This is a genomic window from Pseudomonas graminis (genome assembly GCF_900111735.1).
Lineage (GTDB): Bacteria > Pseudomonadota > Gammaproteobacteria > Pseudomonadales > Pseudomonadaceae > Aquipseudomonas > Aquipseudomonas graminis.
In genome coordinates this window covers 1-53246 of the sequence record NZ_FOHW01000036.1, presented here as the reverse complement: position 1 = coordinate 53246, position 53246 = coordinate 1, and the positions used below count along the sequence as shown (strand labels likewise).

The following is a 53246-nucleotide window of genomic DNA, read 5'->3' as shown; positions in this document are numbered from 1 at the left end:
TGTTAAAGAGCGGGTGGCTAAGATCTTTCGTCTCAACCGAGGCGCGCATTCTACAGCGTCTCTTGTCTCTGTCAAGCGGTTATTTTAAGAAGTTTTCAAAGTTTCCTTATCAACTTCAACCACTTGCGCTTCGTTCGACTTAACGTCTCACGTCAGCGGGAGGCGAATTCTACAGCGTTACAACCTGCTGTCAACTGCCTTTTTCACCGCTGTCGATTCAAGCATCTGAACCGAAGCATTCCTCGCTGCTTACTTCGTCCAACTCTTTGATTACCAAGGAGTTTTCCGTTTCGTCTGCGCCGGAAGTGGGGCGAATTATAGACAGATCCAGAGGGGCGTCAAGCACTTATTTCAACTTACCTGCCAATCACTGGTATTTGGCGCCTTTGCTGCTTAACACACGTCTATTCGTGGGTTCTTATACGGAACGCGAGCCTCGCACCCCTGCCCCGTGCGGATCCGAGTAGCAGGCGGCAGCGAAGCCATCGGCGTGATACACGATGTCACTGGCATTTGTCTCACTATTGAGCGATGTTTAGCCCATGCGCCTTAACATGGTGCCCCGGCTCCACACGGACGTGAAGGTCGGCGGCAGCATGCGAATTCTGGATAGTCACTGACCGCAACGTGCCGGTCGGGTAAGGATATGAATGAAGTACTTTTTGATGGCACTGGCAGCATTGGCTGTCGCTGGTTGCGCGGCAACGTCGAAACCGGTGATGGGGAAACGCGGGATTCATATCAACTGCTCGGGGCTATCGTCCTCATGGGAGCAGTGCTACGACATGGCGACCAACTCCTGCGTCTCCAAGCAATACCGGGTGATCGCGAAATCCGGTGACGGCGCAGAAGACACCGGAGGCTACCCGCTCGGTCTCAATCCGGCCGGCTATACCAGCCGCAGCATGATCATCGTTTGCAAAAAGCCGACTAACCCCTAGTCGGCTACCGGCATACCAGTATCGTGAGCCCGCGGGCTTCAAAGGCCTCTATATAGATAGATAGTCAAAGGCTTCTATATAGACAGATGACACCAGGCGCACTGCCCGCACTTGATGCCACCGCCTGCGCAGCGGTGGCAGTGACATCACACGGCTTGGGTACGGCCGTTCAGCCACACCAACGCGGCGCCCTCCACTAATGGAGTGAGGCGCTGTCTGACCTGAGCGTGGTACTCGTTGAGCCATTCACGCTCCTCTTGCGTCAGCAAACTGATCTCCAGGCAGCGCGTGTCTATCGGACACAACGTGAGGGTCTCGAACTTGAGAAACTCGCCGAACTCGGTCTTGCCCGCTTGCTGATTGATCACCAGGTTTTCAATACGCACACCCCACTGCCCCGGCCGATACGTGCCGGGCTCGATCGACGTGATCATCCCTGGCTGCATCGCGGTTTGCGGCGTGGCGGCGGCCTGATAGGCAATCACCTGCGGGCCTTCGTGTACGTTCAGGAAATAACCGACACCGTGACCGGTGCCGTGGCCGTAGTTGACGCCCTCGGCCCAGATCGGCGCGCGCGCAATTGAGTCAAGCAATGGCGAAAGAATGCCCCGGGGAAAGTGCGCCCGGGACAGCGCGATGACGCCTTTCAACACGCGCGTGCAGTCGCGCTTCTGCTCGGCCGTCGGAGTGCCGACGGGCACCATGCGGGTGATATCGGTCGTGCCGCCCAGGTATTGGCCGCCGGAATCGATCAGCAACAGGCCGTCACCTTCGATTTGCGCGTGCTCTTCTTCGGTGGCGCGGTAGTGAGGCATGGCGCCGTTGCCGTTGAAGCCGGCGATGGTGGCGAAACTCTGGGACACGTAGCCCGGTCGACGCGCCCGCGCTTCGCTGAGTTTCTCGTCGATGGTCAGTTCGCTGACGGACTCTTTGCCAAGCGCAGAATCCAGCCAGGCGAAGAACTCGCACAGCGCCGCGCCATCCTGTTCCATCGCCTGACGGATATGCCGGGTGTCGGCGGCGCTTTTCTGTGATTTGAACAGCGTCGTCGGGTTGAGCCCCTCGATGAGCGTGACTTCACTGTCGAGATAATCCAGCAGGCCGCAGGTGACCCGCGCCGGATCGACCAGCAGTCGCGCATCCTTGGGCACGTTGCGCAGCGCGGTGCCGATGCGCGTGTATTCATGCAGGGTGATGCCGTCCTGCTCAAGGGTGCTGCGCAGTGCAGCGTCGACCTTCTCTGACGCGACAAACAGGTTGATGCTGTTTGGGCCGATCAGGGCGAAGGAGATGAACACCGGGTTGTAGGACACATCGGCGCCGCGCAGGTTAAACAGCCAGGCGATGTCGTCCAGCGTGGCGAGGAAATGCCAGTCCGCGCCGCGCTCGGCCATCATAGTGCGCAGTCGAGTGAGTTTGTCGCCGCGGGTTTCGGAGGCGTGGGGTGCCGTGTGCTCATAAATAGCCTGAGCTGGCAAAGCAGGTCGGTCGTTCCACAGCTCCGTTAAGGGGTCGAGGTCAGTGCGGAGCCGAGCACCTTTTTCGTACAGATTGGCAGCCAGCGTACGCGAAGACGCCACGGCCAATACCGCGCCATCCACCGCGACGACGGAATCCGTCCTGGCTTGCTCGGCGAGCCATTCAAGTGGGCCGGTCTGACCCGGCTGCAACTTGACCAGCTCGATGCCGCTGCCTGCCAGTTCCTTGCTCGCCTGCTCCCAATAACGGCTGTCGGCCCACAGCCCAGCGAAATCCCGGGTGATGATCAAAGTGCCGACTGAGCCGTGGAAGCCCGACAACCACTGCCGCCCCTGCCAGTAACCCGGCAGATATTCAGAAAGATGAGGGTCGGCCGACGGCACAAGCCACGCGTCGATGCCTTCACGGCTCATTAGGGCGCGCGCCTGCGCAAGGCGTTGCGTCGCCACTCCAGTGGTTTTCGACTGCGTATTCATTGCATCTCCTGGTGACCCGAATTGTTTGCATCGCAGACCCGGATAATGGAGCAGCGATCAAGGCTGAGCAACCGCAGCGCCGCCCCCATCTCGGAGATGCAATGCCGCGCCCGGGCAATTGCATCGCACACTGATGAAATCTTCAGGCCTATCACGCACTCACCCACGTTGTTTTTATATATAACCGGACACAGTTTTCTCCATAAAACTGCAACAGTGGCGTGAACCCTTGATTGCGCAATTCAAACTCATCTGATTAGTTAGCCCGGCGCATAATTACGGTTGAATGACGCATTCAATAATCGAGCGCCATAAAACCGTTACCCGCCGTCCGCGTCCAACTTCTGACGTTGGAAAAACGTCTTCCACGCCTTTTTTGGTCATGAAAGAAGCGGCCTTCACAAGCGCCTAAAAAGCGTCGCACACCTGAATAGGACGGTGATGGTTTCTTGACTACTAATAAAATCAATGACTTAGCGATGCCGAGTACAGGGTTATCAAAAAATTAACAGAATGATGGCGAAATAATTTGACAGAAACTCCGCCTCCGCCGATATATAGGCATGTCCAATGTTTTCCCGTTTTTGCAGCGCGACCCAAGAGTCGTGCGCCGAGAGCATTCCGACTTAATTAATCTGCCAGTGCCCATAAAGTTGACGATTCAAACGGTGTGAAATCAGCGCCGGTGGGCAGTTTTTGGTTCAAAGAAAGCTTTTTCGAATTACTGAATGTGCTCGGTGGGGCGGTAGCTTTGCCCAACGCTTTAGTCAGCCGCCGCTGAATGAAGCCACCGTTTGAATGCACGCCTAATTAGTACAACGGCAGGATCTGCAGATTCGGGCGGTAGCGTGCCTGAAACACAATTTACCCCCTTCCCTGCACTCCTCACTCTCTACGAGGGCCTGATGCAATGCCTTTATCTTTCGACATGGATGAGCAGCTGGTTCAGCGACTGGCTGACGAAATCGATACCAACGGCTTTGCAAAACTGAACGCGGCCGTGCCTGACACGGACCTGCAGCAGTTGCGGGCCTGGACCGACGAGCAGGCGCAGAAACACCAGGGCGAATACTTTGCCTACCACGGTGAAGCGGCACTGAGCGAAAGCCTGCTGGCGAGCTACTGGTCCGACCCGCGATTCAAGACGCTGCTGGGTCGCCTCTATAAGCATGCCGCCCGCCGCGACGCCGCCAGTGACCGAATCTTCCCGGTGCTGCGCTGCGTGCAGGGCAATCAGGGGAAGCGCGAGTCCAACAGCTTTCATTACGACGCCAGCCTGGTGACCGCGCTGATACCGGTGTTCATTCCCAGTGAAGGCGAAGGACGTGGCGACCTGATGCTGTTTCCGAACATCCGCCGGGTTCGCTCATGGGTGTTGTTCAACGTGATCGAGAAAGCACTGCTGCAGAACAAGATCACCCGCGGCTGGATCATCAAAGGCATGCAACGCAACTGGCTCAAGCCGTATGTGCTGCGCCTGGAGCCAGGCAGCGTTTATTTCTTCTGGGGCTATCGCAGCCTGCACGCCAACCAGGCCTGTCGGCCAGACGTGAAGCGCGCCACCGCGCTGTTCCACTTTGGCGACCCCCATGCAGGCAGCCTGGCCACCCGGTTGATCCTGAAAATCAATCAGGGTCGCGCGCGGCGGATGAGCAACAAGGCGGGCAACCAGCCGCCGGCATCCACTCCCAACTGATTTCGCTCGAACCTGGCGTTGACGGCCCGGCGCTAACGCGTCACTGCCCAGAAAGCCTTTTAAAAGCCTTGCATCTGAAATGGAGAATTCGATGATCAACGTCACCAAGACTTACCTGGGCGATATCGACAAGTTCAAGGGCTACGTCGAGGGCATTTACGCCCGCGGCTGGCTGACCAACCACGGCCCGCTGGTGTGCGAGCTCGAACAGCGTTTGAAAGACTACCTGGGCGTCAAGCACGTCATCCTCACCAACAACGGCACCCTCGCCCTGCAAGTCGCCTACCGCGCGCTGGGCCTGAGCGGCAGCGCAGTGACCACCCCGTTCAGCTTCGTGGCCACCAGCAGTTCGCTGCAGTGGGAAGGCATTCGCCCGATCTTCGCCGACATCGACGCGCAGACCTGGAACATTTCGCCCGAGCACATCGAGAGCCGCATCGTCTCCGACACCACCGCGATTGTCGGCACTCACGTGTTCGGTAACCCGTGCGCCGTTGAACGCATCGAAGAAATCGCACGTCGGCGCAATCTGAAAGTCGTGTACGACGGCGCCCATGCCTTTGCCGTGCGTCACGCCGGCCAGTCGGTGCTCAACTGGGGTGACATCAGCACCCTGAGTTTCCACGCCACCAAGCTGTTTCACACCATCGAAGGCGGCGCGATCATCACCAACGATGACGAAACGGCGCGCCGGGCTAACCTGCTGTGCAACTTTGGCATCGTTGATGTCGACAAGATCGACGGCATCGGCATCAATGCCAAGCTCAACGAATTCTCCGCCGCGATGGGCCTGTGCATTCTCGACGACATCGAGAACATTCTTCAGCAACGCGCTGAAATCGCTGACCGCTACACCACCCGCCTGGGCGATTACGTCGACCTGCAGCGGCCGGAAAGCAACAGCCAGCTCAACCACAGCTATTACCCGATTGCCCTGCGCGACGAACAACAACTGCTGCGTTTGCGTTCCGGGCTGAACACCAACGGGATCAACCCGCGCCGCTACTTCTACCCGTCCCTGGACACCCTTGAGTACTTGCAGCCGCAAGCCGCGCAAACCGCTTCGCGTTCACTGAGCGAGCGCGTGCTGTGCCTGCCGATTTATCCGGGCCTGCTGCGCGACGATCAGGACCGGGTCATCAACACGGTGATCGCCGAAACCAGCACCGCCCACTCGCCGTACCGTGTGCCGTCGCTCGCGCAGGTCATGTAACGCCACCGCACCATTCATCTGCTTCGCCGGAAGGACTTTCGATGTCAACCAAGCGCTCAGTCATACGCAACACTGCGTTGAGCTATGCAGGCCAGGCCTACACGCTGCTCGTGGGGATCCTGATCATGCCGTTCTACCTCGGCCACATGGGCGCCGAGGCATACGGGCTGATCGGGTTCTTCTCGGTGCTGCAAGCCTGGCTGCAATTGCTGGACGCCGGGTTGTCGCCGAGCCTGGTCAGGGCGGTGGCGCATCGTCAGGGCAGCGATGGACTGGATCGCTACACCGGTCGCCTGCTGCGTTCATTCGAGATCATCTTCCTGCCGCTGGCGGGTTTCTGCTGCGTGGCGATGTACTTTGGCAGCGAATGGATTGCCGTGCACTGGCTCAATGCCCAGGAGCTGTCGACCGAGACGCTGGTGCAGTGCATCGGCCTGATGGGCATCGTCATCGCCCTGAGGTTGTTTTCGACGCTCTATAAAAGCGGGATTCAAGGCCTTGAACAGCACGCATGGCTGAACATTGCCAACGTGATCATCGCCACGCTGCGCTACTTCGGTGGCCTGCTGCTGGTGAGCACAATCTCCAACGACCCTGTGCACTTCTTCGAATTCCAGGCGCTGGTGGGCTTGATCGAAGCGTTGATCTTCGCCGCGCGTGCCTATCAGCAGATGCCGACACCGTCGCCGCTGACCGGTTTCGACTGGGATCTGGTCAAGCCGATCATCCCGTTCGCGGCGAGCATGTCCGGCACCGCGGTGCTGTGGATCGTACTGACCCAGATCGACAAAGTGCTGCTCTCCGAACTGCTGCCGCTCAATGAATACGGCTACTTCTCGCTGGTGGCGCTGATCACCACCGGAATCATGATGCTCTCCAACCCGCTGGCGCAGACGTTACTGCCGCGCCTCACCGTGTTGATGGCCGAAGGGCGTCGGGATGACATGCATCAGCTGTATCTGGCGGCCAACCGGTTTGTCTGCACGTTCCTGTTTCCCCTCGCCGCGCTGATCGCGCTGCACGCCGACGAGATGGTGTTTGCCTGGTCGGGCGATCGCCCTGCCGCCGACTGGAGCCGCACGATTCTGCCGTGGTACTCGCTGGGCAGCGCCATCATGGCCGTCAGCGCGTTCCAGTTTTATCTGCAATACGCCTATGGGCGCATGCACCTGCATGTCTGGTACAGCCTTGTTTCGGCGCTGATCACGGTACCGGTGATGTTTTTGGCGATTCGCTGCTATGGCGCTTACGGCGCGGCGATCGCCTGGTTCGTGTTGCGCGTGGTGTCCTTCGCCATCTGGCCGGGCATCGTGCACCAACGCCTGGCGCCGGGCATTCACAGCCAATGGCTGCGCGACATCATCCGCATCAGCGTGATGACCGGCGTGGGCCTGGCGATCACCGAGCCGTTGCTGCGCCTGATCGCCAATGAAAACCGCCTCAGCATCTTCCTGGGTCTGGCCGTCTGCGGCCTGCTCACACTGCTGATTGTGGCCGCCAGCTACAAGCCGCTGGTGATGAAGATTTCCGTTCTGTTCAGCAAACCCAGCGTTTAACTCCGAGTACCCAAGCCATGGATGCTAATAGCAATAAGACGAGCACCTCGCCGTCCGCCGCACCCCTGGTCAGCATTGTCTGTCCAGCCTACAACCAGGAGGCCTACATCGCGCAGACGCTGGATGGCTTCCTGCTCCAGCAAACCACGTTCACCTTTGAAATCCTGGTGAACGACGATGCTTCCACGGACGGCACCGCCCGCATCATTGCCGATTACGTCAAACGCTTCCCGGCGCTGATCCGCCCTTTCTACCACGAGACGAATCAGTACTCGCAGAACAACCCGCCGGTGCCGCGTCTGTTCGGCGAAGCGCGCGGCCGCTACATCGCCTACTGCGAAGGCGATGATTACTGGACTGACCCGCGCAAGCTTCAGATCCAGGTAGATTTTCTCGAGAACAACCCGGATTACGTGCTGACCTACCACGATGCCATCCCCTTCGACATCAGCGGCCAGTACCCGATCCAGCTGCAAGGCAAGCTACGCGGGGATGCCACGGCGCTGGAGCTGCAGAAGGCGCGTCCGGTGTCGACGCTGACCACGGTGTTCCGCAACGTGTTCGAGTCGTTGCCCCCCGAACTGCGCGCCGCGCCGCTCAACGACCTGGTCTGGTGGTCGCTGCTCGGTGCCTACGGCAAGGGCAAATTCATGGGTGAGGTCAAGCCTGCCATGTACCGGTTGCACCCCGGCGGCGTGTTTTCCATGCGCTCCAACAAACGCAAATTGCACATGGCGCTGCAGACATCGGGCGCCCTGGCCAACTACTACAACCGGCTCGGTAATCAGGAGCTGTATGAGCATTTCCTGATGGAGCTGGTCGAGTATTCGCTGTCGGCGATTACCCCGAAACGCAAGATGCAGACCCTCCTGGCCGTTGGCCAGAACTTCACCGCAAACATCAGCAAGAGACTGATGACGACCCTCAGCAAAGGTCATGTTCAGTAACGTACTGGTGGTCTGCGTCGGCAATATCTGTCGCAGCCCCATGGCCGAAGCCATGTTCCGACAACGCGTGCCCAACGCTTGCGTCCAGATCTCGTCGGCCGGAACCCACGCCATGCTCAGTTCCACCATCGACCCGCTGGCCGAGGCCGTGCTGCACGTCAACGGCGTCCCCGCCCACAGACATCGAAGCCGTCAGATCGATCGGCAGATGCTCCATGAAGCAGAGCTGATTCTGGTCATGGAGCATCGTCAGACCCACAGCGTCCTCAAGCTGGCCCCCGAGGTACGCGGCAAGACGTTTCTGATTGGCAAATGGCAACAAGCGCTGGAAATCGCCGATCCCTACCGGCGCCCGAAACTAGCCTTTGAACAGACCTACGAGCAGCTTTCGCGTTGTGTCGACGACTGGCTTCCTTATCTTCAGTCAGGAGATCCAAGATAAATGACCGCTATGAACCGTACTTCTCTGGACGAGGTCCAGGACTCCCGGATCGATTTGGCGACTATCTTGCGCACACTTTTCGATCACAAAGGATTGATTGCGTCGATTGTCGGCATCTGCGTCCTGCTCGGCGCCACCTACGCCATTCTGGCCACACCGATCTTCCAGGCCAACGCGATGATTCAAATCGAGCCGCGGAAAGTGGGCATCGAGGGCCGCACCGAAGTCTCCAACAAGCCGCTGTCGGTTTCCCAGGCGACCACCGAAATCGAGCTGATCAAATCCCGCGCGGTGCTGGGCAAGGTCGTCGACGACCTCAAGCTGTACATCGTGCAGAAGCCCAAATACATCCCGGGGCTGGGCAGCTACATGGCGCGTCGGTTCAAGCCGGAACGTGAAGGCGCGCTGGCCGACCCGATGTTCGGCCTGAACAGCTACGCCTGGGGCGGTGAGAAAATCGACATCTTCCAGCTGGAGGTGCCGGACGCACTGCTGGGCGAAAAAATGATCATGGTGGCCGGCAAGCCTGGCACCTTCACCCTGTACGACGAAGACCGTAACAAGCTGCTCAGCGGCCCGGTCGGCCAGACCGTCGAAGGCAGCGGCATCAAAATCCAGGTGGCTGCGCTCAACGCACGTCCAGGCACCGAGTTCACCGTGGCGCGTCAACGCACCCTGACCACCGCACTGGATTTTCAGGACCGTCTGAAAATCATGGAAGCGGGCAAGGATTCCGGGATCGTCTACCTGTCGATCCAGGACCCGGACCCGGCACTGGCCAAGCGCATCCTCAACGAAGTCAGCCGCCTGTACGTGCGTCAGAACGTCGAGCGCAGTTCGGCCGAAGCCGCCCAGCGTCTGGAGTTCCTGCGTTCGCAATTGCCGGCCGTGCGCAAGCAGCTGGAACAGTCGGAAATCGCGCTGAACAACTTCCAGATGGGCGCCAAGTCGGTTGACCTGAGCGTTGAAACCAAGTCGGTTCTGGATCAGGTGGTCAAGCTGGAAGGCACCCTGTCGGACTTGAAAATGAAGCGCGTCGACGTCGAACGTCTGTACACGCCGGAGCACCCGAACTACCGCGCCTTGATGACTCAGATCGGCCAGGTCGAATCCCAGAAAGCCGCGCTGCTGAAGAAGATCGAGGCCCTGCCGGCCACGCAACAAGAGTTGCTGCGTCTGAACCGTGACATGCAGGTCACCTCGCAGACTTACACCCTGTTGCTGGACAAGAGCCAGGAGCAGGACATTCTGCGCGCCGGCAGCATCGGCAACGTCCGCATCATCGACAACGCCGACGCCAACGTCGAAGAGCCGGTCAAGCCGATGCGCAAAATCATCGTGCTGGTCGCCGCGCTGATCGGTCTGTTGCTGGCCGTTGCCACCGTGTTTGTGCGTCAGGCGTTCTATCGTGGCGTGGACAACCCGGAAGTCATCGAAAACCTCGGCATGCCGGTGTACGCGTCGCTGCCGTATTCGCGACTGCAGGAGCGCCTGGAAAAGGCCGCCCAGAGCCGTTCGGCGAGCAAGGAGCCGCGCCTGCTGAGCGTCAGCGCCCCGACGGAACTGGCGATCGAAGCGTTGCGCAGCCTGCGCACCAGCCTGCACTTCGCCATGCTCGAAGCCCGCAACAACGTGTTGATGATTTCCAGCCCGACGCCGGGCGTGGGCAAGTCGTTCGTCTCCAGCAACCTGGCGGTGATCATTGCGCAGACCGGCAAACGCGTGTTGCTGATCGACGCCGACATGCGCAAAGGCTACCTGCACAAGATGTTCAACCTGACGCCCAAGCACGGTTTGTCGGACACCCTCGCCGCGCGTCTGGGCAGCAAGGAAGTCATCAACCACACCGAAGTGCGCAACCTGGATTTCATCTCCTGCGGTTATGCGGCGCCAAACCCGTCCGAGCTGTTGATGCACGACAACTTCAACAAAATGATCAGCGAGCTGTCGCCGCTGTATGACCTGGTGATCATCGACACCCCGCCGATCCTGGCCGTCACCGATGCCACGCTGGTCGGCCGCCAGTCGGGTACATGCCTGCTGGTGACCCGCTTTGGTCTGAGCACCGCCAAGGAAATCGAAGCGTGCAAACGCCGCCTGATGCACAACGGCATTCTGATCAAGGGTGCGATCTTCAACGGTGTCCTGCGCAAGGCGTCGACCGCCGACTACGACTGCGCCGCGTACGGCTACGACTACACCACGGTCCGCAAGTAAATCGACACGCACGCCAAGGAGATACACATGGCCAGGACCCTCGCAGTGATGCAGCCGTATATGTTCCCCTACCTGGGTTACTTTCAGCTCATTGCCGCTGCAGACATCTTCGTCCTGGGAGATGATCTGCAGTATGTGCGGTCCGGCTGGGTGAATCGCAACCGCATCCTGCACAACGGCGAGGCGAAGCTGATCACCTTTCCGTTGAAGAAAGACCGCTTTCAGTTACAGATCAATCAGCGCCAACTGTGCGACCATTTCAGCGATGAAGGACTGCGGCTGATCGATCTGCTCGCCGAGAATTATCGAGAGGCGCCCTACTTCGCGCAGGTCATGCCGCTGCTGGAACGGTTGATCCGTTTCCCGCAGCAGAACATCGCGCTGTATGCCGAACACGCAATACGAGAAATGTGTGCTTATTTACACATCGTGACGCCGATCCTGCGCAGCTCGGACCTTATACTGGGTAGCGCTGCGGACAAGCAGGAGCGCATCATCCGCATCGCTCACACCTTTGAAGCGACCACGTTCATCACCCCCGAAGGCGGATCGGTGCTCTACGACCGTGATCACTTCGCCCGCAACGGCTTGCTGGTGCGGTTCTTCCGGATGAACCCGGTGGAGTATCGGCAGTTTCGGCACCCTTTCGTCGCCAACCTGTCGATCATCGATGTGCTGATGTTCAACTGCGTCGAGCAGGTGCAGCAGATGTTGACCGAATACGGGCTGGACAAAAATCCAACCCGCGCCGAGCCCCGCATGATGCAGGGACCGGCACAAAAACCTGACGTTGTCCTGACCGGGTCGCACCGGATCGCAGTGGAGTGAAGTGTATGTCTGAAGTCGTCAATAGCGCCTGTGGCTCCGCGCGCTGGTACCTGATCCAGACCAAACCCCGCCAGGAGGCACGTGCGGCAGAGCATCTGCAACGTCAGCAGTTCGAGTGCTACCGCCCGGTCAAGCACGGCGAGAAAAAACGCGGCTCACGGGCTCCGGCCGAAGAAGAGCTGTTCCCCGGCTACCTGTTCATTCACATGGATCAGGCCAGCGACAACTGGTACCCGATCCGCTCGACCCGGGGCGTGGCACGCATCGTCACCTTCGGCGGCATGCCAGTACCGGTGCAGGATGAGTTGATCGAGCAGATCCGCCAGCGTTTGCTGGCGCCGCCGGCCAGGGTCGCCTTTCAAGAAGGTGAAACGGTACGGATCACAGCCGAGGGCTTCAACGACGTCGAGGCGATCTTCCTCGCCGCAGACGGTGATGAACGTGCGGTGATTCTGCTCAATCTGCTGCAACGGGAGCAGAAGGTCACCCTGCCGGTCAGCAGCCTGTCGCGTATGCAAGCGCAGGCTTGAACCGAGCCTTACTGTCTTTCAACTTCTTGCACCTCTGACCCACACATCCTGACTCCCACGGGGCTGATGCTTTCAGCCTCTTGACCCCCCTTCGCCCGGAACTCGCCATGACCCAGAAAACCACGCTGGTGACGCTCACCTATGGTGATCGTTTCAACTACCTGCACACCCTGGTCAGCCGCTCGCTGGAAAGCCCGCTGATTGATCGCGTGATCATCGTCAGCAACGCGTCCACCGCGCCGCTGGACAACCTGCGCCGCACCTGGCCGAATCAGGTCAGCGTGATTTACATGCACGAGAACACCGGTTCCGCGCGGGGGTATTCGGTGGGGATCCAGGCGGCGCTGGACGCCGGTGCCGAACACATCTGGCTGATGGACGACGACAACGCGCCGACCATCAACGCTATCGCAACGCTGCATCAGGTGCTCGAAGAACGTATACGCATCGACGGCGAAGACAAGGCTGCCGTTCTGGGCTTTCGTCCGACCCATCAGGCGGACATCGCCGCTGGCGTGCCGAACCGGTTCGCCATCCAGCGCCGCTCGAGCTTCTTCGGTTTTCACATCGCGCAGCTGCCGTACAAGATCTGGCGCCGACTGCCTTGGGGCGCGCCGCAAAGCCCGCACAGCAAACTGCCGATGGTGCAGTTGCCGTTCGCTACGTATGGCGGCCTGCTCGCCCACCGCAATCTGTATCGCCGCATCGGCCTGCCGCTGGACGCGTTGATGCTTTACGCCGACGACAGCGAATACACCTGGCGCATCACGGCCGGTGGCGGCCGGATCTTTCTGGTGCCGGACGCGTTGCTCGACGACCTGGAAAGCTCGTGGAACATCAAGGCTCGCACCAACAACATCTACGAAAGCTTCCTGCTGGGCGGCTCGGACTTGCGCGCCTACTACGGCGCGCGCAACCAGGCCTGGTTCGACAAGAACATCTGGGCCAATTCGTCGCTGCTGTACGGCCTCAACCGCTGGGTGTTCTTCCGCCTGCTGCGGCTGATCGCCAAGCGACGCGGTGCCGAGGAGCGCCTCGGCCTGATCGAACAAGCCATCCGCGACGGTGAGTCCGGCGTACTGGGTCTGAATCAGTCGTATCCCCTATGAAAATACTGTTCATCAGCAGCCTGTATGCCCCTCACATTGGAGGCGGCGCGGAAATCATTCTTCAGCGTACCGTCGAAGGCCTGCAGCAGCGCGGCTGTGAAGTCAGCGTGCTGGTGACCGGTCCCGACGCGGGTTTGAGCGTTGAGGCGGTGAACGGCGTCAAGGTCTACCGCGCCGGCCTGCGTAACTTCTATTGGCATTTCGGTTCGCAACGGCCTGGCCGCCTTGCGCGCCTGGGCTGGCATCTGCGCGATCGCTACAACGGCGCGATGCGCAGCTACGTAAAACAGGTCATCGGCAACGAGCAGCCGCAACTGGTGGTCTGCCACAACCTGAGCGGCTGGTCGGTCTCTGTCTGGGACGAGATCACCGCGGCAAAGCTGCCGATCGTCCAGGTGCTGCATGACATGTACCTGATGTGCCCAAGCAGCAACATGTTCAAACGCGGCCAGTGCTGCCAGCAGCAATGCGGCAGTTGCCAGACCTTCCGCAAGGGCCACGACGCACGCTCGGCGCAGGTCGCGGCGGTGGTCGGGGTCAGCCGTTTCATTCTTGAAAAGCTGCAGCTGCGCGGTTATTTCAACGCCGCCAGCCCTTACGTCGTGCACAACGCCAGCCCGTTCACGCCGCCGACGGCCTCGCCCCATCAGCGTCGGCAAGCGGATCTGGTGGCAAAAAAAGCGCCGTTGCGCTTCGGCTACATGGGCACGCTGTCCCATCAGAAAGGCGTGGGCTGGCTGATCGAGCAATTTCAGCGACTGCCTTTCGACGCCACGTTGCAGATCGCAGGCCGTGGCCAGGACGCGGACGAAGCCACGTTCAAGGCGCTGGCGAACTCGCCGAAGATCAGTTTTGTCGGTTATCAGAAGCCTGAAGTGTTCTACCGCCAGATCGACGTCGCCGTGGTGCCTTCGCTGTGGAACGAGCCGTTCGGCATGGTCGCCGTCGAGGCATGCGCCCACTCGGTGCCGGTCATTGCCAGCCGCATGGGCGGGTTGCCGGAGATCATTCAGGACCCGCTCAACGGTCTGCTGTGCGATCCGCAGGATCCCGACTCACTGGGCCAGGCAATGTTGCGTTTGCACCAGAACCCGGAATTGCTGGCGCGTCTGAGCGGTCAGGCCCGGGTCAGCGTGGCGTCGTTACTGAACCTGGAGTTGATGCTCGACAGCCACCAGAGCATTTTTGCCCAGACACTGCTGGACGACGCCGCCCAGCGCAACCGGCATTCACTGGCTCACCCGGTTTGAGCCGCACTCGCTTTGAACACACCGGCATGCACCCTCGTCATGCCGAGATTATCGCCGACGGCCCGAGACCTACCTGAGCAAGCGCTCCGGACCGTGCCTCTTCATTGAGACAAGCCATGCACATCCCTTACCTGACCCGGTTACGACGACCCTCGGCGGTCCTGTTGCTGGGCTTGTTGATCAGCTGCATCACGCGGGCTGACGAAGCGTTCATCATCGGCGTCGACACGCACTTGATGAACAAACCCGGCACCTCCACCCGCGCGTTGCAGCTGTTGAAAGCGGCGGGTGTCGACTCGGTGCGCGACGATGCCTATTGGTCCGGCGCCGAGCCGCGACGAGGGTTGTTGAAGATTGAGCCCTCGTGGCAGTCATTCCTGAGCGCCGTTCAGGAAAACAGTCTGCGACCGCTGCTGGTGCTGGGCTACGGTAACCGGTTTTACGAGAACTACGCCAAACCGCGAACCCCACCGATGCGCGATGCGTACGGCAACTACGCCAGCTTCGTCACCCGCCAGCTCACCGACAGCGTGGACTTCTACGAGATCTGGAACGAGTGGGACAAGGAAAACCCGGTCGATCCAGAGTTCGCCCGGGACTACTTCCAGCTCATCGAACAAACCGCCAGGCGCATTCGCACCAATCAGCGGCCGATGGTGATTCTGGCAGGCGCCGTTACCAGCCAGGGCATGGACCTGGGGTTCGCCGACCGGCTGGTGGAATCGGGGGTGCTCAATCATGTCGACGGGCTGTCGCTTCATCCGTATGTGTATTGCCGTTCGGATGAGCGCAATACGCCGGAAAACTGGATTGCCTGGCTGCGGCGGATCAGCGAGGACCTGAAGGACAAGAACCGCAACAAAGGCCCGGTGCCGTTGTATCTCACCGAAATGGGCTGGCCCAGTAACGACGGGCGCTGCGGCGGTGATGAGAAGATTCAGGCAGCGTTTCTGGCGCGCAGTTTCTTCTTGGCGCAGACGATGCCCAACATCAAGGGCATGTGGTGGAACGGCTTGCTCAACGACGGTCCCGACGGCACTGATCCAGAGCAGAACTTCGGCCTGCTCAATCAGGACCTGAGCATCAAGCAGGCGTACCTGACGCTGAAGGCCATTAGCCCGACGCTGCATCAATTCCGTTACGACGCTGAGAAGAGTCGGGAAATCGAATCGCAATACCTGTTGCGGTTCGCCAAGGGTTCGGAGCAGATCATGGTCGCCTGGACCGCCGGGCTGCCGCGATCGATCAAGATCGACGCCAGCAGCGTGCTGCGCGGCAACGTGCACTACATCGACACTCGGCAGCCGCAACGCGGACTGGTCGACAGCGGTATCCCGTGGAACTGCAATGACGGGCGTTGCTCGGCGCAAGTGCCGATTGATGACTTCCCGAAAATAATAAGCCTGGGCACACGCCCGGCACTGTTTGCCTTGCCCTGAGTTCTGCCTTTTTTATTCCGGCCCGCCTTTAGAGCGCCCCTTCATTCAGGGCGCTGACGCCCTTTTCACTCAGGGCGCTGACGGCTCCTGCGCACGACCCCTTTATCTCTTCTACAGGTCGACCACAATGATTGTGATCAATGCACGTTTTCTGACTCAGGAATTGCGTGGCGTTCAGCGCTTCGCCGAACAGATCTGCCTGGCCCTCAAACAACTGCGCGACGACGTGGTGTTTGTTGCTCCCCATGGCATTCAGATGCACGAGAGCGCCAAGGCCCTCGACGTGCAATGCATCGGCAGCCACAGCGGCCACCTGTGGGAACAGCTGGACCTGCCGCTGTACCTGCGCCGTCAGGGCAATCCGCTGCTGATCTCCCTGTGCAGCACCGCCCCGCTGTTGTACGGCAATCAGATCGCCACCCACCACGACGTCACCTATGTGCGTCACCCGGAAAGCTACACGCGCACGTTTCGCCTGCTGTACCGGACCATGACGCCGATCATGCTGTCGCGCATCAAATCACTGCTGACGGTGAGCGCCTTCTCCAAGGGTGAGATTTCGCAGTTCTACAAATACCCGGAGAAGAAAATCTTCGTGGTGCCCAATGCCGTGAGCGGTGCGTTCCAGCCGGGCCCGCCGCTCAAAGAACAACAGGACTACCTGCTGGCGGTGTCTTCGCCCAGCGCGCACAAGAACTTCAGCCGGATGATCAAGGCGTTCCTGCTGCTGCGCGGCCACGATGATCTGCAACTGCGCATCGTCGGTGGCGCCAGCGGGATTTTCAGCGACGACAACCTGCAACGCCTGGCCAGCCGTGACCCACGCATCCGCTTTCTGGGGCGCCTGAGCGATGACGAACTGATCAGCCAGTACCAGGGCGCAACGGCCTTTGTGTTTCCGTCGCTGTATGAAGGCTTCGGCATTCCTCCCCTGGAAGCTCAGGCGTGCGGTTGCCCGGTGCTGGCGGCGAACGCGGCCTCGATTCCTGAAGTGCTGCAGGCCAGCGCGCTGTATTTCGACCCGCTGGACGTCTGCCATATGGCCGCTGCCATGGAACGCATTCTGACCGACATGCCGCTGCGCCAGTCGCTGCGCCGACGCGGGCTGAACAACGTGGCGCGGTTCTCCTGGGAAGAATCGGCGCGACAGGTTTCCCAACGCATCGACGCGCTGCTGAGTCCGGCCAGAGACCGCCGCACCAACCAGGGCAGCGATGCCCTGGGGCGTGAATCTTCCAGCAAGCTCTGAGGCGCTGCAATGAAACGCCTTGCCTATCTCGACGCATTGCGCGGCATCGCCGCCTTGATGGTGGTCTTCACCCATTTGTACGAACCGGTCATCGGTCACGACTGGGTGCTGGATTACCTGATCGACCCCGGCAAGTTAGGGGTGCTGTGGTTTTTCATGATCAGCGGCGTAGTGATTCCCTACAGCCTCAAGCCGGTGCCCGACGGCGCCCGCCGCTTTGTGATCTCGCGCGTGATGCGCTTGTACCCGGCCTACTGGCTGTCACTGGTGCTGTTTGTGCTGATGCTTCAGTTGACCGGCGCGCCGCTGCCGTCCTGGCCGCAGATCGTCGCCAACCTGACGATGGTGCAGACGGCGCTGGGCTTCAATGACGTGGTCGGCCTGTACTGGACGCTGTTCATCGAACTGGTGTTCTACGGTCTGTGCCTGGCGTTGTTCATCGCCGGCAAGCTCTACGACCTGGCGTACCGGGCGCGCTGTTCGCTGGTGTTTCTGCTCGCGGCGCTGGCGTTGGGCATTGCCCGCGCGTTGACCGAACACAAGCTGCCGGTGGCCCTGCCCCTGGCGTTGTCGCTGATGTTCTTCGGTTCTGTATGGCGCCAGTGGTTGCTGGCTGAACACAGCGCGGCGCTGACGCGGAACCTGAAAATGCTGTTCGTGGCCTTCGCCGTGCTATTGCCGCCGACGCTGATCATGGCCTACAGCGAAGACATGGGCACCGGCGAAACCTGGGGCCGTTACTGCTTCACCTACGCCGTGGCCATTGTCAGCTTCGTGCTGCTGACCCGCAGTGTGCGTCTGGATCACCCGGCGCTGGTCTGGCTGGGCGCAGTGAGTTACTCGCTGTACCTGCTGCACCCGTCGATGGGCCTGTTCAGCAACTACCTGCTGCGCGGCACCGATGCACCGGCCCTGCTGGTGGCGCTGGTCGCGACGCTGCTGACCCTGGCCGCGGCCCATCTGTGTTTTCGCTACATCGAACACCCTTTCATCCAGCTCGGAAAACGCCTCAATAACCGCAACGCCAAGACGCAGCCTGTGAGCGTCTGATTTAGCGCCTGCGCACATGGAAAGGCATGGGATCGCCCTCGCGAGCTTCGCTCGACATGCCGGGCATCCCTCAGCCGTTAATGCAGAGAATTCCAATGAAAATTGCTATCGTCCACGACTGGTTGGTGACGTACGCCGGTGCCGAAAGGGTTTTGGCATCGCTGATCAAAATCTGGCCCGAGGCGGATCTGTTCTCCGTCATCGATTTCCTCAGCGACCAGGACCGTGCCCAGTTGGGCGGCAAAGTCGCCAAGACCACGTTCATTCAGCACCTGCCCAAGGCCAAAACCAAATACCAGCGCTACCTGCCGCTGATGCCGATGGCCATCGAGCAACTGGACCTGTCCGGTTACGACCTGATCATCAGCAGCAGCCACGCGGTGGCCAAAGGTGTCCTGTGCGGACCGGACCAGTTACACGTGAGCTACGTGCACTCGCCGATTCGTTACGCCTGGGACCTGCAGCACCAGTACCTCAAAGAAGCCAACCTGAGCACCGGCCTGAAAGGCAAAGTGGCGCGGATGATCCTCCATTACATGCGCATGTGGGATCAGCGCACCGCAGCCGGCGTCGATGACTTCATCGCCAACTCGCACTTTATTGGCGCGCGCATCACCAAGGCCTACCGCCGCGAATCCACGGTGATCTACCCGCCAGTGGACACCCGCGGTTTCGCGCTGCAGGAACAGAAGCAGGATTACTACTTCACCGCCTCGCGCATGGTCCCGTACAAGCGCATGCCGATGATCATCGAAGCTTTCGCGGCAATGCCGAACAAGCGTCTGGTGGTGATCGGCGACGGCCCGGAAATGGAAAAGGCCAAGGCCGCTGCTGCCCACGCGCCGAACGTCACGCTGCTGGGTTATCAGCCGTTCGCGGTGCTGCAGGAACACATGAGCAACGCCAAGGCGTTCGTGTTTGCCGCCGAAGAGGATTTCGGCATCAGCCCGGTGGAAGCCCAGGCCTGCGGCACGCCGGTCATTGCGTTCGCCAAGGGTGGCGTGGTGGAAACGGTTTGCGGTCTGGATCATCCGCAGCCCACCGGCGTGCTCTACCCGGAGCAGAGCGTTGCGTCGCTGATAGCGGCCATCGAAACGTTCGAGATCAACGGCTCACGTATCACTGCGCAAGCTTGCCGGACCAACGCCGAGCGCTTCAGCGAAGCCCGCTTCGAACAGGAAATGCGCCAGTTCGTCGAGAGCCGTCTGACCGCTGCCCGTCAAAGCCGCCAGCCTGCGCACGCACGGCCGCTGCAGTCCGCGCCGACGCTGGTCAGCAGCGACCTCTCCGCCCGTGTTGTTCCGATCAAATCCGTCTGAGCGAGCACAGAATATGCGCACACCATTAAGGGGCATCCTGCATGCCCATTCATCGTCGCTGTCCGTCGCTCACCGGCTGCTCGATCTGGCGGTCATCGCGGTCGGCGGTTACTGGGTAAACCTGCTCACCGGCACGCCGATGAGCAGCGAAGCCTGGATGCAGATTCTGCTGGCAGCGGTGGCTTTTCACTGGCTGGCCGAATACCACCAACTGTACGGCTCCTGGCGTGGCGAGCGCATTGTGCGCGAGCTGCTGAAGGTCGCCAATTACTGGGGGCTGGCCTTTGTGCTGCTGCTGTTCGTCGATTACCTGCTGCTGCAGCCCGACGATCTGGCGAACGACAGCCAGATGGCCTGGTTTGCCGCCGTGATGGTGGCGTTGTGTGGTTATCGTCTGGCGATTCGCAGCGTACTGCACACCTTGCGCGCCCAGGGTTTCAACACCCGTCGCGTGGCGATCGTCGGCACCGGCCACTGCGGCGAACGCCTGGCGATGTCCATCGAACGCGCGCCGTGGATGGGCCTGAACCTGCTGGGCTTCTATGACGAAGCGCCTCAGCAGATCGACCTGGCGCGCATCGGCCGACGCATTCCGGTGCTGGGCGATCTGGATCAACTGATCCAGGACGCCCGCGACGGCAAGATCGACAAGGTGTACATCACCCTGGAGCTCGGCGCACAGGAACGGTTGCAAGCGCTGATCAAGGGCTTGAGCGACACCACCGCGTCGGTCTACGTGATCCCCGACGTGTTCATGTTCGAGTTGCTGCACGCCCGCAGCGAAAGCATCAACGGCCTGCCGAGCATCAGCATTTTCGACTCGCCCATGGACGGCGCCTGGAGCGTGGTCAAGCGTCTGGAAGATATCGTGCTGTCGAGCATCATCCTGACCATGATCGCCCTGCCGCTGATGCTGATTGCCCTGGCGATCAAGCTCACCTCCCCCGGCCCGGTGCTGTTCCGTCAACGTCGTTACGGCCTGGACGGGCGGCCGATCATGGTCTGGAAATTCCGCAGCATGAGCGTGCAGGAGAACGGCTCCGTGGTGACCCAGGCCACGCGCAATGACAGCCGCATCACGCCGCTGGGCGCGTTCCTGCGTCGCACCTCGCTGGACGAACTGCCGCAGTTCTTCAACGTGCTGCGCGGCGAGATGTCCGTCGTTGGCCCGCGCCCACACGCCGTGGCGCACAACGAGCAGTACCGCAAACAGGTGTCGGGTTACATGCTGCGGCACAAGGTCAAGCCGGGCATCACCGGCTGGGCACAGATCAACGGCTGGCGTGGCGAGACCGACACGCTGGACAAGATGCAGAAACGCGTTGAATTCGACCTGCAGTACATCGAGCACTGGTCGGTCTGGCTGGACCTGAAAATTATCCTGCTGACGCTCTTCAAAGGCTTCGTCAACAAGAACGCCTTCTAAAAGAAAATCCGCCAATCACAACAAACATGGCCAAGGGCTAGTAAGCTTGGCGGGAGGTGCACGGGTGCATGAGCGAATGTGATCCGATGTTCGGTGTGAGTAAGGGATGCAAAGAAATCACTGCGGTGCCAGTACGCACCTATTAGGATGAGAAGGAACATTCATATGAAAGTAACGTTAGCGGTCGTGCTGCTTTCCAGCCTGGTGTTGCAAGGCTGCGCATTCGCCCCTGGTCAATACATGTCTTACAGCGATGTCACTGAGAAAGACCCCGACGGTCCCCAGGTCACGCTGATCAACATCACCCCCGCCACCCTTGCGCAGCAGCAGAAAACCGCAGACGCGGCGGCCAAACCGCTGCCCCCGGAACTGCTGAACTACAAGACGCCTGAATACATCGTCGGCCCGGGCGACGCCTTGCTGGTGACCGTGTTCGAACACCCTGAACTGACCGCGCCAGGCTCCCAGGAACAGCTGGACGCCAACAGCCGCGAAGTGCTGAACGACGGCACCGTGTTCTTCCCGTACGTAGGCCGTATTCAGGCCGCCGGCAAGACCGTTTCCCAGATCCGCGACCAACTGCGCATGGGTCTGGCGCCGCAGTACACCGAAGTGAAAGTCGACGTCAAAGTGCTCCGTTACAACAGCCAGCGCGTTCTGCTCTCGGGTGCTTTCAAAACGGCTGGCCCGCAACCGATCACCAACATTCCGCTGAGCCTGGTTCAGGCCATCAGCCAGGCCGGTCTTGATTCGACCGACGCCAACCTTGCCAGCCTGACCCTGCGTCGCGACGGCAAGGATTACGTGATCGACGTTGACTCGCTGAACCGCAAGGACTCGCAGATCAGCAAGATCTTCCTGAAGGACGGCGATTACCTGCACCTCAACAGCAACTCGAAAAACAAGATCTACGTGCTGGGTGAAGTTCAGCGCCCGCAAGTGATCTCGTTCAGCACCACCAGCGTGACCTTGCTGGAAGCGCTCGGCACCTCTGGCGGCCTGAGCCCTGACGCAGCCGATGGCGACGCGGTATATGTGATTCGTGCACAGGACGCCACCCACGGCGCGACGGTGTATCACCTGGCGGCGAAGAAGCCGACCAGTTATGCGCTGGCCAAAGGCTTCGAGCTGGCGGCCCAGGACGTGGTGTTTGTCGGCCCGGCCAACATCACCCGCTGGAGCCGTTACGTGAGCCAGTTGCTGGGCTCGAACAACATCATCCAGACGGGTGCGATGTTCAGGAATTGATGGGGCAGCCAGCTTCAAGCGGCAAGTTTGAAGCTTCAAGCTGACAGCCGCGCACCAGAGCAACACGGAAATCCTCGCAGTGGTCCGACTGCGGGGATTTTTTTTGCGCTGAATTTGATGAGGGCGGGTGTTGCGTGGGCAACAGCGAATCAACAGATAGGTGGGTGTGAATGACAGTTGGGGGATTGCAGCGGTGCGTGTTTGCTGGATTTACAGGGCCGGCAGCCCATGGCGAGCGCTGGCACGCATGCTGCTTCTACCCTGCCAAAGGGTCTTCATGCCCACCACTGCGCGTTGAACGCGGCCTGCTCGGTGCCTGGCACCACGGGTGACTGACCCCAAGGAAACAACACATGTTGGTAGTCTCGATTTCAGGTAGCCCTTCCACACGTTCGCGCTCGGGCGTAGTGCTGCAACATGCCGCGCACTGGCTCAAGGACCGCGGCGTAGAAGTCAACGGTGTGCGCCTTCAGGATTTTGCAGCCGAGGATCTGCTCTATGCCCGATTCGACAGCCCGCAGGTGGTGGCTTTCATCGAAGCAGTGGCGAAGGCGGACGGTTTACTGATCGGCACGCCGGTGTACAAAGCTTCGTTTTCGGGGGCGCTGAAGACGCTGCTCGACCTGCTGCCGGAGCGTTCACTGCACGGCAAAGTGGTCTTGCCGGTCGCGACCGGAGGGAGCATTGCGCACATGCTGGCGGTGGATTACGCACTGAAACCGGTGCTGTCGGCGCTGAAATGCCAGGAGGTGCTGCACGGGGTATTCGCCATCGACAGCCAGATCAGCTACGGCGAGAACGCGTCGGGCGGCGATCTGGATGAACTGCTGACCCAGCGTCTGCACGACGGTCTGGATCACTTTTTACTGGGCCTGCAACACCGGACCCAGGCACGTCACAAGGAAGCGGGCGGGCATTTGAAACTGGCGTTGTGAGTGTTCCGGCTTAACCCTGGCGGGCTTTCGAAGCAACGCTGACTTCGGCATTCACTTCGCCGCGGTTATCGAACTCATGGGCGCGTTGCAGTTGTGGCTGCTCCATCAGTTGCGCCTTGCGGGCCTGAAAGTCGTCGTAGGACAAGCCGCGACGATTGAGGTCTTCGAGGGCCAGCTGGTGGGTCTCTTCAGCACTGTAGGCACGCAGTTCGGGATGATTGCCAGCGGCACAACCGGCGAGAACGGAGGCGGAAAGTAACAGGGAGAGGACAAGAAGACGGTTCATTGGGAGCCTCCATTCGGCTCGTTTCTGGAATGAAGCCAAGGCTACGCCCCGGGCCTTTCCAGCAGAAATCAGTCGTCTTGATAGTGGCTATCGGGCTTGGCGCGCAATTGGGTGTTCGGCGATCTATCCAGGTGCAGGGTGCGTCGGCCTAACGGCCTCGGGTTTCGCCTTCGGCGACTTACTTTTGAAAAGCACCAAAAGTAAGCAAAAGTGCCTGCTCCTGGTTGGGCCCTTCGTTCGTCAGGGTTCCTTCACTTCGGTCTCGCTCCGTGGGCCCGCGCCGAACGGGCATCCATGCCCTGACGGCGCTCTCGCCGCATCCATGCGGCTCGGCCCACTGCGCGAGACCTGCGTTCAGCCTGCACCCAAGTCGCGTTTGGCGGTGTTTGGAATTTTTGCGTACCAAGATCAAAAGCAGATCAAGAGTTTCCCGGCTGAAGCCGGTCCTACAGACACCGCGCACCCACTGTAGGACCGGCTTCAGCCGGGAAGAGGCCGGCATGACCGTCATCAATTTTTGGCTAGGTACGCCGAACACGTGCGTCGGGGTCAAACCCTGTGAAGCTGCTCACTTCCACAGGGTTCAGGGTTGAACCTGAGAAATGATCAGACCAGAAAGTGCCACAACAGCGACGTGCCGATCAGCCCCACCACCGACACAATGGTCTGTAGCACCGACCACACCCAAATCGTTTGCTTCAGTTGCAGGCCGAAGTATTCGCGGACCATCCAGAACCCCGCGTCGTTGACGTGGCAGAAGAACACCGAGCCTGCGCCGATCACCAGCGCCACCAGTGACGCCTCCACCGGCGCCAGCCCGGCCATCATCGGCGCAAGAATGCCCGCCGTGGTGGTGGTCGCGACGGTGGCCGAACCGGTCGCCTGACGCAGCGCAACCGCAATCAACCACGCCAGCAGCAGGTATGGCATGTGCGCGCCTTCGGCCACTTTGCTGATGGTCTGGCTGACGCCGGCATCCAGCAACGTTTGCTTCAAGCCGCCGCCCGCGCCGATGGTCAGCAGCAGCACGGCAATTGGCGCCAGGCTCTTGCGCAGCGTGCCGCCCACTTGTTCGCGGGAAATACCGTTGGCCCAGCCCAGACACACCGTTGCGGCCAGCACCGCAATGCCCAACGCCACCAGCGGTTCACCGAGAAATTTCAGCGTCAGCGCGATGTTGCTTTCCGGCTCCATGGCTATTTTTGCCAGGGTACTCCCGAGCATGAGAATCACCGGCAGCAGAATGATCAACAACGAAACGCCGAAGCTTGGCTGGCGAGAGGCAGTGGGTTTGGCCGAGAACAGCTCGCCCAGCTCCGCCGGCTCCTCTATGTGCATGCGCTTTGACAGCCAGTTGCCGTACAGAGGACCGGCCAGAATCACCGCCGGCACCGCCACGCAGAAACCCAGCAACATGGTCAGGCCAAGATCGGCGTGCAAGGCGCTGACGGCAATCAGCGGCCCCGGGTGGGGCGGCATCAGCGCGTGCAGGGTGGTCATGCCGGCCAGTGCCGGGATGGCAATTTTCAGCAGCGGCTGATTCGACTGGCGCGCCATGACGAAGATAATCGGCACCATCATTACCAGGCCCACTTCGAAGAACAGTGGCAGGCCGATCACCATCGCCACCAGGGCCATGACCCACGGCAGCATCTTGCCTTTGCCCAGCCCCAGCAGCGTCGACGCGATGCGATCGGCCGCACCGGATTCGGCCATCAGCGCACCGAGCATCGCACCGAGGGCGATGATGATCCCGGCTTCACCGAGTATCCCGCCCGCGCCCTTGCTAAACGCCTTCGCCACTGCCTCCGCTGGCAACCCCGCGCCTATCCCTGCGATGAATGTGCCCACCAGAATCGACAGAAACGGCGGGAGCTTGGTTGCGCTGATCAGCACGATGATGGTGGCAATGGCGATCAGGCAGCAGATGATCAGGCGAGTGTCATGAAACACCCAGGCAGCAGACGATAAATCCAACGCGGAACCCCTTATCGCTCGGTTTTATTTCGGAATGTATTGAAACAATATGTTTCAACCGGCCGAACCATACCGGATGCGGCATTGGGTCGCAGTTAAATTTTCACAGGGTCTTGCCGTTTCGCCACGGGTCTCCAACTCGGAGCGCGACATCATCCTGTGAGATCGAGCTTGCTCGCAAAAGCAGCATTTGAGTCTCGCGCGCATTCGATCAGCACCTCGCGCAGACCCTGTGCCGCTGCCGACAATTGATGGTCCGCCTGGGTCATCAAACCGATACGACGCTCAATGCGCGGGCCTTCCAGGGCAATGCAGCGAGCGCCGAGCTCTTCCATCTGCGCGATGCACAGCGACGGCACCGCGCTGACGCCCAGGCCGTTGGCGACCATGCGCCCGACCGTCGACAGTTGATGGCTTTCGAACGCCACCGACAGTTTGCCGTGCTGGCTCTGCAGGTCCTGCTCCAGCAACAAGCGCACGGCGGACGGACGTTGCAGGGTGATGAAGTCGTGACGCAGCAGTTCGTCCCAACTCACTTCGCGACGTGCGGCCAGTGGCGAGTCCTTCGGCACCACGGCGACAAAACGGTCCATGTAAAACGGCGTGAAAATCAGGTTGGTGCCCGCCTCGGGCTCGAAGCCAATGCCCAGCTCCACACGCCGATGCCCGACCATTTCCACCACTTGCTCGTTGATCACGTCGTGCACCGCCACGTTCACCCGCGGGTAGCGCTCGCGGAACACCTTCAGCGCGATCGGCAACAGATTGCCCGCGTAGGACGGCATCGCGGCCACCGACACCCTGCCCATTTGCAGGGTGAACCGCTGGCGCAGGAGTTCTTCGGTGTTGTCCCAGTCGGCAAGCAACTGGCGCGCCAGTGGCAGCAAGGCCTCACCCTCCGGGGTCAGGCTGACATTGCGCGTGGTGCGGGTCAGCAACTGCCCGCCCAGGTCCTCCTCCAGCGCCTTGATGGTCAGGCTCAACGCCGGCTGCGACACATGCAGCCGCTCCCCCGCCTGAGCAAAACTGAGGCACTGCGCCACCGCCAGAAACGCCCGAAGCTGTTTCACGTTCATATATTTGGATTACTTATCAATCGATCAAAAAAACAAAATTAACAAATCAGTGCATGCAAGAGAAGATGCGGGCAACGCTCTCCGATGCTTAGATTGTCGGACACAACTACAAATAAGGCGGGATCTCACCATGGCTGGACTCGATAAACGCGTGGCAACCTACGCTGAAGCCCTCGCCGGGCTGACCGACAACATGACCGTGCTGTCCGGCGGCTTCGGATTGTGCGGCATCCCCGAAAACCTCATCGCTGAAATCAAACGCATGGGGGTGAAGGGCCTCACCGTCGTTTCCAACAACTGCGGCGTCGACGGTTTTGGCCTGGGCATCCTCCTGGAAGACCGGCAGATCCGCAAAATGGTCGCGTCTTACGTCGGTGAAAACGCCCTGTTCGAGCGCCAGTTGCTCAGCGGCGAGCTGGAAGTCGAGTTAACCCCCCAAGGCACCTTGGCCGAAAAAATGCGCGCAGGCGGCGCCGGCATTCCCGCCTTCTATACCGCCACCGGTTTCGGCACACCCGTCGCGGAAGGCAAGGAAACCCGCCAGTTCAACGGCCGCAATGTGATTCTCGAAGAAGCCATCACCGGCGACTTCGCCATCGTCAAAGGCTGGAAAGCCGACCACTTCGGCAACGTGGTCTACCGTCACACCGCGCAGAACTTCAATCCGGTGGTCGCCACCGCCGGCAAGATCACCGTGGTGGAAGTGGAAGAAATCGTCGAGCCCGGCGTGTTGCTGCCCACCGAAATCCACACACCCGGCATCTATGTCGATCGCGTGATCCTGGGCACGTTCGAGAAGCGCATCGAGCAGCGAACCGTCAGAAAAGCCTGACATCAGCGTCGTCCTCGAACCGATTTTCCCCTTTGTATCTCCGGTTTTTCTACAGTCCGGACAGAATAAAAGAGACCCAAGATCATGGCACTCTCCCGCGAACAAATGGCACAGCGCGTCGCCCGCGAACTGCAAGACGGCTTCTACGTTAACCTGGGCATCGGCATTCCGACCCTGGTCGCCAACTATGTGCCGGACGGCATCGACGTGATGCTGCAATCGGAAAACGGCCTGCTCGGCATGGGCCCGTTTCCTACCGAAGAAACCATCGATGCCGACATGATCAACGCCGGCAAACAGACCGTAACCGCACGCAAGGGCGCGTCGATCTTCTCGTCGGCCGAATCCTTCGCCATGATCCGTGGCGGCCACGTCGACCTGACTGTGCTTGGCGCGTTTGAAGTGGACGTCGAAGGCAACATTGCCTCGTGGATGATCCCCGGCAAGCTGGTCAAGGGCATGGGCGGGGCGATGGACCTGGTCGCCGGCGCCGAGAACATCATCGTCACCATGACCCACGCGTCCAAGGACGGCGAATCCAAGCTGCTGTCGCGCTGCAGCCTGCCGTTGACCGGCGCCGGCTGCATCAAGAAAGTGCTGACCGACCTTGCGTACCTCGAGATCGAAAACGGCGCCTTCGTGCTGCGCGAAACCGCACCGGGCGTGACGGTCGATGAAATCATCGCCAAGACCGCCGGCAAACTGATCGTGCCGGATGACGTGGTGGAAATGACGTTTTAACGGCGATGGCGCGGTACTTGTAGGAGCGCGCTTGCCCGCGAACCGCGGATGGCCAGACACCCACGCAGTGTCTGAAACGTCCTTTCGCGGGCAAGCGCGCTCCTACAGGATCCGCGGCGTGCTCCACGTATTGGCAACACCCTGAGCTTTCGCATACCTGCACCTTTCGTCAGACCGCCCTGCCCCTTCAGCGATGAAGGGGCTTTGCTGTATCTGAGCCGGTGCTTTTTTCGCATCACCGAGAACACTTGAAACTGCCGTCCTACACACCTGAACAATAACTAGAAGAGGTAACACACGTGGCCGCCGACATCGAAGAAAGCCGCTCCGCCCGCTTTGCCCTGCGTTGCGCCAAATGGGCGGAACGCTGGTTCCCGGACTCGTGGGTGTTCGCCGCGCTGGCCGTGGTCATCGTCACACTCGCCACGCTGGTCATCGGCGCCAAACCCGCCGACACCGCCAAAGCCTTTGGCGACGGCTTCTGGAGCCTGATCCCCTTCACCATGCAAATGGCCTTCGTGGTCATCGGCGGTTACGTCGTCGCCAGTTCGCCGCCGGCGGTCAAACTGATCGACCGCCTGGCGCGCCTGCCGAAGAACGGCCGTTCGGCCGTGGCCTGGGTCGCGCTCATCAGCATGGTGGCCTCCTTGCTCAATTGGGGCTTGTCGCTGGTCTTCGGCGGCTTGCTGGTGCGTGCCCTGGCCCGGCGCACCGATCTGAAAATGGACTACCGCGCCGCCGGTGCCGCGGCTTATCTGGGTCTGGGCGCGGTGTGGGCCTTGGGTCTTTCGTCGTCCGCCGCGCAGTTGCAAGCCAACCCGGCCAGCTTGCCGCCGTCGATTCTGGCGATCACCGGGGTGATTCCGTTCACCCAGACGATCTTCCTTTGGCAGTCCGGGGTAATGCTGCTGGCCTTGGTGGTGGTCTCGATCATCATCGCCTACGCCACGGCGCCCGGCCCGGCCAACGCCCGCGATGCCAAGGAATGCGGCATTGACCCCAGCTTCAGCCTGCCACCGCTGCCGCCGCGCACCCGGCCTGGCGAGTGGCTGGAATACAGCCCGCTGCTGATCATTCTGATGGTCGTGCTGGCGTCCGGCTGGTTGTACAACGAGTTCAGCACCAAACCGGCGATCACTGCGATTTCCGGCCTGAACACCTACAACTTCCTGTTCATCATGGTCGGCGCGTTGCTGCACTGGCGTCCGCGCAGTTTCCTTGATGCCGTGGCCCGCGCCGTGCCGACCACCACCGGCGTACTGATCCAGTTTCCGTTGTACGGTTCGATCGCCGCGCTGCTGACCACGGTCAAGGGCGGTGATGCGCAAACCGTCGCGCACCACATCTCGACGTTCTTCACCAGCATCGCGTCCCACGACACGTATGCGCTACTGATGGGCGTGTACTCGGCAATTCTCGGGTTCTTCATCCCGTCCGGCGGCGGCAAGTGGATCATCGAAGCGCCGTACGTGATGCAGGTCGCCAACGACCTCAAATACCATCTCGGCTGGGCGGTGCAGATCTACAACGCCGCCGAAGCGCTGCCAAACCTGATCAACCCGTTCTACATGCTGCCGCTGCTGGGCGTGCTCGGCCTGAAGGCGCGGGATTTGATCGGCTTCTCGTTCGTGCAACTGCTGGTGCATACGCCGCTGGTGTTGTTCCTGTTATGGGTGCTGGGCACAACGCTGGCGTACGTTCCGCCGGTCATGCCCTGACCGGGTAGAAAATCCAGGTGCGCGGAGGATTGAACTCCCCGCGCACCCCTTCGCAGGTCACTATTCCTTCGCCGTCGCAAATCCTGTAGGAGCGCGCTTGCCCGCGAAAGCGTCGTGTCAGTCGCCGGAGATGTCACGGTTAAACGCGTTCACCAGCAAGCCGGCTCCTACGGATTTTGTGTACGACCGACATTCCTCAGCCGTCGCAAAACCCTCTGTAGGAGCGCGCTTGCCCGCGAAGGCGTCGTGTCAGTCGCTGGACATTTCAGGAATTAACCGCGTTCGCCAGCAAGCCGGCTCCGGATTTTGTGTACGACCGACACTCCTCAGCGGTGGCAAAACCACCCTCGAAATGGGCTTGATCGAGCATCAACGTCCGAAGCTGTATTCCCGCTCCACCCTGGAAACTCGAGTGGTGCATCGCCGATACCACGTCGACCGGCCGCGCTCACGGATTTCCCTGTGTTCAGGATGCTCCTTCCAGGCCAGGATCGCGGCTTCGTTGGCCCAGTACGACACGGTGATCCCCAGCCCGTCACCGCCGCGTACCGACTCCACGCCGAGGAAACCCGGCTGCTGTCGAACGAGTTCGAGCATCCGCCGCGCCGCGTCGTCATATGCCTGCGCTTCGACCTCAGTGCGGACCGAGGTGAAGATCACCGCGTAATAAGGCACGCCAAAGGTGTCTGCCATCATCATGTCAAATCGACTCCGCTGCACAGGCCAGCACAAACGCCTTCACCAGCGGCGGTGTCCTCCCCTCCAGCGCGGCGCGTTCCGGTTGAAACAACGTCGCGACGAAAAACGGATGGCCGTCGAGCTCCATCGCCCGGACCTCGTCGTCTTCGTCATGGCCGGACACTTTCAGCGGACCGGTAAAAACATCCGCTTCCAGCTCCTTGCGCAAACCGTAGCGGCACCGGTAGCGCTCTTGGGTCTCGAGCGTCCCGTACGCAGCGGCGATCAGTGACCCCGACCGCAGACGAATCGGCGCAAAGGCCTCGACCAGCGAACAGCTCAACGGCGTAATGATGGCGTTCTCGGATTCCGGCGCCGTTTCGGCGTGCTCGGCATCGGCCCAACCCAGATAATTGCGCGCGTACTCCAGCAACGCATGCTGAAAGCCGCCGCACGTCCCGAGGAAGGGAATCTGCCGCTCCCGGGCGAAGCGAATTGCCGTCAGCGCGCCGTCCATGTCGCGGTAGGGGCTGGCCGGCACGCACCAGATGCCCTCGAACCCCTGCAGGCTCGCGCCATCTTTCACATCCGTCGTAGGCACCCACCTTGCCTGCACGCTGAGTCCGGTTTCGCTCGCCACCCTGTCCAGCGCAACGGGTATGGCCTGATGTGCCGGCACGCTCGGGTCGTAATCGCCCACCAATGCGATGCGGATGTTCTGCTGCTGAGTCATGTGTGCTCCCTGATATCAAAACGCTTTGCGTGAGGTCCGGAGGCGACTATAAGCTTGTCCTCCTGCAATCAGAATTGGCGTTCAGGCAAGTGATAAATGCAGCCACGCACTATCGAATCAATCATGCCGACCTCACCCTCATCCTCGCGCTGGTGCGTGGGCGGACGCTGGCCAAGGCCGCCGAGCTGCTGAAGGTCGATGTCTCCACGGTGTTCCGCGCGGTGCGGCGGATGGAAAAGGCGGTGGGCACGGCGCTCTTCGACAAGAGCCGCGCGGGGTATGTGCCGACCAGCGCAGCGCTGGCACTTGCTCAGCAGGCCGAGAGCGCCGAGAACGCTCTGGCGCTGGCGCAATTGAGTCTCGAGCAGGGCCAGCAAGTCGTCAGCGGCACCGTGCGCCTGACCTGCACCGAAGCCGTGTTGCAAAGCCTGTTGCTCCCCGCCCTGAGCCGCTTCATGCCAGACTACCCGGGCCTGCGCCTGGAACTGAACACCTCCAGCACCTTTGCCAACCTGAGCCGCCGCGACGCCGACATTGCCCTGCGTCTGACCAACACGCCGCCTGAGCACTTGGTCGGCACTCGCCTGGGCACGGTTGCGTATCGGGTGTGTTCGAGCGAGGCCTACGCGCGACGCTGTGGTGATCTGGCCCTGGACGCCATGGCCTGGATCGCCCCCGACGATTTCCTCCCCGATCACCCCACCGTGATGTGGCGCCGGCAGCATCTGCCCGGCGTGAACCTCGCCTATCGCTGCAGCTCCATGCTTGCGGTGGCTCAACTGGTGCGCGCAGGCATGGGCGTGGCAGCGCTGCCGGATTTCATGCTGAAGGACTGCGAGCTTCAGCCCGTGAGCGAAGCGCTCGAAGGGCATGACACCGGGCTGTGGCTGCTGACCCGGCCGGATTGCCGGGCGCTGCGCTCGGTGTCGGCGTTGTTCAGCGAGCTGACCAGGGCGATTGAGCTGTAGGCGGACGGCGCCAGATCGATGCCAGCTGTTCCGACGCCTTCCCGGCGCCATCACTTTCTCGCTCGAACGGGGACAGATTAATTTACGGTGAAGCGCTGTAAATAAATCAGTCCCCTTTAAAACCGGGAAGTGGCCATCCCAGACGCCATCACCTTTGCAGTAGAACCCCGCTGCCTTCCAAACCTCGTTCAACCACCGCGCCGATCCCGGCGAAACTGCCCCGGCGGCATGCCGTGGGCTTTGCGAAAGCGCCGCGAGAAATACGCTTCATCGGTAAACCCGCAGACCTCGGCGATGTGGCTCAGGGGTTTGCTGCTGTTCGTCAAGTGCGTGCGCGCCAGCCGCATGCGCCGCTCCAGGACCAGTTCGGAAAAGCTGTTGCCGGTTTCCTTGCGCAACAGGTGGGTCAGGTAATTGGGTGACAGAAAAGCCGCCGCCGCTGCATCGGTGAGGGTCATGGCCGGATCGGCGATGTGCGCGCGGATATAATCGATCACCCGACTCATCGCATCGCGCCGTCCACGCCGCTCGGCCTTGTTCGCCGACAGCGCCAGTAACTGCGCTTCGTAGCGATTGCACACCGTGCCGATCAATTGCAGCAGGCAACCGCGCAGGATCGCGCCGGAGCCCAACGGCCTGGCGCGGTCCATGTCGCGCATCTGCCTCAACAGAGCGGTCACCTCGGCGAAGTCGGTGTCATCAAGGGTGAAATCCAGATGCTCCTGAAACCGAAATGGCGCCAGCTCAGGCGCCTCGGCCACGGGCACATCCTCCAGGTCCATCGGATCGCACTGCAGATGCTGCAGGAGAAATTCCTGAGAGAAATTGATCAGCACAAAATTGCCGTCTTCCGGGTGCGGAATCACGTGCAGGCGATGGGGCAGGATGAACGTCAGGGTGTTGCGGGGGAATGGCCTGACCGCACCACCGATGTGCTGCACGGTGTCGCCGCCGAGGTTGATCTGGATCTGAAAATATTCATGACGATGGGGCGCGGTCAGCGCGGGTCGGGCGGACTTGTCACGGATGTAGAAATCCATGCGGTCGCTGCGCTGCTGCATGCCATAGGTCTGGATGCGGGAGGGATGGGCCATCGCTGAAACACCTGAAATCGCCAGTCGGCCCCCCCCATGGTAGGGCAACGGCGGCAGCCGGACCAAACGATTCTCAGGCGGACGGAAACAGCGGATCAACCAATCGTCACACTCAGTTCGGCGATGCCTTCGATCCCGGCGGTCACCACATCGCCGCGCTGCAACGCGCCCACCCCGGCCGGCGTGCCGGTGTAGATCAGGTCGCCCGCTTTGAGGCCCACCGATTGCGACAGGTGCGCGATCACGTCCCGGACAGCCCAGATCTGGTCAGACAGATCGCCACGCTGGCGATGCTCGCCATTGACGTCGAGCCAGATCGCGCCGGCTTCCGGGTGGCCGATCTCGCTGACCGGACGCAAGGGTGTGGCGGGCGCAGAGGCGTCGAAGGCTTTGGCCCACTCCCACGGCCGGCCCATTTGTTTGGCCTGCGCCTGCAAGTCGCGGCGGGTCAGGTCCAGGCCGACGCCGTAGCCCCAGACATGGGTCAGGGCGTCCTGCGGGTCGATGTTCACGCCGTCCTTGCCGATCGCCACGACCAGTTCGATCTCGTGATGCAGGTCCTCGGTGAGCGGCGGGTAGGCAATCCGGCCTTCGGCGGGCACCACGGCGTCGGCGGGCTTCATGAAGAAGAACGGCGGCTCGCGGTCAGGGTCGTGGCCCATTTCCCGGGCATGGTCGGAATAATTGCGACCGACGCAGAAGACCCGGCGAATCGGAAAGCGGCTAGACGTCCCGGCGACGGCCAGGGACGGCGTGGCAACGGGGGCAATAACGAACTCGGTCATGGCAGTGTCCTCGATTGAAGGTGGCTCGGCATGGGTTGAGTGTGGCGATTGATCCTTCAGCCGGGTTGGACGGATCCCGCCAGCTTTTGGACAAAACAACGCAACTCAACGCAACGAGCCGCCCCGGTCAATCAGCCACGTCCCACAAAAGGCATGCTGCTGGCCATGACAGTCATGTTCAGTACGTTGGCCGACAGTGGCAGCCCGGCCATGTAACTCACCGCTTCAGCCACGTGCTGCACGTTCATGGTCGGCTCGACCTGCAGATCGCCGTTGGGCTGCAACACGCCTTTGGTCATGCGGTCGGTCATTTCGGTCAGGGCGTTGCCGATGTCGATCTGGCCACAGGCGATGTTGAACTGCCGACCGTCCAGCGCAGTGCTTTTGGTCAGGCCCAGTACTGCGTGTTTGCTGGACGTATAGGGCGAGCTAAACAGCCGCGGCGTGTGCGCGGAAATCGAGCCGTTGTTGATGATCCGGCCGCCTTGGGGCACTTGGCGTCGCATCAGGCCAAACGCTGCGCGCACACACAAAAACATCCCGGTGACGTTGGTGTCGATGACGTTCTTCCACTGCTCGACCGACAATTCGTCCATCGGCACTGCCGGTGCGCCAATGCCAGCGTTATTGAACGAAACGTCCAGCCGCCCGAACGTGTTTTCAATGGTCGCGAACAGCGCATCGACACTGGCGGGATCGCGCACGTCCGTCGGTACCGCCAGCGCCCGCTGCCCGGCAGCCTCGGCCTGCTCGACCAGCGCCTGCAAGGGTTCAGACCGACGCCCGGCCAGCACCACGGCAAAACCGTCAGCCAGCAGTTGCAGGGCCACCGCACGGCCAATGCCGCTGCCGGCACCCGTCACCAAAGCAACTTTCAAACCTGAAGATGAGGACATGCGCGATTACTCTTGTTATTGGAAAGGTGTTGTTGGAGAGGGTTATGGGGCCGATCGTCAGCTGTGAACAGGGGTCAGCACCGGCTTGCCTGCGTAAAACGCCAGCAGATTGTCGGCGACCATTTTCACAGTGTCGCGCGATGCCTCCGGCGACAACCCTGCCAGATGCGGGGTGAGGACCACGTTGTTCAAAGCTTTCAGGGCGTCGGGAACCTGCGGTTCGTCGTCGAACACGTCCAGCGCCGCTCCGGCCAGGCGGCCTTGCTGCAGCGCGTCGATCAGCGCATCGGTGTCCACGACGCTGGCCCGGGCGATGTTGACGATGAAGCCCTCGGCGCCCAACGCCTCGATGGCAGCCTTGTCGATCAGGTGCCGCGTCGACCCGCCGCCCGGCGTCGCCACCACCAGAAAGTCCGACGCTTCGGCCAGCGCCAGCGGCGTCGCGCAATAGTTGAAGTCCACGCCGGCGCGGGGTGAGCGGCTGTGATAGTGGATGACCATGTCAAAACCCAGCGCGCGTTTGGCGATGGCCATCCCGACCGAGCCAAGGCCAAGAATGCCCAGGCGTTTGCCAGCGAACGAGGGCCGGGTGACCTTGCGCCATTCGTTGCGGCGCACCGACGCGTCTGACTGGGGAATGTCGCGAACCGCCGCCAGCAGCAAGGCCATCGCGTGGTCCGCCACAGTCGGGGCATTCACCCCTGCCCCGTTGGTCACCACGATCCCTCGCGCCTCGGCGGCTTCGAGGTCGACACGCTCGTAGCCCGCGCCAATCACACAGATGATGCCGAGGTTCGGCAGCGCGGCCATTTCCTCGGCGGTAAACCCCAGCGGCCCACGGGTCAGCACCGCATCAATCTCCCCACCCCCGTTCGCCACCGCCTCGGCGCGCATCGCCGGCGTCGGCGCCAGGATCAGGCGAAAGCCGCTGCTTTCCAGAATCGGCAAATACATGTTCACGCTTTCAACCAGCACCAACACCGTCTTCATCATCGCTCCGCTGCACGAAATGTCTGGTGCTGACAGTAGCGCGAGTTAGAGCGGTTGGGCAGGGTTGCCAACCATAAAAAAATCCTGAGCCGGAACGGTGCACGCCGCTCTGCGGCCCCCCGGTCAACTTTTGTTGCTGTTGAGTTCTGGCTCATTGCGCTGATCCACGTTCAACTCCGTTGGCTCCAGCTGGACCAGTAATCGTATTGGACGAATGTGCACCATCAGGATCTTCGCAAAACAGATCATCGGTGCGTAAACTAAAAACCTAACGGATGGGTTAAAGATGAGGGTGTGCAGTCATAAAGGCTTCGTGATTGCGGTTTTTACTAGAGATGAGCACTGTCCGCCTCATGTTCACGTTGGCACTGGCAGGTGGAACGCGCGGTTTTTATTCAGTTTCTGGCATAACGGCGTGAAGCTTTGGGACGTTACTCCCGAAAAAACGAGCCATGCGTCCGTGTGCTGGAAGAGTTACGTCGCGTCATCAAGCGCCGGGATAACCTGCGCAAGGCAAGGGACTGCTGGTGGCGTAGCCGCAGCACGCTCTGCCTGGAGAATATGGGATGGAGCTCACGATCTGATGAAGTCGTTTCTAATCACCTTGATCAGCCTCAGATATCAAAGATCGTAAAAGGCACCTATGACGCTTACACCTACAAAACGCAGCTGTACCTCGCCGGACACGTCGAGCCACTGGAGATTGAGTTATGAAGACCATTAAAGCGCAGGAGTTTGATGATCAACCCGTTACCCAGCGGGTTCTTAACCAGGCCATCGACCAGGGGCGCAAACGAAATGCGCCCAACATTCAGCCGACGACATTACGTTTTCTCAGTGAGCTAAATGCCTTGGCCATCGGTTTTTCCGACCAGACAGCCCTCCTCCTCCCTGTCGCCAATTACCCCGAGCTGCGCGAGCTCTCAGTCAGCGAGCTCGGGCAAATGGAGTTGGGATTCGGCGGCAAGGCCATCTGCCTCGATCATCGCGATTTGCATATGTCGATCTCGGGCATGATTTCGGCCAGCGAGTCGCTCATGGGCGTTGCCGGTAGTCTGATCGCGGCGCGGAACGGGCGGCGCGTCAGTGCGGCAAAAGCCACCGCTTCGAAGGCTAACGGATCGAAAGGCGGGCGACCGCGCAAAAAAGTTGCCGAGACGTAGTCCCCGGTTAGCGTCCGTCGGCACCTCAATGTCATAAAAATCCCGGAAACTGGCAGCGCGCTAACGCCTGTAACCGACAGTAATGCCCCTCGCAACGACAATCCCGGTTGCCCGCCATGCCGGTTGCTGTTTAAGGTCTGAGCCCTGGGACACCTGATTTCGTCACGATAAAAACGATGCCACGCGGTGCGGCAACGGCTGCGCCCTGAACGGACATGTACAAAAGGAACGTCAGAACCATGTTGAAAGGATTATCCAGAACGTTGAGCGGCGCCGCGATTGCCGGTGTGTTGTTGTCATCCGCCGTGGCCCTGGCGGCCGCGGACACCGGCAAGGAGCCGGGTCGGGCGCTGGCGGCGAAGATCGGCGTGCCGTGGCCGGCGGTGATTGCCCATCGCGGCGCTTCGTTCAATGCGCCCGAGGAAACCGTGCCTTCCTACACGCTGGCCCGCGAGCTGGGCGCGGACTACCTGGAGATGGACATCCAGCGCACCAAGGATGGCGTGCTCATCGCCCTGCATGACAACACGCTGGAGCGCACCACCAACATCGCCGAGGTCTACCCGCAACGGGCCAAGGACCCGCTGAACACGTTCACGCTGGAAGAAATCAAGCGTCTGGACGCCGGCTCCTGGTTCAACAAGGCCTACCCCGATCGCGCCCGCGCCACCTACGCCGGGTTGAAGATTCTGACGCTGGACGAAGTGATCGACATCGCCGAAGGCGGCAAGAACAAGCCCGGTCTGTACATCGAGACCAAGGTGCCGGCGCAGTTTCCGGGCATCGAAGAAGATTTGAAGAAGAAGCTCGATCAGCGCGGTTGGCTGAGCCAGCGTCCTGCCGCCGAGAAAGGCTACGTCAACGTCGCCCACATGCCGGGGCGCGTCGTGCTGCAGACCTTTGAGAAACCAAGCCTGGAATTGCTGCAGAAGAGCATGCCCGACACGCCGAAAGTGCTGCTGCTGTGGCTGGGTGACGGCTCTATCGAAACGGCTTCGGGCAAAACGTTCAAGGACTCGGGGGCCAAGGACAAAGCCAGCTTTTACGCCAGCCAGCAGGTGAAATCGAAGGAGGAGTTCGCCGCCTGGATGGACTGGGCCAAAGCCCACGGCGCCGTAGGTACCGGGCCGTCGGCAGCGCTGAAGAACGGCGGGGACCAGAGCTACAGTGACCTGGTGCAGCCGTGGATGAACAAGATGGCCCACGATCGCGGAATGATCGTTCACCCGTACACCGTGGATGAGGCGGTGGATTTCAAAGCGATCAGCGAACAAGGTGTGGACGGGTTCTTCACCAACCGGGCTTCGGAATTACTGAAGTTCTACGGTCGGCCCTCCAAGGAAAGCATGGAGTCGATCCTGAAACGCAGCGGTTTCTGAGTGAGAAACCGGTGGTGCGTGATACGGGCGATCACGGCGTGTGACGCGGTACCTTGTGTCGCTCACATACCGTGATCGCGGGCAAGCGCGCTCCTGCAGGATCGAGTCCAGCAGCAGCTGGCGTGCTTTACGCCAGCTCTGCAACCACCGCAGCCAACGCTTTCGCCGGATCGGCCGCCTGGCTGATCGGGCGGCCAATGACCAGATAGTCGGAGCCTGCATCCAGCGCTTGTCGCGGCGTGAGGATACGACGCTGATCGTCCTGAGCGCTGCCGGCGGGACGAATGCCCGGCGTCACCAACTGGAGGGACGGGTGCGCGGCTTTAAGTGCCCGGGCTTCCAGCGCGGAACACACCAGACCGTCCATTCCGGCTTTTTCAGCCAGCGCCGCCAAGCGAAGTACTTGCTCCTGGGGTTCGATGTCCAGACCGATTCCGGCCAGATCCTCGCGCTCCATGCTGGTCAGCACGGTGACGCCGATCAACAGCGGCTTGGGGCCGGTGCGCTGATCCAGCACGTCACGGCAGGCCGCCATCATGCGCAAGCCGCCTGAGCAGTGCACGTTGACCATCCACACGCCCATTTCAGCGGCCGCCTTGACCGCCATCGCCGTGGTGTTGGGAATGTCATGGAATTTGAGGTCCAGGAACACTTCGAAGCCCTTGCTGTTGAGGGTTTCGACGATGTCCGATGCGCAGCTGGTGAACAACTCCTTGCCCACTTTGACCCGGCACAGCTTGGGATCCAGCTGATCAGCCAGATTCAACGCGGCTTCGCGGGTCGGGAAATCCAGGGCGACGATGATAGGGGTCTGGCAGACGGACATGAGCGGGTTCTCTGGCAAGTCGAAATCGGCGCGCATTGTAGCCGAACATCCCGCAAGGCGGGACCCGGCAATCGGTAAATGCCTGCCGACCGGCGCCAGGCGTCGGGCATCTTCTACAATTGAACCACTGGACAGCGTCGCTGCTCCAACCTCTATCACAAGAAGGAGAGCGTTATGCCCTGGTATGCCTGGTTAATTCTGGTCGTTGCAATCGGCTCGATCGTTGGCGGTCTGCTGATGCTCAAGGATTCAGCGAAGAAACTGCCCCTGACCGATGAACAACTCAAACGCGTCCACGAACGCAATGCCGAGATGGACGCAAAGGAAGCGCGAGACCGCTGATTTACCCCGTCAAACCCTACGTTTGAAGCCCATTGTGGGAGCGCGTTGCCAGCGCTCCCGCATCGAGCTCTTCCACTCCCCTGCCGCCCTTACCGGCCGGTAATACCTCCCCTCGTCAGTCCTTCTCGGCCCCTTCCCCCAACGCTACCGCGTGGCGGGTGGATTGTGGCGTCACCGCGATGCGAAACGGCTGAAAGATTTTGAACATTTCCCCGTTCTCCCGAAGCTGGCGCAGCAGTTCGCTGAAACGTTCGCCGCTGATAGGCGCATCCGGACGCAGCAGCGCATAGTGGCGATAAACCTGATCCACCCGGTCCGAGACCAGAAACTGGTCTGCATCCTTGGGGTTGTTGGACATGAAAGTACTCAGGTAGGAGCGCGTCACAAGGGCGATGTCGGCACGGTCCCGCAGCACCATCTGCAGGTTGCTGTCGTGGGAATAGGTCAGCGTGGCGTTGTAGCTGTCGGCAAGGAATTTAGGGTCGGCGTCGAAACCCGCGAACGCGTAGTGATAGCCGCTAAACAGGGCGAGGCGTTTGCCATGCAGTTCATCGAAATACGTCTGGGTCCTGCCCTGCAAGCGATGGGCGACAAACACTTCAGCGTCTTCGAGACCCATATCGACAGCTACATGGGGAATGCCCTTCCAGCCCCAGGCGGGGTTTTCGAAAATGGCCATGTCGAAGCGTGCCTGCTGGAAATCGCGAAACCGGCGCGGGATGGAAGTGGGCACCGCTTCAAAGCGGTAATCATTCTGCATCGCGTTCAGTGCGCTGATCATCTGCGGCAAGAGCCCGGTGTCTTCACCGCGCTCGGGACGAATCGTATACGGCGGGAAATGCGCCGCACCAATGCGCACGATCTGCGTCGCACCGACCTGCCAGGCCCACAGGGTCGTGGTCGTGAACAGCAGGGTTTTAAAAGCCATCCGCATCGGCGTGGACATAAAGACAAGGCACCTCAGGCGAAACGGAGTACGTAAGCTATGCGTTCGCAATCAATTAGACAACGGTAAAACGGAGGCTAAATCGCCCCTGTCGTTCCCACTCTCGCCGTCCTTGCGCCTTGCTGCCCCTTTCCCTTTTAGCCCCCATCCAAGCCCCGGACCCACCGTAGAGGGCTCAAGCCGTCCTTGTCCTGTGCGTTATCGACCGCGCTGCGCTTTATGTGAGGACCAAATGCGCCTGCAATTTATGCCGAGGTGCATTGGCCAGGCAAGGGCTGTCCCGGCCATATGCCAGTCAGACACTACAAAAGACGCAACCCCGGCAAACCTTCCTGCCTGCCGCGAGTCCCAATCATGGATCATCTGCCCCGGCAGTTGGACGTGACGGCCGTGAAGTGGCTACGCTCCAGGGCGCTGTCGCTGGTTATGAAACAGGAGTTCGAAATGTCCTACTGGCTGGTGATAGACCTGGAGGCCACCACTGAAGAGGGCGGATGGCCGGTAGCGGAAATGGAAATCATCGAAATCGGTGCGTCGCTGGTCAATCAGGACGGGCGCGAGATCGACCATTTCGAACGCTATGTGCGGCCCGTGCGCCGGCCGTTGCTCACACCCTTTTGCCGAGAGCTGACCCACATTCGGCAGAGCTTCATCGACAGTGCCTTGACGCTGCCCGCCGTATGGCCTCAGTTCGAACGCTGGATCGCCCAATACCGCGAGCGCCTGGTCGCCTGGACCAGTTGGGGGGATTACGATCGTCAGCAACTGCAACAGGACTGGCGTCATCATCAGCTCGCCAGCGAACTTGCCAGCCTGCCCCATATCAACCTGAAACAACGCTTCGCCAAAGCCCGTCACCTGCAAAAACCCTGCGGCTTGAACACTGCGCTGCAACTGGCAGGGATGCATTTCAATGGTCAGCAACACCGAGCGCTGTCAGACGCGCGCAATACCGCACGTTTGTTACCGCTGGTGATTCCAGGCTGAAGTGTGACGCCCTTACCAAAGCGGATGACGGCCTTTTGTACGTTCGGCATACTGTCCGGCCTTTTCCAGCCCTTCCCAAGGAGATCAGCCATGTTCAAGGTCAACGAGTATTTCGACGGTACCGTCAAATCCATCGCCTTCAAGCAAGCAGCAGGCGACGCGACCATCGGCGTCATGGCTCCAGGAAAATACAACTTCGGCACCGGCGACCGCGAAATCATGCACGTGATCTCGGGCGAGCTGAAAGTACTGCTACCGGGCGCCAATGACTGGGAAACCTTCAAGGCCGGCACGGATTTCAAGATCCCGGCGAACGTCAAATTCGATGTCGAAGCCACCGAAGAAACCGCCTATCTCTGCGAATACCGCAAAGACTGATGCGCAGATACAGGTCGGCATTCACCCGGCCTGCTCCACCCCGGCGTTGAACTGCAAGGCCGCCAGCCGCGCGTATAGCGGGTTACTGGCAATCAGCTCGCGATGGGTTCCCACCGCCACCAATTTCCCCTGATCCATCACCGCAATCCGGTCCGCGTTCTGCACCGTCGCCAGCCGGTGGGCGATCACCAGGGTCGTGCGGCCCTTCATCAACGTCGGCAACGCCTGCTGAATCAGGTACTCACTCTGGGCATCCAGTGCGCTGGTGGCTTCGTCGAGCAAGAGAATCGGCGCATCGGCCAGCACCGCCCGGGCGATCGCCAACCGCTGACGCTGACCGCCCGACAAGCCCATCCCTCCGTCACCCAGATGGGTCTGATAACCCTGTGGCAGCAACTGAATGAATTCATGGGCATGGGCAATCCGTGCGGCCGCCTGCACCTGCTCGACACTGGCCGCCGGGTTGCCGTAGCGAATGTTGTCCTCCACCGAGCCGAAAAACAGCGCAGGGGTCTGCGACACCCAGGCGAAGCAACGGCGCAGGTCCAGCGGATCGAGGCGTTCGGCATCGATGCCTTCAATCAGCACGCGCCCCTGTTGTGGGTCATAGAAGCGCAGCAGCAGGTCGAACAGTGTCGACTTGCCCGCGCCCGAAGGTCCGACCAACGCCAGGGTTTCCCCGGCTTCGACGGTCAGGCTCAAGCCGTCCACGGCATTGCGCTCCGGGCGTGAGGGGTAGGCGAAACTGAGGTTTTCCAGGGCCAGGCGACCGCTGATGCGTTTGGGTAACGTCAGCAGATCGCTGACGGGCGCAGTGATTTCGCTGCGCGCCTGCAGCAATTCGGTGATGCGCTCTGCCGCCCCCGCCGCCCGCTGCATTTCGCCGATCACTTCGCTGAGGGTGCCGAACGCGCTGCCGACGATCAGGCTGTAGAACACGAACGCCGCCAGCTCGCCGCCGGAAATGCGGCCGGCAATCACGTCCATCCCGCCCACCCACAGCATCACACCCACCGCCCCCAGCACCAGCACGATCACCAGAGTAATCAGCCACGAGCGCTGCAGAATTCGCTTGCGCGCCGTCTCGAAGGCGCCTTCGGCGGTCTGCGCGAAACGCTGCCGATCCTGCTCCTGGTGGTTGTAGGCCTGAACGGTTTTGATCTGCCCCAGCGCCTCGGACACGTAGCTGCCAACATCCGCCACCCGGTCCTGGCTCTCCCGCGACAGGCTGCGCACACGCCGCCCGAAAATCAGGATCGGCGCGATCACCAGCGGCAATGCCACGACGACGATGCTGGTGAGCTTGGGGTTGGTGAAGAACAGCAGGATGATCCCGCCGATGACCATTAGCGCGTTGCGCAGGAACATCGACAGCGACGAGCCGATCACCGACTGCAGCAGCGTGGTGTCAGCAGTCAGGCGCGACTGGATTTCCGAGCTGCGATTGTTCTCATAGAAGCCCGGATGCAGGCTGACCAAATGATCAAACACCTGCTTGCGCAGATCGGCGACCACTCGTTCGCCGATCCACGAGACCAGATAAAAACGCGCGAAGGTGCCGATGGCGAGGGCGACCACCAGCCCCATGAACAGGCCGATGGTTTCGTTGAGCAGGGTTGGGGAACGGGTCATGAACCCCTGATCGACCATCAGCCGGATACCTTGGCCCATCGACAACGTGATGCCTGCAGTGACCACCAGCGCGAGCAACGCGCCGATGGCTTGCTTGCGGTACGGCGCGATCATGCGCAAGGCAAGACGAATGGCATGCCGCTGACGGCCGGAGAACACTGAAGCCATGGGGAACACTCGCGAGACAAATCAGTCGCAGAGCCTACACCTCCCTCCCCGCGCACGCTTGTCAGCTTTCGATGAACTCTGCGGGCGGGAGTCAGTCAAGGAATGCTGTCACGGCGCGGTCATGCCGGCGTGATTACTATCGACGCGCTCACACCTGATGAGGAGACAGCCATGAGCTTGCAAAGCAGCAGCAATCAAGAACCCGTGTTCCGCCCTCAATCCGAGCTGCAACTGGGCGGCGCGATTCTCGACAGAAACGGACAGGAAATCCTGATCACTGAAGAAATGGTTCAGGCGGCCTGTCAGGAATGCGAGAAGTACTGGGTGCAGCCCGAAAAACAAGATTGATGTGCAGATTTGATTGAAACCCGGCCAAGTTGCCGGGTTTTTTATGGGCGCCGATCAGTCATCCACAACCGTCGCACCCAAGGCCTCAACGATCTGACGCAGGGCCGCCGACTCACCGTTGATACGAACTCGCAGGCCGTCGATTTCCCGACGGGGCGGATAATGTTTGCGTAAGGCATCAAAGGCCAGCCGCTGGCTCTGGGCATCCCCCGCCAGACTGCGGCGGAAATCCGCGTCGTCGCGGCGCGGATCGTAAACGCCGCGACACATCGTGTTCAGCGCCCACACCGGGTCCGTGGCGGCATCCAGCGTGATCTCGGCCAGCCAGGGCTTGGGCAGCAGGTCTTCCAGACGGATGCTCGCCGGTTGCTCAAGGTGCGCACACAGGGCCTGATAGATTTGCGCCGTGCCGCGCTGCCGGCCGTCGAGGCTGTAGCCGGCGATGTGGGGCGTGCCGATCACGCACAATTCGGCCAGTTCGACATCGACCGCTGGCTCGTGCTCCCAGACATCCAGCACCGCTTGCAGGTCTTCGCGCTCCAGCAACACCTGGCGCAAGGCGGTGTTGTCGACCACCGGACCGCGCGCGGCGTTGATCAGCCAGGCTCCCTGCTTGAGCTGCTGCAAGCGGGCGCGGTCGAACAGGTGCTTGGTGGGCGTGTCGCCAGTTTTATCCAGCGGTGTGTGCAGGCTGATCACATCGCAGCGGGCAATGATCTCGTCGAGGCTGAGGTAATCGCCGCCTTCGCTGGCCTGACGCGGCGGGTCGCAGACCAGGACGTTCCAGCCAAGCCCGCGCAGGACCTCGATCAGACGGCCGCCGACCTCGCCCGCCCCGACCACGCCATAGGTGCGACTGGCGAGTTCGACGCCTTCGATTTCCGCCAGAGTCAGCAGGCTGCCCAGCACGTAGTCCACCACGCCACGGGCGTTGCAGCCCGGGGCGCTGGACCATTGAATGCCGGCTTCTTTTAAGTAATCGAGGTCGAGGTGATCGGTGCCGATGGTGCAGGTGCCGACGAATCGTACGGGGGTGCCTTCGAGCAAGGCGCGGTCGACCCGGGTCACCGAGCGCACCAGCAGGATATCGGCCTCGGCGACGGCGGCGCGGTCGAGTGTGCGGCCCGGGTAACGCTGGATATCACCGATGCCTGCGAAAAAGGCGTCGAGCAGTGGAATGTTTTCGTCGGCAACTATGCGCATGTGAGGGCTCCTGGAGTGGCCGCAGTGTAGGCGCCAGCGCCCTGCCGAGCCAGCGCGAAGCGAAATGCGTCAGCTGATACGCAGCCAGTCAGTCGAGCTTCTTGCGGATCCAGTACAGGAACTCGCCGTCGCCCGCCTGTTTGTCCACCAGTTCGTGGCCGAGGAACACACAGAATTTCGGGATATCCCGCTGGGTCGACGGATCGGTGGCGATCACCTTGAGCAGGCCGCCAGGGTGCAGGTCACGCACCTTCTGGTGCAGCATCATGACCGGCTCGGGGCAATTGAGGCCGGTGGCGTCGAGCACGGCATCGACGGCGGGGCTTTTAATGGAATCAGACATGGGGCGCTCCGGAAACAGGCCGGCATTGTCGCTTAATTGATGAAGTACGCCAAATCGGTGAGCCGGACTTCAGGCGAACAAAGTTGTGTCAATTGCCATGGACTACGCTGCTGCCTACAAACTTTGTAGGATTCTGCGACATCTTGGCGTTTGGTCATCCCGGACCCGGCACGTATGATCCTTGACATTTCTTCGCAGATTAGAAGCCTATGTCCCTGATAGTTCTACTGCTTCTGCCTTTCATCGGCGGCTGTCTGGCGGCGCTTTTGCCGCACAACGCACGCAACAGTGAATCCATCCTCGCAGGCCTGATCGCTTTAATCGGCGCGGTGCAGGTCGCACTGTGGTATCCGCAGATCGCCAACGGCGGGGTCATCAGAGAAGAGATTTTCTGGCTGCCCAGCCTGGGCCTGAACTTCGTCCTGCGCCTGGACGGTTTTGCCTGGCTGTTCTCGATGCTGGTGCTGGGAATCGGCGCGCTGGTGTCGCTGTATGCGCGTTATTACATGTCGCCGGACGACCCGGTGCCGCGCTTCTTCTCGTTCTTTCTGGCGTTCATGGGCGCCATGCTCGGACTGGTCATGTCCGGCAACCTCATTCAAATCGTGTTTTTCTGGGAGCTGACCAGTGTCTTCTCGTTCCTGCTGATCGGCTACTGGCACCACCGCGCCGACGCTCGACGCGGCGCTTACATGGCGCTGATGGTGACCGGCGCGGGAGGCCTCGCGCTGCTGGTCGGGATGATGCTGCTCGGGCACGTCGTCGGCAGCTACGACCTGGACCGCGTGCTGGCCTCGGGCGATGCGATTCGCGCCCACGCGCTGTACCCCGTGCTGCTGACGCTGATCCTGATCGGCGCACTCAGCAAGAGCGCGCAATTCCCTTTCCATTTCTGGCTGCCTCACGCCATGGCGGCACCGACGCCGGTATCGGCCTATCTGCACTCGGCGACCATGGTCAAGGCCGGGGTGTTCCTGCTCGCACGCCTGTGGCCGTCGCTGTCAGGCAGTGAGCAGTGGTTCTGGATCGTCAGCGGCGCAGGGGCCGCCACGCTGGTGATCGGCGCCTATTCGGCGATGTTTCAAAATGACCTTAAGGGCCTGCTGGCCTATTCCACCATCAGCCACTTGGGGTTGATCACCCTGCTGCTGGGCCTTAACAGTCCGCTGGCCGCCGTTGCGGCGGTGTTTCACATCCTCAACCACGCCACATTCAAGGCCTCGCTGTTCATGGCGGCGGGGATCATCGACCACGAAAGCGGTACCCGCGACATCCGCAAACTCAGCGGGCTGATCAAGCTGATGCCCTACACCGCGACGCTGGCGATGGTCGCCAGCGCGTCAATGGCCGGGGTGCCGCTGCTCAATGGCTTCCTGTCCAAGGAAATGTTCTTTGCAGAAACGGTGTTCATCACCTCCACCGACTGGGTGGAAATCGCTCTGCCAGTGATCGCCACAATCGCCGGGATCTTCAGCGTGGCGTATTCCCTGCGCTTCACCGTCGATGTGTTCTTCGGCCCGAAAGCCACGCGCCTGCCCCATACACCCCACGAACCGCCGCGCTGGATGCGCCTGCCGGTGGAATTGCTAGTGCTGGCCTGCCTGATCGTCGGCATTTTTCCCACACACTCCGTCGGCCCATTGCTGGCCGCCGCGGCGCAACCGGTGGTGGGCGGTGAGCTCCCCGAATACAGCCTGGCGATCTGGCACGGACTCAACGCGCCGATGATCATGAGCCTGATCGCCATGGCCGCCGGCATCGTTCTGTACCTGCTGCTGCGCGGCCCGATCAAGCGCAAACAGGTCAATGGCCCGCCGCTGATGTGGCGCCTGAACGGCAAGCGCATGTTCGAGCGCGTGCTGGTGCTGAAGATGCGCGGCGCGCGGCGACTGGAGCGGCTGCTGACGACCCGTCGCCTGCAGGCGCAGCTGTTTCTGATGGTGCTGGCGGCACTGGTCGCCGGCTTCGTGCCGATGTACGAGAGCGGGCTGAGCTGGGGCGATCGACCGAAGATTCCAGGTTCCGGCGTATTCGTGATGCTCTGGCTGATCGCCATTGCCTGCGCGATCGGCGCCGCGTGGCAGGCCAAGTACCACCGTCTGGCGGCCGTGACCATGGTCAGCGTCTGCGGGCTGATGACCTGCGTGACCTTCGTCTGGTTCTCCGCGCCGGACCTGGCACTGACCCAACTGGCGGTGGAAGTCGTCACCACGGTGTTGATCCTGCTCGGCCTGCGCTGGCTGCCGCGACGCAACGAAAACGTGCCGCCACCGTCCCAGGCGCGACGCCGGGCCAAGGTGCGGCGGATCCGCGATTTCGTCCTCGCCGTGGCGGTGGGCGGCGGCATGGCAGTGCTGTCCTACGCGATGCTGACGCGGCCGACGCCGAACACCATTTCCGAGTTCTACCTGAGCCGCGCCCTGGCCCAGGGCGGCGGCACCAACGCGGTCAACGTCATGCTCGTGGACTTCCGTGGCTTCGACACCTTTGGCGAAATCACCGTGCTGGCCGTGGTGGCGCTGACGGTCTTCGCCCTGCTGCGTCGGTTCCGTCCGCCGAAAGAAAGCATCGCTCTGCCGGCGCAACAGCGCTTGCTGGCCCGCGACGTGGTCACCGACCTGGTGAATCCGCGTCATGCCGCCGATACCGCGCTGGGCTTCATGATGGTGCCGGCGGTGCTGGTGCGCCTGCTGTTGCCGGTGGCCTTCGTGGTCTCGATGCACCTGTTCATGCGCGGGCATAACCAGCCGGGTGGCGGTTTCGTTGCCGGGCTGGTGATGTCGGTGGCGTTCATCCTGCAATACATGGTCGCTGGCACCCAATGGGTCGAGGCCAACATGAGCCTGCGGCCGTTGCGCTGGATGGGCACCGGGCTGTTCTTCGCGCTGGCCACGGGGCTGGGCTCGATGGCCCTGGGCTATCCGTTCATGACCACCCACACCGCGCACGTGGTCCTGCCGATCCTGGGCGACCTGCACATCGCCAGCGCGCTGTTTTTCGACATCGGCGTGTACGCGGTGGTGGTCGGCTCGACCCTGCTGATCCTCACCGCGCTTGCTCACCAGTCGGTGCGCAGCCATCGCCCGACCTCGCTGCCGCAGCCCATTGAACCGGTCCCGGCCGACAGCCCGATTTCACAAGGAGCCATCTGATGGAAGAAGTCATCGCCATTGCCATCGGCGTGCTTGCCGCCTCCGGCGTGTGGCTGATCCTGCGTCCACGAACCTTTCAGGTCGTGATGGGCCTGTGCCTGCTGTCCTACGGCGTCAATCTGTTCATCTTCAGCATGGGCAGCCTGTTCATCGGCAAAGAGCCGATCATCAAGGACGGCGTGCCCCAGGACCTGCTCAATTACACCGATCCCCTGCCCCAGGCGCTGGTGCTGACAGCCATCGTCATCAGTTTCGCCATGACCGCGCTGTTTCTGGTGGTGCTGCTGGCGTCGCGCGGTCTGACCGGCAACGACCACGTCGACGGTCGGGAGCTGGGTGAATGAGTGTGATGAATCAACTGATCGTCGCGCCGATCCTGCTGCCGGTGCTGACCGCGGCGCTGATGCTGTGGCTCGGCGAGAAACACCGCCCGCTGAAAGCGCGGATCAACCTCTTCTCCACCGGGCTCGGTCTGGCGATCGCCATCACGCTGATGATGTGGGTACAGAAAACCGGCACCACTGGCTCCATCGGTGTGTACCTGCCGGGCAACTGGGAGGCACCGTTCGGCATCGTGCTGGTGGTCGATCACCTGTCGGCGCTAATGCTGGTGCTGACCGGCATCGTCGCCTTCTGCGCCCTGCTCTTCGCCCTGGCGCGCTGGGATCGCGCGGGGGCCAGTTTCCACGCCCTGTTTCAGATCCAGCTGATGGGGTTGTATGGCGCGTTTCTCACCGCCGACCTTTTCAACCTGTTCGTATTCTTCGAGGTGCTGCTGGCCGCGTCCTACGGCCTGATGCTGCACGGCTCGGGACGCGCGCGCGTGTCGGCAGGTTTGCACTACATCACCATCAACTTGCTGGCGTCGTCGCTGTTTCTGATCGGCGCGGCGCTGATTTATGGCGTCACCGGCACCCTGAACCTCGCGGACCTGGCGATAAAGATCCCTCAGGTGCCGGAGGGTGACTTGGGCTTGCTGCACGCAGGCGCGGCCATTCTGGCGGTGGCCTTTCTAGCCAAGGCCGGCATGTGGCCACTGAATTTCTGGCTGGTGCCGGCCTATTCCGCCGCCAGCGCACCGGTGGCGGCACTGTTCGCGATCATGACCAAGGTGGGTTTCTACACACTGATGCGGTTGTGGACGCTGCTGTTTTCCGGTCAGGCCGGCGCCTCGGCGTTCTTCGGCGGGGACTGGCTGATCTGGGGCGGCATGGCCACGATCACCGTCGCCGCGATTTCCGTGGTGGCCGCCCAGCGCCTGGAGCGCATGGCCAGTCTGAGCATTCTGGTGTCGGCGGGGATTCTGCTCTCGGCGGTCGGTTTTGCGCAGCCGAGCCTGACCGCCGGCGCGCTGTTTTATCTGGTCAGCTCGACCCTGGCGCTCAGTGCGCTGTTCCTGCTGGCGGAGCTGATCGAACGCTCGCGCTCGGCCAACGACATCGCCCTCGACGAGGACGCCGATCAGTTGCCCAAGGCGCTGGAGTCGTTGCATCCCGTGCCGGGGACCAATCTGGATGACGAGCAGAAAGCCGTGGTCGGCCATGTCATCCCCTGGACCATGGCGTTCCTGGGCCTGAGTTTCATAGCCTGCGCGCTGTTGATCATCGGCATGCCGCCGCTGTCGGGCTTCCTCGGCAAGCTGACGCTGATCAGTTCCCTGCTTAATCCGCTGGGCCTTGATGTGGCGAAGGACGAAAGCATTCGGGGCGCCAGCTGGACGCTGGTGGCGCTGCTGATTATTTCCGGACTGACGTCGCTGTTTGCTTTCGTGCGTGTCGGCATCAAGCGCTTCTGGACGCCCCAGGAACACGCGGCGCCCCTGCTGCGGCTCAACGAATGCCTGCCGATCGCTTTGCTGGTGGGCTGCGCTGTTGTGCTGACATTCAAGGCTCAGGCGCTGTTGCATTACACCCAGGACACTGCCCAGGCGCTGCATGACCCGCAGCAATACGTGCTCTCGGTGATGGCCGCGCGGCCAATCCCGGGGCCCGCTTCGGCAGCGGCGGAGGTGCAGCCATGAAGCGCCTGTTTCCCGCGCCACTGTTGTCGCTGTCACTGTGGGGGTTGTGGCTGTTGCTCAACCTGTCGCTGAGCCCGGGCAATCTGCTGCTGGGCGCCTTGCTCGGCTTTTTTGCGCCCTACATTTTCGCGCCGTTGCGCCCCTCACCTGCGCGGATCCGCAAACCCGGCGTCGCTGTTCGCTTGTTCCTGCTGGTGGGTCGCGATGTGGTGATGTCCAATCTGGCGGTTGCCTGGGGCGTGCTGCGCGCGGGCCGCCGTCCGCCACGCTCGGCGTTCGTCAAAGTCCCGCTGGACCTGCACGACGCCCACGGCCTCGCCGCGCTGGCGATGATTTGCACGGTGGTGCCGGGAACGGTCTGGTCCGAACTGGCGCTGGATCGCAGCGTGCTGCTGATGCATGTGTTCGATCTGAACGACGAAGCGGCCTTCATCGAGCACTTCAAAAGCACGTATGAACGGCCACTGATGGAGATTTTCCAATGAGCGTCCTGCTCACCAACGCGATTCTGTTTACGTTGTCGGTGTTCACCCTTGCCATGGTCCTGACCCTGATTCGCCTGTTCAAAGGCCCGTCGGCCCAGGACCGGGTACTGGCGCTGGACTACCTGTACATCCTGGCGATGCTGATGATGCTGGTGCTGGGGATTCGCTACGCCAGTGACACCTACTTCGAGGCGGCGCTGCTGATCGCGCTGTTCGGCTTCGTCGGCTCATTTGCGCTGGCCAAATTTCTGTTGCGCGGCGAGGTGATCGAATGAATTCGTTGCAGGTGTTGCCGTTCTGGGTCGAAATCCTGACCGCCGTGCTGCTGGTGCTGAGCAGCCTGTTCGGCCTGATCGGCGCGCTGGGCCTGTTGCGCATGAAGGACTTTTTCCAGCGCATGCACCCGCCCGCGTTGGCCTCGACGCTGGGTGCGTGGTGCGTGGCGCTGGCGTCGATCATCTACTTCTCGGCGCTGAAGGACGGTCCCGTGTTGCACGCGTGGCTGATCCCGATCCTGCTCGCTATCACCGTGCCGGTGACCACCCTGCTGCTGGCACGTACCGGGCTGTTTCGCAAGCGCATGGCCGGTGACGACGTGCCTCCCGAGGTCAGCGACGGCAGACAGCAGGGGCATTGAAGCTGTGCCGTTTGCGATGGCCGGACGCACGCCTGCCACCCATCGCGAGTGGCGTGGGGGATGTGGGCGCGTTCCGTGTGCAGGTGTGTCGAAGCGCTTTCTTACTCGCTGGCTTTGAACGTCAGCTCGCCCTTGCGCCATTTGGCGGCTTTGGCGGTGGCGGCTTTGAGGACTTTGCTCAGGCCGGACTCAATTTGCTCGTGGGCGGCGAACACCATGAAGATGCTGTGGGACTCTTTGAACACGATGCCGTGGCCTTCCGGCACTTCGACAAAGGCGTATTCGCCCAGGCCGTAGATGGTCATCTTGATGTCGCGGAAACGGAGTTCGAACTTGCCACCTTCGCGGCTGGGCAATACCGCGGCACGGAAGTGGTCACCCACTTTCAGTTCCAGCCCGGGCTTGTCATCGACCACCAGTGCGGTTTCGGTGTCGATCTCCGACATGTAAATGCCTTCAGGGGATTGTTCGATGACATAAACGAATCGCGCCTGGAACAGCTTCACCAACTTCGCGCGCACGTCGCCGAGCACGAATAACGCGTGGGTATCCAGATTACCTACTGCCAATGTACAAACTCCCAACCAGATAGGAACTCGCCCGGACAGTGGGCCGGGCGAGAAAAAAACGAGAAATGGTGCGTCCTGAAGCCGGACGCTGGCGTGAGCACGGATTCTACCGGCAGTCAGTCTATACGGGCTATATCCCTTTCGTCCGGAGTGATGTGGTTTTTGACGCCCTAGGCTGTTTCAGTTGGCCTGACTCCACACAGTAGGACGCTATGGGATGTTTTAGTGGGACCGGCTTCAGCCGGGAAGAGGCCGGTTTGGGCACTCTCAATTTCGCGGTGTGCACCAGACGCTTTCCCGGCTAAAGCCGGTCCCACATAAATACCTCGCGCCTGCACTGGCTAACTGACTTCGCAGAGAATCTGCTGCCTGACGCGGGCAATTGTAGGAGCGCGCTTGCCCGCGAAATCGGCGAATCAGGCGATACCGTCATCACTGGTCTTACGCCTTCGCGAGCAAGCTCACTCCTACAGGAGGCTGAGTGCGCCCCGGAATTCTGTGGCCGAACACAATCAACTGTAGGAGTGAGCTTGCTCGCGAAAGC

50 protein-coding genes are annotated in these 53246 nt (G+C 61.2%); 34 read left to right on the top strand and 16 right to left on the bottom strand.

Going from position 1 to position 53246, the window contains the following annotated elements:
- Positions 1–650 precede the first annotated feature (650 nt).
- Positions 651–941 carry a hypothetical protein gene (locus tag BMY98_RS21690; protein ID WP_065986263.1) on the top strand — a complete coding sequence of 97 codons (291 nt, stop codon included), beginning with the start codon at positions 651–653 and terminating at the stop codon, positions 939–941.
- A gap of 146 nt (positions 942–1087) precedes the next feature.
- Here BMY98_RS21690 and BMY98_RS21685 read toward each other — a convergent pair whose 3' ends face one another.
- Positions 1088–2896: an aminopeptidase P family protein gene (locus BMY98_RS21685; protein ID WP_074892438.1), complete on the bottom strand. Its 1809-nt coding sequence runs from the start codon at positions 2894–2896 to the stop codon at positions 1088–1090.
- Positions 2897–3806: 910 nt separating this feature from the next.
- Between BMY98_RS21685 and BMY98_RS21680 the strand changes: the two genes are divergently transcribed.
- From BMY98_RS21680 to ssuE, 17 genes are all read left to right on the top strand, one after another.
- Entirely contained in the window at positions 3807–4592 is a 786-nt protein-coding gene (locus BMY98_RS21680) for a hypothetical protein (RefSeq protein ID WP_083398859.1), read from the top strand.
- Between the two features lie 91 nt (positions 4593–4683).
- Positions 4684–5805 (top strand): DegT/DnrJ/EryC1/StrS family aminotransferase, encoded by a 1122-nt coding sequence (locus BMY98_RS21675; protein WP_074892436.1) that lies wholly within the window; start codon positions 4684–4686, stop codon positions 5803–5805.
- A gap of 41 nt (positions 5806–5846) precedes the next feature.
- A complete protein-coding gene (locus tag BMY98_RS21670; protein WP_074892435.1) occupies positions 5847–7361 on the top strand; it encodes a lipopolysaccharide biosynthesis protein in 1515 nt (504 codons plus the stop codon).
- Between the two features lie 17 nt (positions 7362–7378).
- Positions 7379–8308, top strand: a complete 930-nt coding sequence (locus tag BMY98_RS21665) for a glycosyltransferase family 2 protein (protein ID WP_074892434.1) — start codon at positions 7379–7381, stop codon at positions 8306–8308.
- Positions 8298–8750, top strand: a complete 453-nt coding sequence (locus tag BMY98_RS21660) for a low molecular weight protein-tyrosine-phosphatase (RefSeq protein WP_074892433.1) — start codon at positions 8298–8300, stop codon at positions 8748–8750. Before BMY98_RS21665 ends, BMY98_RS21660 begins: the two co-directional genes overlap by 11 nt.
- A complete protein-coding gene (locus BMY98_RS21655; protein ID WP_074892432.1) occupies positions 8751–10967 on the top strand; it encodes a polysaccharide biosynthesis tyrosine autokinase in 2217 nt (738 codons plus the stop codon).
- Between the two features lie 27 nt (positions 10968–10994).
- On the top strand, positions 10995–11795 hold the full coding sequence (locus BMY98_RS21650) for a WbqC family protein (protein ID WP_083398858.1): 801 nt from the start codon (positions 10995–10997) through the stop codon (positions 11793–11795).
- 5 nt (positions 11796–11800) lie between these two features.
- A complete protein-coding gene (rfaH, locus tag BMY98_RS21645; protein ID WP_074892431.1) occupies positions 11801–12325 on the top strand; it encodes a transcription/translation regulatory transformer protein RfaH in 525 nt (174 codons plus the stop codon).
- Positions 12326–12432: 107 nt separating this feature from the next.
- Entirely contained in the window at positions 12433–13434 is a 1002-nt protein-coding gene (locus BMY98_RS21640) for a glycosyltransferase (RefSeq protein WP_074892430.1), read from the top strand.
- On the top strand, positions 13431–14684 hold the full coding sequence (locus tag BMY98_RS21635) for a glycosyltransferase family 4 protein (RefSeq protein ID WP_074892429.1): 1254 nt from the start codon (positions 13431–13433) through the stop codon (positions 14682–14684). Before BMY98_RS21640 ends, BMY98_RS21635 begins: the two co-directional genes overlap by 4 nt.
- A gap of 116 nt (positions 14685–14800) precedes the next feature.
- On the top strand, positions 14801–16123 hold the full coding sequence (locus BMY98_RS21630; protein ID WP_074892428.1) for a hypothetical protein: 1323 nt from the start codon (positions 14801–14803) through the stop codon (positions 16121–16123).
- Between the two features lie 127 nt (positions 16124–16250).
- Complete coding sequence (locus BMY98_RS21625) at positions 16251–17372, top strand: glycosyltransferase family 4 protein (RefSeq protein WP_074892427.1); 1122 nt, start codon at positions 16251–16253, stop codon at positions 17370–17372.
- Between the two features lie 9 nt (positions 17373–17381).
- A complete protein-coding gene (locus tag BMY98_RS21620) occupies positions 17382–18422 on the top strand; it encodes an acyltransferase family protein (RefSeq protein WP_074892426.1) in 1041 nt (346 codons plus the stop codon).
- A gap of 95 nt (positions 18423–18517) precedes the next feature.
- Positions 18518–19741: a glycosyltransferase family 4 protein gene (locus tag BMY98_RS21615; RefSeq protein ID WP_074892425.1), complete on the top strand. Its 1224-nt coding sequence runs from the start codon at positions 18518–18520 to the stop codon at positions 19739–19741.
- A gap of 13 nt (positions 19742–19754) precedes the next feature.
- Complete coding sequence (locus BMY98_RS21610; RefSeq protein ID WP_074892424.1) at positions 19755–21167, top strand: undecaprenyl-phosphate glucose phosphotransferase; 1413 nt, start codon at positions 19755–19757, stop codon at positions 21165–21167.
- Positions 21168–21332: 165 nt separating this feature from the next.
- Complete coding sequence (locus BMY98_RS21605; protein ID WP_074892423.1) at positions 21333–22415, top strand: polysaccharide biosynthesis/export family protein; 1083 nt, start codon at positions 21333–21335, stop codon at positions 22413–22415.
- A 353-nt stretch (positions 22416–22768) separates the two neighbouring features.
- Complete coding sequence (gene ssuE, locus BMY98_RS21600; RefSeq protein ID WP_074892422.1) at positions 22769–23350, top strand: NADPH-dependent FMN reductase; 582 nt, start codon at positions 22769–22771, stop codon at positions 23348–23350.
- Positions 23351–23360: 10 nt separating this feature from the next.
- Here ssuE and BMY98_RS21595 read toward each other — a convergent pair whose 3' ends face one another.
- From BMY98_RS21595 to BMY98_RS21580, 3 genes are all read right to left on the bottom strand, one after another.
- Positions 23361–23636, bottom strand: coding sequence for a hypothetical protein (locus BMY98_RS21595; RefSeq protein WP_074892421.1), 276 nt, complete (start codon positions 23634–23636; stop codon positions 23361–23363).
- Between the two features lie 606 nt (positions 23637–24242).
- A complete protein-coding gene (locus tag BMY98_RS21585; protein WP_074892419.1) occupies positions 24243–25613 on the bottom strand; it encodes a GntT/GntP/DsdX family permease in 1371 nt (456 codons plus the stop codon).
- A gap of 152 nt (positions 25614–25765) precedes the next feature.
- Positions 25766–26689 (bottom strand): LysR family transcriptional regulator, encoded by a 924-nt coding sequence (locus tag BMY98_RS21580; RefSeq protein WP_074892418.1) that lies wholly within the window; start codon positions 26687–26689, stop codon positions 25766–25768.
- 130 nt (positions 26690–26819) lie between these two features.
- On the opposite strand from BMY98_RS21580, the gene BMY98_RS21575 reads away from it, so the two are divergent.
- The 3 genes from BMY98_RS21575 (at position 26820) to BMY98_RS21565 (ending at position 29980) form a co-directional block, all read left to right on the top strand.
- Positions 26820–27521 (top strand): CoA transferase subunit A, encoded by a 702-nt coding sequence (locus BMY98_RS21575; protein ID WP_074892417.1) that lies wholly within the window; start codon positions 26820–26822, stop codon positions 27519–27521.
- 84 nt (positions 27522–27605) lie between these two features.
- Complete coding sequence (locus BMY98_RS21570) at positions 27606–28262, top strand: CoA transferase subunit B (RefSeq protein WP_074892416.1); 657 nt, start codon at positions 27606–27608, stop codon at positions 28260–28262.
- Positions 28263–28561: 299 nt separating this feature from the next.
- Entirely contained in the window at positions 28562–29980 is a 1419-nt protein-coding gene (locus tag BMY98_RS21565) for a short-chain fatty acid transporter (RefSeq protein WP_074892415.1), read from the top strand.
- A 369-nt stretch (positions 29981–30349) separates the two neighbouring features.
- Here the strand turns inward: BMY98_RS21565 and BMY98_RS21560 are convergent, their stop codons facing one another.
- On the bottom strand, positions 30350–30676 hold the full coding sequence (locus BMY98_RS21560) for an antibiotic biosynthesis monooxygenase family protein (protein ID WP_074892441.1): 327 nt from the start codon (positions 30674–30676) through the stop codon (positions 30350–30352).
- A gap of 4 nt (positions 30677–30680) precedes the next feature.
- Complete coding sequence (locus tag BMY98_RS21555; RefSeq protein WP_074892414.1) at positions 30681–31391, bottom strand: CTP synthase C-terminal region-related (seleno)protein; 711 nt, start codon at positions 31389–31391, stop codon at positions 30681–30683.
- A gap of 89 nt (positions 31392–31480) precedes the next feature.
- On the opposite strand from BMY98_RS21555, the gene BMY98_RS21550 reads away from it, so the two are divergent.
- Complete coding sequence (locus tag BMY98_RS21550) at positions 31481–32359, top strand: LysR family transcriptional regulator (RefSeq protein ID WP_245760104.1); 879 nt, start codon at positions 31481–31483, stop codon at positions 32357–32359.
- Between the two features lie 188 nt (positions 32360–32547).
- Here the strand turns inward: BMY98_RS21550 and BMY98_RS21545 are convergent, their stop codons facing one another.
- The 4 genes from BMY98_RS21545 to BMY98_RS21530 all read right to left on the bottom strand — a co-directional run bounded on the left by BMY98_RS21545 (position 32548) and on the right by BMY98_RS21530 (position 36124).
- Complete coding sequence (locus BMY98_RS21545; protein ID WP_074892413.1) at positions 32548–33453, bottom strand: helix-turn-helix transcriptional regulator; 906 nt, start codon at positions 33451–33453, stop codon at positions 32548–32550.
- Between the two features lie 95 nt (positions 33454–33548).
- Positions 33549–34238 carry a fumarylacetoacetate hydrolase family protein gene (locus BMY98_RS21540; RefSeq protein WP_074892412.1) on the bottom strand — a complete coding sequence of 230 codons (690 nt, stop codon included), beginning with the start codon at positions 34236–34238 and terminating at the stop codon, positions 33549–33551.
- Between the two features lie 131 nt (positions 34239–34369).
- Positions 34370–35134: an SDR family oxidoreductase gene (locus tag BMY98_RS21535; RefSeq protein ID WP_074892411.1), complete on the bottom strand. Its 765-nt coding sequence runs from the start codon at positions 35132–35134 to the stop codon at positions 34370–34372.
- Between the two features lie 57 nt (positions 35135–35191).
- Positions 35192–36124 carry a 2-hydroxyacid dehydrogenase gene (locus BMY98_RS21530; protein ID WP_074892410.1) on the bottom strand — a complete coding sequence of 311 codons (933 nt, stop codon included), beginning with the start codon at positions 36122–36124 and terminating at the stop codon, positions 35192–35194.
- A 710-nt stretch (positions 36125–36834) separates the two neighbouring features.
- On the opposite strand from BMY98_RS21530, the gene BMY98_RS21520 reads away from it, so the two are divergent.
- Positions 36835–37287 (top strand): DUF2442 domain-containing protein, encoded by a 453-nt coding sequence (locus BMY98_RS21520; protein WP_074892409.1) that lies wholly within the window; start codon positions 36835–36837, stop codon positions 37285–37287.
- 239 nt (positions 37288–37526) lie between these two features.
- The gene (locus tag BMY98_RS21515; RefSeq protein WP_083398856.1) at positions 37527–38666 is read left to right on the top strand and encodes a glycerophosphodiester phosphodiesterase; all 1140 of its coding nucleotides are present in this window, start codon (positions 37527–37529) and stop codon (positions 38664–38666) included.
- Positions 38667–38793: 127 nt separating this feature from the next.
- On the opposite strand, the gene pyrF is transcribed toward BMY98_RS21515, so the two are convergent.
- On the bottom strand, positions 38794–39492 hold the full coding sequence (gene pyrF / locus BMY98_RS21510) for an orotidine-5'-phosphate decarboxylase (protein ID WP_175514202.1): 699 nt from the start codon (positions 39490–39492) through the stop codon (positions 38794–38796).
- 174 nt (positions 39493–39666) lie between these two features.
- On the opposite strand from pyrF, the gene BMY98_RS21505 reads away from it, so the two are divergent.
- Positions 39667–39834 (top strand): DUF2897 family protein, encoded by a 168-nt coding sequence (locus BMY98_RS21505; RefSeq protein ID WP_065986232.1) that lies wholly within the window; start codon positions 39667–39669, stop codon positions 39832–39834.
- Positions 39835–39949: 115 nt separating this feature from the next.
- On the opposite strand, the gene BMY98_RS21500 is transcribed toward BMY98_RS21505, so the two are convergent.
- Positions 39950–40780: a substrate-binding periplasmic protein gene (locus BMY98_RS21500; protein WP_074892406.1), complete on the bottom strand. Its 831-nt coding sequence runs from the start codon at positions 40778–40780 to the stop codon at positions 39950–39952.
- Between the two features lie 444 nt (positions 40781–41224).
- On the opposite strand from BMY98_RS21500, the gene BMY98_RS21495 reads away from it, so the two are divergent.
- Positions 41225–41767, top strand: a complete 543-nt coding sequence (locus BMY98_RS21495) for a 3'-5' exonuclease (protein ID WP_074892439.1) — start codon at positions 41225–41227, stop codon at positions 41765–41767.
- Between the two features lie 90 nt (positions 41768–41857).
- Positions 41858–42145, top strand: a complete 288-nt coding sequence (gene ppnP, locus BMY98_RS21490) for a pyrimidine/purine nucleoside phosphorylase (protein ID WP_065986230.1) — start codon at positions 41858–41860, stop codon at positions 42143–42145.
- 21 nt (positions 42146–42166) lie between these two features.
- Here ppnP and BMY98_RS21485 read toward each other — a convergent pair whose 3' ends face one another.
- Entirely contained in the window at positions 42167–43945 is a 1779-nt protein-coding gene (locus BMY98_RS21485) for an ABC transporter transmembrane domain-containing protein (protein WP_074892405.1), read from the bottom strand.
- Between the two features lie 171 nt (positions 43946–44116).
- Between BMY98_RS21485 and BMY98_RS27020 the strand changes: the two genes are divergently transcribed.
- On the top strand, positions 44117–44293 hold the full coding sequence (locus BMY98_RS27020) for a PA1571 family protein (RefSeq protein ID WP_342742132.1): 177 nt from the start codon (positions 44117–44119) through the stop codon (positions 44291–44293).
- A gap of 54 nt (positions 44294–44347) precedes the next feature.
- On the opposite strand, the gene pdxB is transcribed toward BMY98_RS27020, so the two are convergent.
- Positions 44348–45496, bottom strand: a complete 1149-nt coding sequence (pdxB, locus tag BMY98_RS21480) for a 4-phosphoerythronate dehydrogenase PdxB (RefSeq protein WP_074892404.1) — start codon at positions 45494–45496, stop codon at positions 44348–44350.
- An 88-nt stretch (positions 45497–45584) separates the two neighbouring features.
- Complete coding sequence (tusA, locus tag BMY98_RS21475) at positions 45585–45839, bottom strand: sulfurtransferase TusA (protein ID WP_074892403.1); 255 nt, start codon at positions 45837–45839, stop codon at positions 45585–45587.
- A 209-nt stretch (positions 45840–46048) separates the two neighbouring features.
- On the opposite strand from tusA, the gene BMY98_RS21470 reads away from it, so the two are divergent.
- Genes BMY98_RS21470 through BMY98_RS21445 form a run of 6 tightly spaced genes read left to right on the top strand, consistent with a single transcriptional unit; the run spans position 46049 to position 52133 of the window.
- Positions 46049–48991, top strand: coding sequence for a monovalent cation/H+ antiporter subunit A (locus BMY98_RS21470; RefSeq protein ID WP_074892402.1), 2943 nt, complete (start codon positions 46049–46051; stop codon positions 48989–48991).
- Positions 48991–49335: a Na+/H+ antiporter subunit C gene (locus tag BMY98_RS21465; protein ID WP_065986226.1), complete on the top strand. Its 345-nt coding sequence runs from the start codon at positions 48991–48993 to the stop codon at positions 49333–49335. Before BMY98_RS21470 ends, BMY98_RS21465 begins: the two co-directional genes overlap by 1 nt.
- Positions 49332–51011, top strand: coding sequence for a monovalent cation/H+ antiporter subunit D (locus tag BMY98_RS21460; protein ID WP_074892401.1), 1680 nt, complete (start codon positions 49332–49334; stop codon positions 51009–51011). Before BMY98_RS21465 ends, BMY98_RS21460 begins: the two co-directional genes overlap by 4 nt.
- Positions 51008–51496, top strand: a complete 489-nt coding sequence (locus tag BMY98_RS21455) for a Na+/H+ antiporter subunit E (RefSeq protein ID WP_074892400.1) — start codon at positions 51008–51010, stop codon at positions 51494–51496. Before BMY98_RS21460 ends, BMY98_RS21455 begins: the two co-directional genes overlap by 4 nt.
- On the top strand, positions 51493–51771 hold the full coding sequence (locus BMY98_RS21450) for a K+/H+ antiporter subunit F (protein ID WP_074892399.1): 279 nt from the start codon (positions 51493–51495) through the stop codon (positions 51769–51771). The genes BMY98_RS21455 and BMY98_RS21450 overlap by 4 nt, the downstream gene beginning before the upstream one ends.
- Positions 51768–52133: a Na+/H+ antiporter subunit G gene (locus tag BMY98_RS21445; RefSeq protein WP_074892398.1), complete on the top strand. Its 366-nt coding sequence runs from the start codon at positions 51768–51770 to the stop codon at positions 52131–52133. Before BMY98_RS21450 ends, BMY98_RS21445 begins: the two co-directional genes overlap by 4 nt.
- A 101-nt stretch (positions 52134–52234) precedes the next feature.
- Here BMY98_RS21445 and BMY98_RS21440 read toward each other — a convergent pair whose 3' ends face one another.
- Positions 52235–52702, bottom strand: a complete 468-nt coding sequence (locus BMY98_RS21440; protein ID WP_074892397.1) for a hypothetical protein — start codon at positions 52700–52702, stop codon at positions 52235–52237.
- Positions 52703–53246: the final 544 nt, after the last annotated feature.

Coding starts and splice junctions, on each gene's coding strand:
- BMY98_RS21690 (WP_065986263.1), top strand. CDS start 651: ATGAAGTACTTTTTGATGGCACTGGCAGCATTGGCTGTCGCTGGTTGC.
- BMY98_RS21685 (WP_074892438.1), bottom strand. CDS start 2,896: ATGAATACGCAGTCGAAAACCACTGGAGTGGCGACGCAACGCCTTGCG.
- BMY98_RS21680 (WP_083398859.1), top strand. CDS start 3,807: ATGCCTTTATCTTTCGACATGGATGAGCAGCTGGTTCAGCGACTGGCT.
- BMY98_RS21675 (WP_074892436.1), top strand. CDS start 4,684: ATGATCAACGTCACCAAGACTTACCTGGGCGATATCGACAAGTTCAAG.
- BMY98_RS21670 (WP_074892435.1), top strand. CDS start 5,847: ATGTCAACCAAGCGCTCAGTCATACGCAACACTGCGTTGAGCTATGCA.
- BMY98_RS21665 (WP_074892434.1), top strand. CDS start 7,379: ATGGATGCTAATAGCAATAAGACGAGCACCTCGCCGTCCGCCGCACCC.
- BMY98_RS21660 (WP_074892433.1), top strand. CDS start 8,298: ATGTTCAGTAACGTACTGGTGGTCTGCGTCGGCAATATCTGTCGCAGC.
- BMY98_RS21655 (WP_074892432.1), top strand. CDS start 8,751: ATGACCGCTATGAACCGTACTTCTCTGGACGAGGTCCAGGACTCCCGG.
- BMY98_RS21650 (WP_083398858.1), top strand. CDS start 10,995: ATGGCCAGGACCCTCGCAGTGATGCAGCCGTATATGTTCCCCTACCTG.
- rfaH (WP_074892431.1), top strand. CDS start 11,801: ATGTCTGAAGTCGTCAATAGCGCCTGTGGCTCCGCGCGCTGGTACCTG.
- BMY98_RS21640 (WP_074892430.1), top strand. CDS start 12,433: ATGACCCAGAAAACCACGCTGGTGACGCTCACCTATGGTGATCGTTTC.
- BMY98_RS21635 (WP_074892429.1), top strand. CDS start 13,431: ATGAAAATACTGTTCATCAGCAGCCTGTATGCCCCTCACATTGGAGGC.
- BMY98_RS21630 (WP_074892428.1), top strand. CDS start 14,801: ATGCACATCCCTTACCTGACCCGGTTACGACGACCCTCGGCGGTCCTG.
- BMY98_RS21625 (WP_074892427.1), top strand. CDS start 16,251: ATGATTGTGATCAATGCACGTTTTCTGACTCAGGAATTGCGTGGCGTT.
- BMY98_RS21620 (WP_074892426.1), top strand. CDS start 17,382: ATGAAACGCCTTGCCTATCTCGACGCATTGCGCGGCATCGCCGCCTTG.
- BMY98_RS21615 (WP_074892425.1), top strand. CDS start 18,518: ATGAAAATTGCTATCGTCCACGACTGGTTGGTGACGTACGCCGGTGCC.
- BMY98_RS21610 (WP_074892424.1), top strand. CDS start 19,755: ATGCGCACACCATTAAGGGGCATCCTGCATGCCCATTCATCGTCGCTG.
- BMY98_RS21605 (WP_074892423.1), top strand. CDS start 21,333: ATGAAAGTAACGTTAGCGGTCGTGCTGCTTTCCAGCCTGGTGTTGCAA.
- ssuE (WP_074892422.1), top strand. CDS start 22,769: ATGTTGGTAGTCTCGATTTCAGGTAGCCCTTCCACACGTTCGCGCTCG.
- BMY98_RS21595 (WP_074892421.1), bottom strand. CDS start 23,636: ATGAACCGTCTTCTTGTCCTCTCCCTGTTACTTTCCGCCTCCGTTCTC.
- BMY98_RS21580 (WP_074892418.1), bottom strand. CDS start 26,689: ATGAACGTGAAACAGCTTCGGGCGTTTCTGGCGGTGGCGCAGTGCCTC.
- BMY98_RS21575 (WP_074892417.1), top strand. CDS start 26,820: ATGGCTGGACTCGATAAACGCGTGGCAACCTACGCTGAAGCCCTCGCC.
- BMY98_RS21570 (WP_074892416.1), top strand. CDS start 27,606: ATGGCACTCTCCCGCGAACAAATGGCACAGCGCGTCGCCCGCGAACTG.
- BMY98_RS21560 (WP_074892441.1), bottom strand. CDS start 30,676: ATGATGGCAGACACCTTTGGCGTGCCTTATTACGCGGTGATCTTCACC.
- BMY98_RS21555 (WP_074892414.1), bottom strand. CDS start 31,391: ATGACTCAGCAGCAGAACATCCGCATCGCATTGGTGGGCGATTACGAC.
- BMY98_RS21545 (WP_074892413.1), bottom strand. CDS start 33,453: ATGGCCCATCCCTCCCGCATCCAGACCTATGGCATGCAGCAGCGCAGC.
- BMY98_RS21540 (WP_074892412.1), bottom strand. CDS start 34,238: ATGACCGAGTTCGTTATTGCCCCCGTTGCCACGCCGTCCCTGGCCGTC.
- BMY98_RS21535 (WP_074892411.1), bottom strand. CDS start 35,134: ATGTCCTCATCTTCAGGTTTGAAAGTTGCTTTGGTGACGGGTGCCGGC.
- BMY98_RS21530 (WP_074892410.1), bottom strand. CDS start 36,124: ATGAAGACGGTGTTGGTGCTGGTTGAAAGCGTGAACATGTATTTGCCG.
- BMY98_RS21520 (WP_074892409.1), top strand. CDS start 36,835: ATGAAGACCATTAAAGCGCAGGAGTTTGATGATCAACCCGTTACCCAG.
- BMY98_RS21515 (WP_083398856.1), top strand. CDS start 37,527: ATGTTGAAAGGATTATCCAGAACGTTGAGCGGCGCCGCGATTGCCGGT.
- pyrF (WP_175514202.1), bottom strand. CDS start 39,492: ATGTCCGTCTGCCAGACCCCTATCATCGTCGCCCTGGATTTCCCGACC.
- BMY98_RS21505 (WP_065986232.1), top strand. CDS start 39,667: ATGCCCTGGTATGCCTGGTTAATTCTGGTCGTTGCAATCGGCTCGATC.
- BMY98_RS21500 (WP_074892406.1), bottom strand. CDS start 40,780: ATGTCCACGCCGATGCGGATGGCTTTTAAAACCCTGCTGTTCACGACC.
- BMY98_RS21495 (WP_074892439.1), top strand. CDS start 41,225: ATGTCCTACTGGCTGGTGATAGACCTGGAGGCCACCACTGAAGAGGGC.
- ppnP (WP_065986230.1), top strand. CDS start 41,858: ATGTTCAAGGTCAACGAGTATTTCGACGGTACCGTCAAATCCATCGCC.
- BMY98_RS21485 (WP_074892405.1), bottom strand. CDS start 43,945: ATGGCTTCAGTGTTCTCCGGCCGTCAGCGGCATGCCATTCGTCTTGCC.
- BMY98_RS27020 (WP_342742132.1), top strand. CDS start 44,117: ATGAGCTTGCAAAGCAGCAGCAATCAAGAACCCGTGTTCCGCCCTCAA.
- pdxB (WP_074892404.1), bottom strand. CDS start 45,496: ATGCGCATAGTTGCCGACGAAAACATTCCACTGCTCGACGCCTTTTTC.
- tusA (WP_074892403.1), bottom strand. CDS start 45,839: ATGTCTGATTCCATTAAAAGCCCCGCCGTCGATGCCGTGCTCGACGCC.
- BMY98_RS21470 (WP_074892402.1), top strand. CDS start 46,049: ATGTCCCTGATAGTTCTACTGCTTCTGCCTTTCATCGGCGGCTGTCTG.
- BMY98_RS21465 (WP_065986226.1), top strand. CDS start 48,991: ATGGAAGAAGTCATCGCCATTGCCATCGGCGTGCTTGCCGCCTCCGGC.
- BMY98_RS21460 (WP_074892401.1), top strand. CDS start 49,332: ATGAGTGTGATGAATCAACTGATCGTCGCGCCGATCCTGCTGCCGGTG.
- BMY98_RS21455 (WP_074892400.1), top strand. CDS start 51,008: ATGAAGCGCCTGTTTCCCGCGCCACTGTTGTCGCTGTCACTGTGGGGG.
- BMY98_RS21450 (WP_074892399.1), top strand. CDS start 51,493: ATGAGCGTCCTGCTCACCAACGCGATTCTGTTTACGTTGTCGGTGTTC.
- BMY98_RS21445 (WP_074892398.1), top strand. CDS start 51,768: ATGAATTCGTTGCAGGTGTTGCCGTTCTGGGTCGAAATCCTGACCGCC.